Genomic DNA, 45,521 nt, shown 5'->3' on the forward strand with positions numbered 1-45,521 from the left:
CCGTCTTCGACGACGGTCTCACCGGCAAGCAACCGCCGTAACAGCGCGAGTTTCTCGTCGCAGAGGCGGCCACGGGTCTTCATCGGCACGTCGAAGTGCTCGAACTCCTCGGGCCGGTAGCCCAAAGCCAGGATGTAGGACGCCCGCCCGTTACTGATGATGTCGAGGACCGCCATGTCCTCGGCGAGACGGACGGTTTCGTAGAACGGAAGAATCAGGATCAGGCTCAGCGCCAGACGCTGGGTCCGCGCGGCCACCGCTGAGGCCAGCAAAAGCGGTGAGGGCAGGTAACCGTCCTCGGATCCGTGGTGTTCGCACAGCACGGCGGCCAGACCGCCGTGTTCTTCGGCCCAGGCGCACATTTCGGGTGCCGTGGCGTACAGATCGGTTGGGGGCGCGGCCCATTCAGGATCGCGCATGTCGAAGCGCAGCGTGTACACGGCAAACTCCTAGGTGGCCTAAACTCTGTGGTGCACGTTACACGTTCAGTCCAAGGCGTAATGCGGCAGCGTCGTGGGAATATCTAGCGAGCTCAGCAGGCCCGGGGACGCGTCCACGACGTACGGGATCGCGTTGACCACCCGCATGGCCGTAGACACCATCGCGGCTGCAGACTAACCTAAAATTTGTTCGTTAAGATAGTGCGTGCTCTCTTAAACCTTGACCCCGCTTGCTCGCGGCTGCTAGCTTCCGAATCGAACGTCGGGTAACTGCCGGCGTAAAGGGCAACGGCCGCCTCAGCTTTCATCGCGCACGCAACTGAGGAGGAACAAGATGACGGCTCATCGCGTGGTGGTGTGGGCGACGGGCGGCATCGGGTCGATAGCGATCCGCACCATCCAGCATCGCCCCAATCTGGAATTGGTCGGGGTGTGGGTGCACTCGCCTGAGAAGGACGGCAGGGACGCCGGCGAACTCGCGAACGGCGAGCCGATCGGACTGAAAGCCACCACCGATGCGGAGGCGCTGATTGCGCTGAAGCCCGACTGCGTCATCTACGCCGCCAGCGGCCCGGAACGCGACGCGCTGGCCATCCCGGACTACGTCCGGCTGCTCGAGTCCGGCATCAACGTCGTCACGACCAGCACCACCCGGCTGGTCAACCCGCACGCCTACGAGCCCGCCGAGTGGCGCGACCAACTGGTCGCCGCGGCCAAGCAGGGCCAGGTCTCGCTGTACGCGTCGGGGATCGAGCCCGGCTTCGCCGCCGACTACCTGCCGCTGGTGCTGTCCACCCAGTCGTCGTCCATCGACAAGATTCACGCCTTCGAGATCGGCCTGTACGACGACTACGGCGTCCCCGACATCATGAGCGACGCGCTGGGTTTCGGCCGGCCGCTCGACTACCAGCCCTGGATCGGCTTCCCGGGCGCGATCGCCGGCGAATGGCAGGGACAGATCCGATTGGTCGCCGGCGCGCTCGGTGTCGAAGTCCAGGAAGTCCGCGAATATTTCGACCGCGCCGTCACCAACCGGACGCTCGAGGTCGCCATGGGCACCGTCGAGGCCGGAACGTGCGGTGCGCTGCGCATGCGGGCGATCGGCGTGGTCGACGGCCGCGAGGCCATCGTCATCGAGCACGTCACCCGGCTCGCCCACGATGTCGCCCCGGACTGGCCGACCGGGATCGGCGATCTGTCCTACCGCGTCATGATCAGTGGCGATCCCGACATCGATTGCACGCTGGCGGCGACGCTCAAGGATCCGCGCAAGGCCGGAGTCGGCGGAATGACTTCCGGGGCCGGTGCGATGGTCGCCACCGCGATGCGAGTCGTCAACGCCGTGCCGTATGTCGTTGCCGCAGAACCGGGATTGCTCAGTTCGGTGGACCTGCCGTTGACGATCCCCCAACACGCGTTTGTCGGCGGGTAGGTCGCGCCGGTTACTCTGCGGGCGTGACGTTCAACCCGCTCGAGGAGCTCACGCTGCAGCAACTGCAGCTCCGCACGAGCATGAAATGGCGCGCGCATCCGGCCGATGTCCTGCCGCTGTGGGTCGCCGAGATGGACGTCATGCTGGCACCTACCGTGGCCGAGGCGCTGCGGGCGGCCATCGACAACGGCGACACCGGATATCCGTGCGGCACCGCGCTGGCCGAAGCGGTCAGTCAATTCGCCTCTGAGCGTTGGCAGTGGCACGACCTGGAAGTAGGCCGCACCGCGATCGTGCCGGACGTCATGCTCGGCGCCGTCGAGTTGTTACGCCTGGTCACCGACCGCGGCGACGCGGTAATCGTCAACCCCCCGGTATACGCCCCGTTCTACGCGTTCGTCACGCACGACGGCCGCCAAGTCGTTGAAGCGCCGCTGGACGCCGATGGCCGAATCGATCTGGACGCGTTGGCGGAAGCCTTCGCGCGTGCCCGAGCCGGGGGTGGAAACGTCGCGTACCTGTTGTGCAACCCGCACAACCCCACCGGATCGGTGCATACGGCCGACGAGCTCGCGGCCGTCGCCGAGCTCGCGCGCCGGTTCGGCGTCCGGGTGGTGTCGGACGAGATTCACGCGCCCGTCGTCTTGTCGGGGTCGCGGTTCACCCCGTACCTGACCGTGCCCGGTGCGGAGAACGCCTTCGCCCTGACGTCCGCGTCCAAGGCCTGGAGCCTGTCCGGACTCAAGGCGGCCCTGGCCATCGCCGGCCCGGAGGCGGTTGCGGACCTGCACCGGATGCCGGAAGAGGTCAGCCACGGGCCGAGCCACCTCGGCGTCATCGCCCACGCCGAAGCCTTCCGAACCGGTGGCGATTGGCTCGATGACCTGCTGCGCGGCCTGGATCGAAACCGGACGCTGCTCGGCGATCTGATCGCCGAGCACCTGCCGAAGGTGAAATACCAATGGCCGCAAGGGACTTACCTCGCCTGGCTCGATTGCCGGAAGCTCGGCTTCACCGAAGACGCCGCCGACGGCCTCGCGGTGGTGGCCGACCTGTCCGGGCCCGCCCGGTGGTTCCTCGATCACGCCCGGGTGGCCCTCAGTTCCGGCCACGTCTTCGGCACCGGCGGTGCGGGGCACGTCCGACTGAACTTCGCGACGTCGGGGGCCATCCTCACCGAGGCCGTGTCCCGGATGGGCCGCGCCCTCGCGCGTGCGGGCGATCCGGGCTAGGCGCGAATCTCCTCGGCGCCGCGCCCCAAGTTGCGGAAGCCCTCGGCGGGCTGCTTGAAGCCGAGCACGAACGGCAGCGAGCTCAACTCCAGCTTGACCGTCGCCCCGAGCCGGCGCAGGAAGCCGGACTCGGGCGGGGCCATGGGAACCGGCGACGTCGCGAGGTCGAGGTAGTGCGTCGAAGTTTCACCGATGTCGTCGAAGATGTGGGTCAGTGGTTTGCACAGCGAGCGCACCGGCTCGTCGAGGCACGCCGCGACGGGATCGGTCATCAGCACGTATTCGACCACGGGCACCAGGTTTTTCAGCATGCGATGCACGAGGATGACGTCGTAGCCCGCGAGCTCCACATGGCGCTTCACCCGTTGTTCGGCCACCTCGCCCTGGTGGACTACGAACTTCAATGAGAGTTTGTCCAACTGCGCACAACTCGCACACTCGCAGGCGAGATCCTTCTGGAAGCGCTCACGCCGCGCGATGAACGCCTCCCGCATCCGGGACAACCGGTCGCACACCAGCACTTTGGCATCGCCGTCGGGCGCCCAGAAGAAAGCGGCGTCACCCTCGAGCTTCGCCAGCTTCAGGCCTCTGCCGGCGTCGATCACCGACTCCAGCAGCCCGGCCACCGTCAGCTGCGCATGGGCCAGGTGGGTGCGGTTCCATTGCATGTAGTGCGTGTAGCCGCTGATGTCGGCAATGATCAGGACCGCGCGCCGAATCGCCATGAATAAACGAGTTTAATGTCAACCCACGCCTGGCCCAATGAAATCTGCCACTAGACGAACTCGCGTTGTCGAGAGACGCTTGCAGAGGCGCCCGCCCACCGGAGGAGCTGAATATGCATGTGCTACGAACCCCGGACTCCCGATTCGAAAACCTGGAGGACTATCCGTTCGTAGCGAACTACCTCGACGTGGCGGCAAGCGACACCCAGCCGCTACGCATGCACTTCCTCGATGAGGGCCCGGCCGATGGGCCGCCGATCGTGCTGCTGCATGGGGAGCCGACCTGGAGTTACCTCTACCGGACGATGATCCAGCCGTTGGCCGACGCCGGGAACCGCGTGCTCGCGCCCGACCTGATCGGTTTTGGCCGCTCCGACAAGCCCGGCCGGATGGAGGATTACACCTACCAGCGGCACGTCGAATGGGTGACCGCCTGGTTCGAGCGCCTGAACCTCAAGGACGTGACGCTGTTCGTGCAGGACTGGGGGTCGCTGATCGGGCTGCGCATCGCCGCCGAGCAGGGTGACCGCATCGCGCGACTCGTGGTGGCGAATGGTTTCCTGCCCACCGCGGACCGACCCACGCCACCGGCCTTCCACATCTGGCGGGCGTTCGCGCGTTACTCCCCCGTGCTGCCCGCCGGCCGAATCGTCTCCGTCGGTACCGTCCGGCGCGTTCCCGCCCGGGTGCGGGCCGGGTACGACGCGCCATTTCCCGATAAGACGTATCAGGCCGGGGCCCGCGCCTTCCCGCAACTGGTGCCAACCTCACCGGACGATCCGGCGGTCCCCGCCAACAGGGCCGCCTGGAAAGCGCTGGGCCAATGGGAAAAGCCATTCCTCGCCATCTTCGGGGCCCGGGACCCCATCCTCGGCCAGGCGGACCGTCCCCTGATCAAGCACATCCCCGGCGCCGCGGGCCAGCCGCACGCCCGCATCCGCGCCAGTCACTTCATCCAGGAAGACTCCGGACCCGAACTGGCCGAACGCGTTCTGTCCTGGCAGCAGGCGCTGCGCTGACCAGCTTGGACGCGTCAGCCGGTGCTGACGCTTCCACCGGGATCGTCAAAACCGTTTTCAGGCAGACGAATTCGCACAATTAGCAGATGGCCGGTGCGTTGATAGCCTCAGCGCGTTACGGCCAGTACGGCTTCCGCCAGCTCGGGCCGGCAGACCAGCAAATCCGGCAACTTGGGATCCGACCGGTTGTAGGCCAGCGGGGACCCGTCGATGCGCGAGGTGTGCAGACCGGCGGCGCGGGCCACCGCCACCGGGGCGGCCGAGTCCCATTCGAATTGGCCGCCGGCGTGCACGTAGACGTCGGAAAGCCCCTGGACGACCGAGGCCACCTTGGCGCCGGCGGAACCCATCTCCACCAGCACCCCGTCCAGCGCGTCGCGCACGCTCAGGGCGATGGCGGGCGGGCGGGTGCGCGACACCACGATGCGCGGCTTGCCGGGCACCGCGGGCGGCGAATCGACCTCGGGAGTGGCCAGGGTGATGCCCTGCGCCGGCAGCGCCACCGCACCGGCAACCAGATCGCCGGCCTCCCACAAGGCGACGTGCACGGCCCAGTCGTCGCGTCCGAGCTCGGAGAATTCCCGCGTCCCGTCCAGCGGATCCACGATCCACACCCGCTCGGAGCGTAATCGGACCGGATTGTCCACACCCTCCTCGGAGAGCACCGCGTCCTCAGGTCGCTCGTCGGCGAGAGCCGCCATCAGAAAGTCGTGGGATCTCTTGTCCCCCGCCGCTTTCCGCTCGCTCGCTTCCGCGTCGGCGAACTCTTCCCGGACCGTGAGCAACAGCCGTCCGGCCTCGGTGGCCAACCGCGCGGCCAGGTCGTGGTCATCCGTCAGTTGCAGGGCCATCACAATCCTTAAGTTGGTAGCGTTGACCAACTTTACCCTGCCAAGGCGACGCGGCGGGCCCCACCCCGAGACGGAAGTTCCGGCCGTAATCTGGGGAATGTGAGCGGGGGCAACGTTCCATTCTTGAGCCGACTGCGAAGCATTCCCCGGGGGCGGCTGATCGTGGTCGGTATCGTCTCGGCGGTCGCGCTGTGCGGCGTACTCGCCTTCGTGGGGGCGAAGCTGACCGAGGACAACCACGGCGCCGGGCCACCCACCGCCCAGCCACCACCGCCGCAGAGTTTCGCCATCCCGGGTTGCTACAACATATCGGTGCCGCCGATCGAACGCCCGAAGCGGCTCAACGTGCTGGGCTGCGCGAGCGTCGCCGTTGCGCTGCAAGACATGTCGTGGAGTTCGTGGGGGCCGCAGGGCGCCGACGGGACCGGCACGGCCGTGTTCAAGGTCTGCGACCCGAACTGCGCTGCGGGCTATCAGCTCACCGAGCCGGTAGTCGTACACGCCTGGAATCCGCAACCTCCGCGGCGCGAGGCCATCTGTCAGGTCGGCCTGAACATTTTCGCCGACATGATCCTGGCCTTCCCCAGAGGCGTCCCCCCACCGAACGTGCAGAAGATGAACGCCCAGTACAACGGGCAGCCGGCGGTGCACTTCGCCAACTACTCGAGCGGCGACACGCGCGGCACCCAATTCATCGGCTACACGTACTGCAACTAACGCTCGATCAGACCTCGATCACCACGGCGCCGCCCTGGCCGCCGCCCGCGCACATGGCCGCGACGCCGATGCCGCCGCCCCGGCGGGCCAGCTCGTAGGCCAGCGTGGTCACCATGCGCGCGCCCGACGCCGCGATGGGGTGGCCGAGGCTGCAGCCGCTGCCGGAGAAGTTGACCTTCTCCTCGTCGATGCCGTACTCACGGCACGCCGCGATCGGCACGGAGGCGAACGCCTCGTTGATCTCCCACAGCGCTACGTCGTTGACGGACAGACCGGCCCGCTGCAGCACCTTGCCGATGACCTTGACGGCCCCCAGGCCGGTGTCCCTGGGCGCGACGCCCGCGGCCGCCCAGGCCCGGACTGTGCCCATCACGCTGAGGTTTTCGGCGGTGGCGTAGTCGCGGTCGACGAGGGCCACCGCCGCCGCGGCGTCGTTGGTGCCGCTGCTGTTGCCCGCCGTGATCGAGAAGCCCTCGATCTCCGGGTGCAGCACTTTGAGCGCGGCGAGCTTCTCGACGGTGGTGTCCCGGCGGGGATGCTCATCGACGGAGAACTCGGTGACCGAGCCGTCGAACTGCGTGATTTTCAGCGGGACGATCTCGTCGAGGAACTTGCCGGCGTCCATGGCGGCAATCGCGCGCTGATGGGAACGCGCGGCCCAGGCATCCATCTCTTCACGAGTGATGCCTACCGCCTGTGCGGTGTTCCAGCCCACCGTGATCGACATGTCTTTAGCCGGCTCATCGGGGGTCTCGACGTGGGTCGGCGGCATCCAGCGCTCCTCGAAGTTCAGCTCGGGACCCGGGATGCGCCAGTTCGTCAGCGGCGTCATCGACAACGACTGCACGCCGCCGGCGATGAGCACGCGTTCCATGCCGGAACCGATCTGGGCCGCGGCGTTGCCGATGGCGGTCAGGCTGCCCGCGCAGTGCCGGTTCACCGATTGGCCGGGAATGTCCTCCATGCCGGTTGCGGTGGCCGCATACCGTGCCAAATCCCCACCGCCGTAATGCGATTCGGCGAAGATGATGTCGTCAATCGCGGACGGGTCGATGCCGGACCTGCGCACCACCTCCGGGAGCACCGCGGTGATCAGTGTCTCGGGCGGTGTGTTGACGAGCGTGCCCTTGAAGGACCGGCCGATTGCCGTCCGAACCGCTCCGACAATGACGGGTGTAGCCATGTTCTCAACCTCGAAGGGTCTGGCTGCGATGGGCAGCGCGGATGTCAGCAGATAACGCGAATCGTAACAAATACCGTATGGGCAATAGTAAATGGCCTGAGTTCACCTGGGCGGGTGGGCGACGAACAGGAGCCGCAACTTCCGCGGCATCAACACCGACGCCGACCGCGCGTGACGGGACACAATGGACCGATGACCGCACCACGAGCTCAGCGTGACACCACCCAGCTGGCCGCGTACCGGGTCGCGGCGATGCTCCTCGGCGCGGGGATGCTGCATTTCGTGGCGCCCAAACCCTTCGACACGATCGTTCCCGCCGAGCTGCCCGGAAGCCCGCGGTTCTACACCTACGCGTCGGGCGTGGCCGAGGTGGGGGTCGGGGTGGCGTTGCTGCCACGACGCACCCGGCGGTTGGCCGCGTTGGCGGCGGCCGTGTTGTTCGTCGGGGTGTTCCCCGCCAACGTCAACATGTGCCGGCTGTGGTGGAACAAGCCCTGGCCGATGCGGATCGCCGCCCTGGCCCGGCTTCCCCTGCAGGTCCCGATGATCACCACCGCGCTCAAGATCAGCCGCAACAGCTGACGCCGACAGTTGTCACAATTGCCACAGGAGTCGCTGCCGGAAAAGATGCCCGAAGTGCCCGCCTCGCAGCGACAATCCGCGCACCGGCCGGCTCCACTGTTTTCGTCGCCCGGTTTGTCGCTCGGAGGCGGGCAACTCCGTGTGCCAACCGGCGCGGGGACGGGTGTGGCCTTTGTGGAAGGGTCAAGGGACAGAGCAAACTAGTTGTGCCGCAAGCGAAGTCACGCCCGGACGTCGACCGAGCGGCCGAGGAACGCCATGAGCCGGGCAGTCGGCGTGGCATCGGCTGGCGCGGCCTGGGCCGGACCGAAACCGCCCGGCCGCCGCAACATCTGCTCCGGCACCGACTCCACCAGCCCGCCGCTCAGCGCCAGCAGGTCCTCGGGCAGCTCGATAACCCGCCCCTGTGAGCGATGGATGTCCCAGGCGTGCATGGCCAAGTCCGAGACGGGATAGGCCAGCGCCCGGCCCAACGGAACCTCGCCTTCCGGCGATGTCCGCATGCCGTCGAAGTCGGCGCCGCGCAGAGCTTCTCGTAGCCGCATCGCGAGCTCACCGAGCCGCGCCGCCGGATTGTCGCATATCCATTCGGACGGCTGCGAGGGACCTGCCCAGATCTCGCCGTTCTCGACGAGCGTCACGACTTTCGCTGCGCTGCCGGTGGCGTGACCCACCAGCTCGCGCAGGCTCCAGCCCTCGAGATTGGATGGCTGGTCCCACTCATCCACTGAAATCTGGCCGACGGCCTCGGTGAGCAGGCGCATCGCCTCGGTGGCCAGCACGCCGATGCGGGAGGTCGTCTCGTCCATGTCGTGGAATCTCCTTAATGGGCGCGCACGCGCTGGCCGCGTACCGTCCAAAAGTCTAGGGTCGCCATGCCGGTTACACAGGAGGTCCGCGTGGGCAAGTCAGATATCGCAGCGGTTCTCGCGATCGCCGCCGCCCTGATGGTTGGCATCGGAGACGTCATCCAGCAGCGATCCGCACAGCAGGTCACCGATAAGCCGGTTGGCACCCTCGCGCTGTTTCGCCGCCTGCTTCGCGATCGTCAATGGTGGACGGGCAGCCTGGTAGCCGGCGCTGGGTTCGGGTTTCAGGCCGCGGCGCTGGACCTGGGTTCGGTGGTGCTCGTGCAGGCACTGTTGGTGACGTCGTTGCTGTTCGCGTTGCTCATCAGCGCGCGGGTGAACCACCGGAGAATCACTCTGCGGCAAGGCATTTGGGCTGTTTTGCTGGCGGCCGCGGTCGCGGTGGTGGTGACCGTCGGCGACCCGCAGGAGGGAACGCCGCGAGGCTCGGTGCAGACGTGGACCATCGTCGCGTTGGTCATGGGTCCGGCGCTGATCATGTGCGTCATCGGCGCACGCATGTTCCGGGGCGCGGTCGGCGCGTTGTTGCTGGGCCTGATGTCCGGCTCGCTGTGGGGATTGTTCTCGGTGTTGACCAAGGGCGTGGTCGACCAACTCGGCCACGGCATCCCGGCCCTGCTCCGCATCCCCGAGGTATACGTGTGGGTGGTGGTGGCGATCGCGGCGACTGCCTGGGAACAATCGGCCTTTCGGGCGGGCCCACTCACAGCGTCGCTCCCGGCCGTCACCGTCGCCGAGCCCGTCGTCGGATCGGTGCTCGGTGTCACCGTGCTGGGCGAGACGCTGCGGACCAACGATGTCGGCCTGGTGGCACTGGGTTTGTCGGTTGCGGTGATGGCGGCGGCCACGGTGGCGCTGGCCCACAGCCAGGCCACCTCGACCCCGCCGGCCGACGAAATGCCCCCAGTATCAGCCTGATCTGTCGTACGCTTCATCCGCGAAATCAGTTCTGAATAGGCGACGCGCTGGGGGCGCGCGAGATGCTTGATAGCCGAATCAAGCGGGAAGGCACTCATATGCGCCAGCTGGCAACGGCTCTCGCCATTGCGGGCATTGGAATACTGGTCGCCGGTTGTGGCAACAATGACGGAGGCGGCACCGCCTCGTCAACCACCACCACCAGCACCAAGGCTTTGTCGTCAAATGCTCCCCTGACGAAGGCCCAACTGCCCGGCCTGATGCTCAGCCCGAACGAAATCGACACCGCGCTGGGTGTCACCGGAACGGCCAGTGACCCACCCAAAACCGCGCTGGAAGAAGACACCGCCAAGCGCAGCGATTACACGCTTCCCGCCGAATGCAAGTACGCGATTCACGCGGCCCTGGCACCCGTTTATGCGGACAGCGGGTACACGGCGGTTTACGGCTACCACGACCTTGCGCCCGCTCCCCCGGGTGCGGATGACCTGGAAAGCCCTGACGTGTATCAGTTTGTCGTGCTGTTCCCCGCGCCCGACCAAGCGAACGCGTTCTTCACCACTTCGACGCAGCAATGGCCTGCCTGCGCCAACCGCTTGGACACCGTGCCCGCCGACAGCACCCATCCCGAACTTCAGTGGAAGGTCGGACCGGTCGCCAACGCCAACGGAGTTCTGTCCACGACCGTAACTCTGACCATCAACCGGAACGGCGCGAACATAACAGTGCCCTGTCAGCGAGCACTGACCGTCCGCAACAATGTCGTCATTGACATCGACGCATGCCGCAAGGACGCGGGAGACCTTGGCGCCAGCCTCGCCAAGCAAATCGCCGGGAAAGTCGGCCAGCAATAGGGCTCGATGGCCGCCTGCCGTTCATTTCTCAGCGGTAGCTGCTCGCCGGGACACCGGCGTACGATCTTGCAGCCGGTCAAGCGACGACACTTGCGCCACCACCGATCCTGGCGGTAAGCCGTAGCTGCACGCAATGTCGCGACCCGGTTTCGTGCAGTCTGCTCGAAGGGTCGGTCGCGGGGTGTCGAGGAGGAACGAATGAGCGCATCGGAGACGACGGCCGAACGCAGCGGGGAGCGACCGGTGATTCACCTCTCGCAGTTGCTGCGCGCGCCGGTGCTCGCCCGCGCCGGTGAAACCGTCGGCCGGGTCGAGGACGTGATCGTCCGGCTGCGGGGCGCCGACGAGTATCCACTGGTGACCGGGATCGTTGCGGGGGTCGGCGGGCGGCGCGTATTCATCGGCGACAAAACCATCGATGAGTACACCGCGGATCGAGTCCTGTTGACCAAGAACAAGGTTGACCTTCGCGGCTTCGAGCGCCGCAACGGCGAGGTGCTCTTGCGGGCCGATGTGTTGGGCCATCGGTTGATCGACGTGGCCAACGTGGAGTTGATCCGCGCCTATGACGTGGAGCTGGAAGATACCGGCGCCGGATGGATGCTGACGCGCGTCGACACGCGACGGCCACCCCGGTTGTTCGGTCTGATCAAGCAGTCCGGCGGGCACGCGGCTCGCGATTGGAAGGCATTCGAACCGCTGATCGGAGACGTCCGCTCGGACGCCGTGCGGCGCTTGTCGGACCGGTTCGGCGAGTTCAAGGCCGCCGAGATCGCCGATCTCCTCGAAGAGGCGGACAAGGCCGAGGGCGGCGAGATCCTCGACCGGGTGCGCAGCGACCCCGAACTGGAAGCCGACGTGTTCGAGGAACTGGAGCCGGAGAAGGCCAGCCGGCTCCTCGATGGCATGCCCGACGACGAGGTCGCCGCGCTGCTGGGTCGGATGCGGGCCGACGATGCCGCCGACGCGATCGCCGACCTGCGCCAGTCGCGGCGCCGGCCTGTGCTGGACCTGATGCCGGGCCCGCAACGCACCAAGGTCATCACGCTGATGGGCTTCAACCCCGAAAGCGCCGGCGGTCTGATGAACGTCGACTTCGTCGCGTGCGCCGCCACCACGACGGCCGCCGAGGCGTTGGACCTGATCACGACCGCCAGCACCATACAGCCGGAGGCGCTCATCAAAGTGCATGTTCTCGACGGGGATGGACGGCTCGACGGGGTGGTCTCGGTGATCACGCTGTTGCAGGCGCCGGCCAGTGAAACGCTTGGGGGACTGATGGATTCCGATCCGGTGCGGGTCACTGCCGACGCCGACCTGACGGACGTCGCGCTGTTGATGGCCGACTTCAACCTCTACTCCATCCCGGTCGTCGACGAACAGGACCGCGTGCTCGGGGTGGTCACCGTCGACGACGTGCTCGAGGCGACCATCCCCGAAGACTGGCGTCGGCGTGAGCCCGCGCCGCGCCCCGTCCGCGAGCTCACCCAACCCGGTGACACCAACGCACGCGTGCCGGGAGGTAACGCGCCGTGACCGCAGGTCGCGAGGAGACCGGCCGGCCGGTGGCGGCCGCGGTCGACGTTGGCTCCACCAAGCCGGCCACACCGGGGCGCAGCGCGGTGCTCGACACCGCGCACCTGGGTGACATCGAGGGCGCGTTCGGACGCATCAGCGTCGGTGAGATGGAGCACGCCCGCACCTGGAAGACCCGGTTGCTGACCCTGCTGGCGATCGTCGGTCCTGGAATCATCGTGATGGTCGGCGACAACGACGCCGGCGGGGTCGCCACCTACGCGCAAGCGGGACAGAACTACGGCTATTCCCTGCTGTGGGTGCTGCTGCTGCTGATACCGGTGCTGATCGTCAACCAGGAAATGGTGGTCCGTCTCGGGGCGGTCACGGGCGTCGGACACGCACGGTTGATCAACGAACGCTTCGGCCGCGGCTGGGGCTGGTTCTCGGTCGGCGACCTGTTCCTGCTGAACTTCTTGACGATCGTCACCGAGTTCATCGGTATCAGCTTGGCCGCCGAGTACATCGGCATCTCCAAATACGTGGTGGTGCCGGTCTCGGCGGTGGCACTGGTCGCAATCATGGCGAGTGGAAGCTTCCGGCGCTGGGAGCGCGCCATGTTCGTTTTCATCGCCGTCACCCTGCTGCAGATACCGATGCTGCTGATGTCCCACCCGCAGTGGGTGCATGCGGCGAAATCATTCGTGATACCGAGCATTTCGGGTGGCATGAGCTCGGATGCGGTGCTGCTCATCATCGCCATCGTCGGCACCACCGTGGCACCCTGGCAGCTGTTCTTCCAGCAGTCCAACGTCGTCGACAAGCGCATCACCCCGCGCTTCATCGGCTACGAACGTGCCGATACCGTGCTGGGCGCCTTCGTCGTCGTCATCGGCGCGGCGGCGTTGGTGATGACCGGCGAATGGGCGGCACGTTCCACCAACACCGCCGGCAGCTTCACCGACGCCGGCGCCACCGCACACCTACTCGGGGAACATCGGGGGGCGCTCGGCTGGATCTTTGCGATCGTGCTGATGGACGCCTCCATCATCGGCGCCGCCGCGGTGACCCTGGCCACCAGTTACGCCTTCGGCGACGTCTTCGGCCTGAAGCACTCGCTGCACCGAGGATTCGCCGATGCCAAACCGTTTTACCTCTCTTACACCGCGATGGTCGTGTTGGCCGCCGCCATCGTCCTCATACCGGGCGCTCCGCTCGGTCTGATCACCACCGCCGTTCAGGCCCTTGCCGGCTTACTCCTGCCCAGTGCCAGCGTCTTTCTGCTGCTGCTGTGCAACGACCGGGAAGTGTTGGGGCCGTGGGTCAATCGTCCCTGGCTCAACGGGGTGGCCGGATTGATGGTCGGCACGCTGCTCCTGCTGTCGGGAGTCCTGATGGCCACCACCCTGTTTCCCAAACTCGATGTCATCGCGGTGGCGGGTTATCTGGCCCTGGTCCTGGTCGTCCTGGCCGCCGCGGCGGCACCGATGCTGCGCTGGATGGCCCGCCGACAACCCGCGGCGCCCCCGGCAGCGCTCCCGGCGCGCGGAGTGGACCGCAATACCTGGCGCATGCCGCCGCTGACCCTGCTGGAGCCGGTCACCTGGTCACCGGGCACCCGGCTCGGCATGATCGCGTTGCGCGGCTACCTCATCCTCGGTGCATTGCTGTTGGTGGTCAAAGCAATACAACTCAGTCACTGACAGCTTGCCGTATCTGACGGGCCACCTCGCCGTACCGTTCGAAACGCTCCGGATCGCCCACAGCGTTGTAAAGCACGAGCCGCGTGGCCTTTCCGGCATATTTCTTCTTCAGCGCGTCAACCAACCCGTCCCATGTCGACTCGGTGGCAAAGGCGGCGATGTGGTCGTCGCTGACCTGGGCCGCCATTCCCTCCATGTCCCCGGCCTTCTGCTTTTCCCGAATCCGGGCGGTCGTGCCCTCGAACCCGGCCTGGTCCCAGATGAATGCGTAATTCGGTGTGCTGCCGTAGAACGCCATGCTGGCCCGCACCACTTCGCGTTGCTTGTGGAGCTCTTCGTCGCTGTCGCCGACGATGGTCATCACCGGCACGATCACCGCGAGGTCCGACGGCGAGCGTCCCGCCTTTGCCGCTCCCTCGGCAATGCTCGGCAGGACGTGACGGGCGATGTAGCCCGGCTCGCCGATCGGATGCACGTGCACCCCGTCGGCCACTTCGCCCGCCATCCGCAGCATCCACGGATTGACCGCTGCGATATCGACTCTCGGATCGGGCGCCTCGATGGAACCCGGGCTCCATTGCGGGGTGATGAAGTCGAGGTCATAGAAGTCGCCGTGATGCTCGAGCGTCCCGGATCTGAACGCCGCGAAGCACGCTTTGACGGCGAACAAGTAGTCCCGCAGCCGGGGTCCGGGCCGCTCGAACGCCACGCCGTAGCGCCGCACGACGTGGGTGCGCACCTGGGTGCCCAGGCCCAGCCGGAAGTTTCCGCCGGTTGCTTCCTGGAGCTCCCAGGCCGTGGCCGCCGTGACGAAGGGGCTGCGCGGGAAGGCGACCGCCACGCCCGTGGACAGCTCGAGGCCGGGAGCCGCCTGCGACGCCACGGCGGCGTTGAGGTAGGCCGTGCGCCCGGTCTCGGTGAACAACAAACCGGAAAATCCGGCGGATTGCGTTCGGCGGGCGAGGTCACCGATCTGGTGTAGAGGCTGCGGGACCGTCATCGCGTCGACATGCATTCCTCGGAGCCTACGTGGGGCCGGGCGCCGTCCGGGTTGGGGGACAACCGTGCCGGCGTATCCGCCTCTTGCCGCGCGACCGCGGCACAGTGTTAGCTCTGTAGGCAGCAGCAACCACAGCCGTATCGCTAATAGGAGGCCCTCGAACATGCTTCGTGGATTGGTCATGGCCGGAGCAATCGCGGCGGGAATTGCCGTGGCTCCCCCGGCCGATGCCACCCCGTCGACGACGACTACAACGACCTCACCGACGACGGGTCGCAGCGTCTACTACCCGAATTGCAGGGCGGCGTGCGCCGCCGGAGCCGCCCCGATCTACGCGGGACAGCCGGGATACCGGGCCCGCTTGATCGCGACGGCGACGGCATCGCGTGCGCAGTCTGCCACTGAAGGCACCCGATGGTACTTACGGTGCGATTGCTAGCCGCCCTCTCGATGGCCTGTGCGGGTCTCGTCGCGTGCGGGTCGCAGCACGCCGCACCGCCCAACGCCTCCGGTTCGAGCGCGCCGAAGTCGTCGACGCCTGCGAGCTCGAGCGCATCGAGTTCGGTCGTCTCGCCCGCGACCACCAGCACGCCGGCGTGCGTCGGTTTATCGATATGCCCGCCACCGCCGCCGGACGCCGAGGGCAATCCGGCGTGCTACTACGCGGACGGCTGGCGCGCCGACTCCTCGGGCGGCGGGATCGAGGTGTGGTACTTCCGCGACCCGAAGGAGCCGTCGCAACCGGACAGGGTCACGGCGCTGGTGCGCAAAAAGGATGGCACCAACGAATCCCAGGACGCCGACATCGCCGCCGACCAACAAGTGCATCGTTTCGGATTCCCGAGCGTCGCGCCGTCCGCGGTGCAAGAGGTCTTCTTCAGCAGCGGCAGCGGGCGCTGCTTCGTCATCGGGCCGTGACGCCCGAGCGCTCAGCGCCTCGGGGGACGGTGACTCACCGGAGCGGTAAAGCCCTGGGTGTCGTCGAACTGAGCCCACTCACCATCGTCGTTGACCTCCATGCGCCAACCCAGCTCGGTACTGCCGCCAATCGAATGGATGAACCACGCGTGCGCGGACTCCGCGCAGGCAAAATCCTTCGTCGCGACGACCCGCCCACGTGGATCGATGACGCGAAACTCAGTCATGGGAGGTGATTATCCCTGCCAGCGGCTTTTCAATCGAGCTAATCGCCCATTTGCGGATAAAGCCGCCAGCGAACGCTGTTCTCGCAGATCTGGCAAATCCTGGGCTAGACGGTGCGGGTCAATCGGTCGGCGAGCAGCTCGGCGAACCTCGCCGGATCGTCAAGCGCGCCACCCTCGGCGAGAAGCGCTGTGCCGTAGAGCAATTCGGCGGTCTCGGCGATTGATGGGTCGTCGCCGCGGTCATGGTGTGCTTGGCGCAGGCCGGTGACCAGCGGATGGTTCGGATTGAGTTCGAGAATCCGCTTGCCGACCGGGATGTCCTGCCCGGACGCGCGGTAGAGCCGGGCGAGCGCGGGGGTGATGCCGAACGCGTCGGTGATCAGGCAGGCCGGCGAGTCCGTCAGGCGGCTGGAAAGCCGTACTTCCTTGACGTGTTCGCTCAACGCCTCCTTCATCCAGGTCAGCAGGTCGGCGAATTCCTTCTGCTGCTCCTCCCGCTCGGCCTCGCTCTCCTCGCCCTCGGAGCTGAGGTCCACCTCGCCTTTGGCGACCGACTGCAGCGGTTTGCCCTCGAACTCGGTCACCGTGCCCACCCAGACCTCGTCGACCGGGTCGGTGAGCAGTAGGACCTCGTAGCCCTTGGCTTTGAAGGCCTCGAGGTGGGGCGACTTCAGGATCTGTTGGCGCGTCTCCCCGGTGGCGAAGAAGATCTGCTCCTGACCTTCCTTCATGCGCTCCACGTACTCGGCGAGGGTGGTGGCCTCCTCCTCGCTGTGCGTCGAGGCGAATGAGGATATCTGCAGCAGGGCGTCCCGGTTGTCGAAGTCGGACAGCAGCCCCTCTTTGACGACTCTGCCGAATTGGGTCCAGAAGCTGCGGTAGTCGTCGGGCCGCTCGGACTGCATGTCCTTGATGGTGGAGAGCACCTTCTTGGTGAGGCGCCGGCGAATGGCCTTGATCTGCCGGTCCTGCTGCAGGATTTCGCGTGACACGTTGAGCGACATGTCCTGTGCGTCGACGACGCCCTTGACGAAGCGCAGGTATTCGGGCATGAGCTGGTCGCAGTCGCCCATGATGAACACGCGCTTGACGTACAGCTGAATTCCGGTCTGGGCGTCGCGGTTGAACAGGTCGAACGGCGCGTGGGACGGGATGAACAGCAAGGCCTGGTATTCGAAGGTGCCCTCGGCCTTCATCGCGATGATTTCGAGCGGGTCATCCCATGCGTGCGCGATGTGCTTGTAGAACTCCTTGTACTCCTCCTCGGAGACCTCTTCCTTGGGCCGCGCCCAAAGCGCCTTCATCGAGTTGAGCGTTTCGATCTCTTTGGTGACGGTCTCGCCGCCGCCCTCCTCCGTGGGCGGCTCCCGTCGTTCGACCTCCATCCGGATGGGCCAGGCGATGAAGTCGGAGTACTTCTTCACCAGGCCCCGGATCTTCCACTCCGAGGTGTAGTCGTACAGATCATCCTCGGCGTCCTCGGGCTTGAGGTGCAGCGTGACGGACGTTCCCTGCGGAGCGCTCTCGACGGCTTCGATGGTGTAGGTGCCCTCGCCGCTCGATTGCCACCGGGTGGCCTCGCTCTCGCCGGCCTTGCGGGTGAGCAGTTCGACCTTGTCGGCGACCATGAAGCTCGAGTAGAAACCGATGCCGAACTGGCCGATCAGCTCCTCGGAGGCGGCTGCGTTCTTGGCGTCCTTGGCTTCGCGCAACTGCTGGCGCAGTTCGGCGGTGCCCGACTTGGCCAAGGTGCCGATCAGACCGACGACCTCGTCCCGCGTCATGCCGATGCCGTTGTCGCGGATGGTCAGGGTGCGCGCGTCCTTATCCACTTCGACCTCGATGTGCAGGTCAGAAGTGTCGAAGTCGAGGTCCTTGTTCCGGAAGGCCTCCAGCCGCAGCTTGTCCAATGCGTCGGAGGCGTTCGAGATCAACTCCCGCAGAAACGAATCCTTGTTGGAGTAGACGGAGTGGACCATCAAGTCCAGCAACTGTCGGGCCTCTGCCTGAAACTCCAACTGCTCGACACGCGCGTTCATCGACATTCCCTACATTTCTCCCGAGACATGACGTTTCAAATTTACCGAGGCGCGAAGCGCTCGTGTCCGGGGGTTCGCCCGTAGCGATCACGTCGGGCCTACGCTGAACAGATGTCTGTTGCTCAACGCGAACGAGCCGCCCTTGTCGACACCCTGCGCGGGGTCGGACCCGATGCACCCACCCTGTGCGAGGGATGGAAGACGCGGGACCTCGCCGCCCACCTCGTCATCCGGGAGTACCGGCCCGACGCCGCTCCGGGCATCCTGATCCCCTTCTTCGCACCGCACACCGAGAAGGTCCAGGACCAGATGGCCGGGACCGCGTGGGACGAGCTGGTGGACAAGGTCGCGTCCGGCCCGCCGGTGTACTCGCCGTTCAAGCTGCTCGACGCGGTGGCCAATGTCGCCGAGATGTTCATCCACCACGAGGATGTGCGCCGCGCCCAGCCGGGCTGGAACCCGCGCGAGCTGGAGCCTGCCCTGGCCGGCCGGCTTCGCCGCACCCTGCCGCTGATGGCGCGGCTCACGCTCGCCAAGGTGCCGGGCCGGGTGGCGTTGCGGACCCCGGAGGGCAAGACGCTGCTCACCGCGGGGCGCGGACCGGCGGTCACGGTGACCGGTGCGCCGGAGGAACTCCTGCTGTTCGCGGTCGGGCGCGCCGCGCGAGTCGAGTTCGACGGCGACGCAGCGGCGGTCGCGGCCGTCCGGGATGCGCCCAAGGGGCTGTAGCGGCGTTCAGCCGAAGGCCGCTCGAAGCTCTTTTTTGATCACCTTGCCGAACTGGTTGCGCGGCAGCGCATCGACGACCACGAGGCGCTCGGGATGCTTGTAGCGGCTCAGCCCGCGTGAATGGCAGTGCTGCACCAGCGATTCCAACGACAGGTCCTCGGTCGACGCCGGCACCACCACCGCGCATACCAGCTCACCGGTGCGCGGATCGGGGATGCCGATGACCGCGACGTCGGCGATCGCGGGATGGGTGGCCAGCACGTTCTCCACTTCGAGGGCCGACACATTCTCCGCGTTGCGGATGATCGCATCCTTGATGCGACCGGTCACGCGGACGTTGCCGTCCTCGTCGACTAGCCCGAGATCGCCTGTGCGGAGCCAGCCGTGCTGGTCGAACGCTTCGGCGTCGAGCGCGGCGTCCGCGTACCCGAGGAAGCACTGCGGTCCCTTGAGCCGCAGCTCACCTTCCTGCCCGACGGGCAGTTCGGCTTCGTCGGCGCCGACGACGCGGACGCTGACCCCCGCTGTCGGCTTGCCGACGGTGTGGTCGAGCGACTGGGCCGTGTCGCTGAGCGATGGTGAGGCCGCCACCGGGAATTCGGTGAGCCCCCATGCGTTGGCGATGCCGGGCAGGCCGAAGGCCTCGCGGATTTGGCGGCCCAGTTCGGCCGTGATCGGCGCGCCGCCGGCCAGGCAGCCGCGGAGGAAGGGGAACAGCGGCTGGTCGCCATGGGCGCGTTGGGCCTGGAGGAAGCCGACGAAGAATGGGGTCGCGGTGCCAAGGAAGGTCGGGTTGTGTTCCGCGATGGAGAACGGTGTCGTCGCCGGGTCGAATACCTCGAAGAGCGCCAGCCGCATGCCGGTTCGCAGCGCGGCGGCCAGCATCACCGCGCCGCCGATGTGCGCGACCGGGAAGGCGATGGGATCGACGTCGCTGCTGGTGATGCCGATGGCGTCGACCAGTCCCGTTGCGCCGGCGATCACCGATGCGTCGGTATGGCGTATTCCTTTGGGCGCCGCGGTGGTTCCCGACGAGTAGTAGACCCAGCGCGGGTCGCGGGCGGAGCTCGGCGGCGGTGTGAGCGCATCGGTGGCTGCGCGGGGCAGCCGGAGCTTGTCGTCGTCCGGCGGCGTTGTCAGGTCAACGGTGATGACCTCGAAGCCCCGGGTCGCGGCCAGGCTGCGTGCCAGCGCACCGTGATCGAACCCGCGCCAAATCTCGGGCACGACAAGGAATTCCGAAGAGAGTTGCTCGGTGATGAAGCCGACCTCGTGCTCGCGCAGTATCGGGATGATGGGATTTTGCACCGCGCCGAGCCGGGCCAGCGCCGCCATGACGACCATGGTCTCGAGGGTGGTCGGCAGCTGCCAGGACACCACGGTTCCCGCGTGTATCCCACGTTCGGTGAACGCCGCGGCGGTCACGCACGCGGCATCGTGGAACTCACGGGTGGTCAGGCTGCGCCCCCGGGCGTCGGCGAGCAGCGGTCGCGTCGAGGCCGCCTGCGCCGCGTCGGCGATCAGCGTCCAGTAGGTGGCGTCGTTTCCGCTGCTCATCCGTTCGTCGGATTGACCTGCGTCGGGCGGAATCCGGAGTGGGCGATTGCGACCGACACACCACTGCCGATGGGCCCCTTGCGGTCGACGAGCACGGCAGACCCGGTGGCCACGCCCTCATGGCTGTAGTGCGTCAGCGAGGCCATGCCGATGTGGGGTCCGTCTGGCAGCCGGCTCAACGTGAGCGTGTAGTCGGCGTTGATGAATTGCAATCCGTTCGTGCCCCAATTGGCAAGGGAGGCGGTGATATCGGCCGCCATGGCGGCGCGGGTGAAGGGGCTGAGCGGTTCACTGTCGATGAGCGAGCGCGTCTCATACAGCCAGGTGTATTTCTGGCCGGAGGTATCGGCCCATTCGGGATCGCGATTCTGCAGTTCGGTGCCCCAGCCGTAGGTGCGCATGAAGAGTGTGGGTTGGGCGCCGTCCTCGATGGGCAGCGGCGGCATCTGCAGATTCGGCGACCACACGTGCCCCTCTGGCTGCGGACCCCGCCGCAGAAACAAGGCGCTCCCCCGCGCGACGGGGACGCCACGTTGGCTGAGGACGGCCTCGGCGAGGCGCAGCCGCCGACGATCGTGGTGCACGGTGGTCTGCACCTCGATGGGGTCGAGCGCGACCGGTGCGGGAAGGTCGACGGTCAGCCGGGCGGGTTGCAGTTGCGGGTCGTCGACCGCGTGTTCGACGGCCCAGCCCAGCAGTCCGCCGACCACGTGCCCGCTGAGCGAGGGACCCCACCCGCCGCGCGCGATCGGATTTGGCACGAAACGGCTTTCGTCGCGCAGAAAGTACGGCGTCTGCGACGCTGAATCGACGTCATTCGGCACGAGATTCGTTTCGGTCAATGCGCGACGCTCCGCCCAGAGTCGGGATCCCCCTTGTGAGGATGGCAACAGTTGATATTACTGTTTGGGTTCCCGTCCCCCTGGGCCGACCTGTCGCAGGTCAATTCGCCAGCCGAGCAAGCGCATTGGCGCCTTAGGCGATCGCCGCACCGACCAGGTGGCCGATCACGTAGGTGATCGACAATGCGAGACCGCCCCCGATGACATTGCGGAGGACTGCCCGGCCCCTGGGCGCCCCACCCAAACCGGCCGATACCGCCCCGGTGAGCACCAGCGCGGCGAGTACCGCGGCCACGGTGACCGGGATTCGCCACGTGGCGGGCGGCGCCAATATCGCGACCAATGGCAGGAGGGCGCCGACGGCGAACGACAGCGCCGAGGACGAGGCGGCCTGCCACGGGTTCGTCAGCTCCTCGGGATTGATACCGAGTTCGACTTCGGCGTGAGCGAGGAGCGGATTGTGATCGGTGAGCTCCTCGGCCACGGTGCGGGCGGTCGCGGGGTTCAGGCCTTTGGCTTCATACAGGGCGGCAAGCTCGTCCAACTCGGCGGCCGGATCGTCACGCAGCTCTTGCCGCTCCTTATGCAACAGCGCCTTCTCGGTGTCACGCTGGGTGCTGACCGACACGTATTCGCCCAGCGCCATCGATACCGCTCCGGCGACAAGCCCGGCGGTGCCGGCCGTCAATACCGGGGCGCGTTCCACCGTCGCCGCCGCGACTCCCACCACGATGCCCGCCGTCGAGACGATTCCATCGTTGGCGCCCAGCACTCCGGCGCGCAGCCAATTCAATTTCGATGACACCGAACCCATATGGGGTTCGGACTGATGCGGATGCGACGGACTCGACACGGCGGCAACGATATACATGAATAGCCCGCTGAACTAGGAAACATAGCCTTGCCAAAGGGTTTGAGGCCTCTTGTCCTCGTTGGGTCGCCTGAAGGTGGCTCCGCCAGGGCGGCGTCGGTTCACGACACATAAACGCCTGCTACGACACGTTGCGGCGGGTCGAGTGGCTTATGTTTCGCGGTTCCCGCAACCCTGCCGGTCCTCCTTCCGCCATGTCAACACGCAGGTCGGCACGCCGCAGAAGTTGCGCCTGGGCCGCACACAGCCAATGCATAGGCAAGCTATCTAGGGTCGGTCTGCGTAAGGGGGATTCCGAGGAATTCATCAGTAGCCAGACAGGTGAAGGACTATGAAATTCAAGCAAATACTTGGGGGTATAGCCGTCGCCGGCGCTCTGGGCGCCGCAGCGTTCGGCACGGGTGCGGGTGCCGCCAACGCCGCTCCTTCAGCGCCAGCACCCGGTCCGTCCGGCAATCATGGTGGACCGGCTCCCGGCGGTATACATCCGCCGAACGCACCCGGCGATCCGGGCGCACCCCACGGTGGGCCCGGCGGCCCGGGCGGCCCCGATCACCCAGGTGGACCTCCCGGTGGACCCGTTGGGCCCGATCACCCGGGAAGTCCGGGTGGGCCCGGCGGGCCTGGCGGCCCCGATCACCCGGGCGGGTCCTGGCACGGAGACCCGCAGCGCGGCTACTTCCGCGGCGCCCCGTGGGGTGACGGGCCGGCACCTTGGGGGCCGGGCGAGCCGCCGCGACCTGCGTGGGACCGGCCGCTCCCCCCGCCCGGTGGGCAGTGGCGATATGGCCCGATCAACTACTGGGGCTACCAGGAGACTCCCGTGTGGAACCCCGGATTCAATCAGTGGGGCTTCTGGTTCTTCGGAGTCTGGATTCCGCTGTAAACAGCGTAATCACAACGCCCGCTTCGCCACTCGGCCAGGCGGGCGTTGTGCGGTCACGCGATAGCTCTCACATCAGCGGATCACCCTGCGGCTCAACCGTTTAACCGGCGGCCACAGCTAGCCAGCCGTCGCGAGCCTTGCCTGGTGGGACTTTTGGCCTCTTGGCGGGGGCCGTACGCCATGTCATAGATGCCGTATGGCCCTCGTTTGACGGGTCTCGGTAGCGAAACATCGGGGTCACAGTTGCGTTTCCGCACGCTTGAGTAAACGACTGGAGAAGAGGCGCGATGAGCACGGCCGACTTCAAGCCCGCAATGCCACGGCAAGCGCGAGAACCTCGCCTGACCCTCCTTTACGCCGGCACACTGGCTGTTGCCGTGGTGTCGGGCATCTGCGCATTGGTCGCCCTGGCAGCCGGCTCGCCGCTCCAGTTCGGTGTCGCGTCGGCGGTATTCGGTGCCGGGTGGATCGCCACCGACTTCATTGAACGGACGGCTGCACGCGGGCAGGAGCGTTTCGCTCGGCAATGCGTCGTCGCCCGGCCGGTCCCCGGTTATCGACCCTCCCGCGTCGTGTACGGCGTTGGCTGCGGGCATTTCTCGCGGCCGGAACGACACGTCATGAGCAGGCTGGCCGCCTGACGATCGCTCAGCTCTTGGTGCCGACGGTGATCAGGTCGGAGATGATCCGGGTCCAGGCCGGTCGCGGGATGCGGTGCTGGTCGCTGATGACGAATCCGGCGCCTTCGAACAACGCCTTCATCTCCGCCGGCGACGCATTGTGTTGCGGTTTCCACCTATTGGCCGACGATGCCTGCAGCCGCGGTTGCCGCGTGCTGAGGGCCGCGACGGCCACCAACCCGCCCGGGGCAAGCACGCGGTGGAATTCGCGCAGTGCCGCCGGCTGGTCGAAGAAGTGGAACGCCGACGTGGTCACCACCGCGTCGAGCGCACCGTCGCCGAATGGCAATTGCTCAGCTGGGCCGCGCAGCCACTGCACCCGGCCGGTTCTGGCACGCGCCTGGGCGAGCATGCCGTCGGACATGTCGACACCGTAGATCTCATCGGGCTGCAGTTCGCGGGCGATCCGATCGCTGAGAATGCCAGTGCCGCAGGCAATATCTGCAATCTTGCGGGCATGGTGAGCGCGCAACTGCGCAATCACCTCATCGTGGGGCGGGCGGTAAACCCACTGCTGCAGGAATGGCAGATCGTAGGCCGGCGCCAAAAAGCTCCATAGCCGCGTGACCGCGTCGTTGAGTCCTCGTCGACTCGGTGCCGTCATTCGCTCAGCACCGAGCTGTAGTAAATGGTGTCGGCGACGGACACCGAGTCGTTCGTCTGCGGAATCGCCGCCAGCCCACTGCCAGCCAGCAGCTCACTCATCTGCGTGCCCACCGTCTGCCACCCCAAGTTCTGCAAATAGTCGGCGACGTCGTTGCGTTCACCCTCGAAACCCAGCTCCTCCCAGTCCAGCTCGAAGCCGTGGTCGCGCCATTTGGCGGTGGCCCTGCGCATCATTTCCCGCGCTTTCTCGACGTCCTGCCGTGGCCGGTCCGGGATGGCTTCGACCGCCAGCCTGCTACCCGGGGCGCTCAGCGCGGAGATGTTGTCCAGCAAGCGGTCCTGGGCCTCTGGCGGCAGGTACCCGAAAAGGCCTTCCGCGATCCACGCGGTCGGACGGCTCTTGTCAAAACCGGCATCCACCAACGCTTTCGGCCAGTCACGCCGCAAATCGATGGCGACCGTACGCAGGTCCGCCTGAGGGGCGGCGCCGAGCTTCGCCAGGGTGGTGGTCTTGAACTCGATCACCTCCGGCTGGTCGATTTCGAACACCGTCATGTCGGCGGGCCAGGCCAACCGGTAGGCGCGCGCGTCAAGGCCGGACGCCAGGATCACCGCCTGACGGATCCCGGCCTGCGCCGCGCTGTGAAAGAAGGTGTCGAAGAACCGGGTCCGGGCGGCCATCGCCACGGGCATGTGCTCGAGTTTCCAACCGGATTCGTGATCGTCGACGTCGGCGGCGACAACATCGCCGTCGATCCATCGCGTGAAGAAGTCCACGCCGACGGCGCGAACCAGCGGTTCGGCGAACCGGTCCTCGATCAGCGGGTTGTCGGCCTTGGTCGCGATCGCTCGGGCCGCGGCGACCATCGTGGCCGTCGCGCCCACGCTGGTCGCCAAATCCCAAGTGTCGTCGTCTGTGCGTGGCATGCGCCTGGTCCCCTCAAAGTGAAAGCGATACTTAGCCACTATAACGACCGCGAGGGGCGTTAAGTTCCCGAGCGCTTCACGCCAGGTGGCCGTGCGGTCCGGGCGTCGGGCTAGCGAGCCCTAACTCGGACCGGGGCCTATCGGTCCAGCCGGTCTAGCCGGTCCAGCCGGTCCGCCCGGTCCACCCGGGCCGCCGGGGCCAGCGGGGCCGCCCGGACCATTCACGGCGGGCACCAAGGGCACGCATTGATGCAAGTCCACACTCCACACAAACCCCACAGCGCAATTGGGGTCGGCCCGGGCTATCGCCGGCGCCGAAATCGCGATTGCCGGAATCATCGCCAAAGCGAGCGCGAAGGCGCCGAATGCCCAGCCCCGCAACGACTGCTTGATCGTCATGTCGGCCTCCTCCCGGCCAGCGCGGTGCACATCAATTTTGCGACACGCAACCCGTCGGCGGTGCCGTTATTCGGTGACCAGTTCGAAGACCGGGATGACCCGGTCGGTGCGCTCCTGGTACTCGCCGAAACCCGGCGCCCGCTCGACGACGATCCGGTAGATGGAATCCCGTTCACCGCGGGGCAATTCGCGCACGGTCGCCGGCTTGGGGGCCTGTGAGCCGATCTCCACCGTCACCCGGGGGTTCGCGCGGATGTTGTGCACCCATGCCGGGTTGTTGTCCCGTCCCGCGGCGGATCCGACGACATAGATCTTGCCGTCGACGTCGAAGTAGGCGACGGGATTCACCCGCTGCTCGCCGCTGCGCGCACCGGTCGAGGTCAGCAGCAACGGGAAGCCCTCGAACTGTCCACCCACCTTGCCCCCGTTGCGACGGAATTCCTCGATATTGCGCTCATTGAATTCGCGCTCCGGCAGCATAGTGTCCTCGACCATCATTCCATCCTGGCATGGGAATCCCACCACCGAGCGGCCCGCGATTGGTCGTCGCCGGATGCGGGTATCACCTGGTAATCCCGTCGGGGGGGGTATCCGCTTCCGTAGAAACGAAGTGAGCGCGAGATGGTCGGCTGGCTGGACAGGCTGCAGCGCCGAAACCGCGCGGCGGGCGTGGTGATCGGCGTGATTTACAAATACCTCGACGATCAAGGCGGTTACCTGTCCGCGCTGATCACCTACTACGGGTTCGTGTCGCTGTTCCCGCTGTTGCTGCTGTTGACGACGGGCCTCGGGGTGATCCTGGCCGGACGACCGGACTTGCAGCAGCAGGTGCTGCACAGCACCTTGAGCCAATTCCCCGTCATCGGCAGCCAGCTACATGAGCCCGCCGGGCTCAGCGGAGGAACCGTGGCGGTGGTCGTCGGCGTCCTTGGCGCCCTTTACGGCGGTCTGGGGGTCGGCCAGGCGGTGCAGAACGCGATGGACTCGGTATGGGCCGTCCCGAGGAACAAGCGTCCCGACCCGATCCGTTCACGCCTGCGCAGCTTGATGTTGCTGTTGGTCCTCGGCTCCGCGGCCTTGGCCGCCACCGCCCTGTCCGCCGCCGGCCAGGCCACCGGGGCGCTCGGTATTTTCGGAAAGATCGGCGTCGCGCTGGTCGCCGTGGTGATCAACGCCTTGATCTGCTTGGTGGCATTCCGAGTGACCACCGCGCGAGACCTCACCTATCGCCAAGTGTTGCCGGGAGCGCTTGCGGCAGCCGTGATCTGGCAGGTACTGCAGTGGGGCGGTGCGGGATACATTCGGCACACGGTGAAGACGGCCAGCGCTACCAACAGCGTGTTCGCATTGGTGCTGGGATTACTGGCCTTCCTCTTCCTGGTCTCGTCCACGTTGGTCATCTGCGCCGAGATCAATGTCGTTCTGGTGGAAGGGCTTTACCCGCGTGCCTTGCTCACTCCCTTCACCGATGACGCGGAACTCACACCGGCCGACCGCAAGACCTACACCAAGAAGGCAAAAGCCGAGCGGGTCAAGGGCTTTCAGCGTGTCAGCGTCAGGTTCGGCGACCTCCGCCGCAAAGCGACCCGGCCGCCGACGACGTCGACCATCCGCAGCCGGCCCGCCGGCTAGTCAGGTGCCGCGTCCGGTTTGTTGCTGCAGCTGATCGATGAGCTCCGACGCTTGCGCCTTCGTCAAATCGTCGGGAACGTCGCGGCCTGCTTCCTGAGCCAAGGTGTGCACGTAACTGCGCTGCGGGCCGGTCATCGGCTCGTCGCCGGTCACCCACTCGGACGTGTCCTTTTCGGGGTTTTCGCCTGGCGTCTGTCGGTTGTCTGTCATGTCTCTCACCTCCGCGACGAGGGATAACCATCGCACGTACGTTCGAAACATGGCCCTTGGAAGAATGTCGCCATGTCGCGTTCCTTCGACATCCTGATCGAATCGCCCGCCAGCGTTGAGCAGATCCATACGACGTTCGGCCGCGAGGACTACTGGCTGGCCCGCCTCAAAGCCAGCAACGCTCCCACGACGTTGGATTCGCTGGTCGTCGACGCCGACGGGACGGTGACAGTTCGCGCCACCCAGCACGTGTCCCGCCAGGTAATGCCCACGCTCATCGCCAGAGCCGTCCCCGGCGAGCTCAAGATCGTCCACAGCGAGACATGGCGACCAGCCGGCGACGGCGAGGTCCGTGGACAAATCAGCGTCGTGAGTTCTGGCGGCATTGGAGCGGGCCGGGCGGAAGCGTGGATGGCGCCCGCGGGCAACGGAGCGCAACTGCGCTTCACCGTGGAGGTTGCGGTCAAAATTCCATTAGTGGGCCGCAAATTCGAGAAGTCGATGGAAGCCGACCTGACCAAGAGCATCCCTGCGCTGCAGCGCTTCACCAGCACCTGGATCGCCGAGAATCCCTGACGCCGAGTGAGGAAATTCGTCAGTTTTGCGATGTCGGCGACGCGGGCTCGACGGCAACCAGCTCGGTGAGGCCGCTGATGGTGAGGATCGGCATCAGGATCGGGTGGGCGATCAGGTCAATGTGGTTGGCGTGCGTGAACAGGGCGTTGATGGCGGCGCTGTCGAGGTACTCGACGTCACTGAGGTCCACAGTGAGCGGCCCGCCAGGGGACTCGCCGCTGGCGCTGGTAAGGGCCTGGACGAAGGCGTCGATGTTGCTCAGGTCGATCTCCCCCGCAGCGACCAGCATCAGTTTCCCGTCGTCGCGGCGCGTGGTGTCGAGGGTGAGCGACGTGGGCATCATGTGATCCTCGCGGATAGGTGGACCGTGGTTCCGGCGGCGTCGGGGCTGATGGTGACGTCGTGCATGAGCCCTCGCATGAGAGCGATTCCCCGGCCCCGATGGGGAAAGCTTGCCGGTTGCGGAACCTTCCACGAGCCGGTGTCGGTGATGGTCAACCGCACCTGGTCGACCAGTGCGGTCGCGCCCAGGCTGATCGTGCCTTCCGGCTTGTCGCGGTGACCGTGTTCGATGGCGTTGGCGACGGCTTCCCCGGCGGCGACGAGCACGTTCATCGCCTGTTCCGGGTCCAGCCGGGTCCGCGTCAACCAGGTGCGCAACGCGGTTCGGGCCGGGGCCAGGTGGCTGACATCGGCGGGGAACGTCAGCTCCAGCGGCGCGGGATGCCGATAGAGCAGGAGGACGACGTCGTCCTGGTAGCCACCGTCGGGGGCCAGGGCGGACATGATGTCGTTCGCCAAGTCATCGAGCGTGGACGCGCGGCCTTCCTGCACTAGGCCGGCGGCGCGCGAGATGCCCTGCGCCAATGCGGTGCGGCGGCGTTCGACCAGCCCGTCGGTGTAGAGCAACAGGGTCGCACGCGCCGGCATGGTCACCCCGGCCTCGGGGCGCGGCCAGTCGGCTCGTACTCCCAGCGCGATGGTGTGACCATCATCGAGGATCTGGGTGGTGCCGTCCGCGAGGACCAGGATGGGCGGAGGGTGTCCGGCGCTGGAATACACCAGCTCACCGGTCTCGGGGTTGAGCACCACGCAGACCGCGGTGGTGCACTGGGCGCCGGGTAGACGCGCGGCGAAGCGATCCATCCCGGCGAGAGCGGCGCCGGGGCTGGGGTTCTCGAACAGCAACGCGCGGCAGGCGCTGCGCACCTGACCCATCACGGTGGCGGCGGCGAGGCCATGCCCCACACAGTCGCCGACGACCATTGCGATGCGACCGTCCTCCAGGTCGACGACGTCGTACCAGTCACCGCCCACCTGCAGGGGCCGGCTGGCGGCCTGATAGCGGACGGTGAACCCGTGCGGTAGATCGGCGGGGCCGAGGATCGCGTGTTGCAGCGCCAAAGCCGTTTCGCGCTGCTGGTCCACCTGATGGACCCGCTGCAGCCCCTGACCGAGACGGCCTGCCAGCACCGTGAGCAAGGTCTGATCCTCGAGGGTGAACGGGCGCCGCTCGGCCAGATCGATCCAGACGACGAGCACACCCTCTGGGTGCTGCAGTGCGATGCCGGCCGTCCCGGCTTCCCCCGTGCTGGCGGTGAGCAAGTCACCGTCGCGCAACGCGCTGAGCATCTGTTGGGTATGAGACGGCAGTTCGCCCCAATGCGCGGGCTCGCCGACCGAGACGACTCGCGGTGCGCCATAAGCGGTTCCGGTGGAGGAACTCTGGGTCGGAAAGGTGACGGCCAGCACGCGGCGAGCCCGCCACAGTCGGCGCAATTCCTCGGCGGCGGCATTCACCGCGTCGTCGACGCTGTCCGCCTGGGCGAGTTCCTGGTTGAGCGCGTGTTCGCGGCCCGCCGCCAACGCCAGGGCGATAGCCGCGTGCCGGGCGAAGTCGCTGACGAGCTCCAGGTAATCGTTGCCGAACGGCGACTGCCGGGGATCGCGGGCGACGGCGATGACGCCGAGCACCGCGCCGTCCGCGATCAGCGGCATGACGATAGCCGAGCGTTCACCGACGTCGGTGAAACCCTCGATCGGATATTGAAAGGATTCGGTGATCAGCGGTAGGCCGCGCCGCGCGACACCGCCCGTGGTGGAGCCGTCCATCGGCACCTGGCGACCGATCACCTCCGAGGAGTACCGCCCCGCCGTGGCGGCCACCACAAGGGTGTCGACCTCGTCGGCGGGCAGATCGGGCTCCTTCGGAACCAGCAAGATCGCCTGTTCGGCGCCGGCCAACTCCAGCGCTCGGTTCACGATGAGCTGCAACGGCCCGGTCTGGGGGTCACCCGACAGCAGCGCGGTGGTGATCTCGCGGCTGGCCTTCGTCCATCTGGCCGTTTCACGTTCTCGCTCGAACAGGCGCGCGTTGTCGATGGCGGCTGCGGCGGCCGTCGCCAAGGCCCGCACCGCGGCCGCCTGGGAGTCGGAGAACACTCGGCCGGTCCGGTCATCGGCGAGGTAGAGGCTGCCAAAGTCCGCGCCCCGCACGGTGATCGGTAATCCGAGGAGGGCCCGCAATGGCGGATCATGGGACTGCAGCTTGGCGGCCTGCGGATGAGCACTCACGTCTTCGAGGCGGAGACCCTCACCCACCGGCAGATCGCCGAGCCGTCGCGCCGCGTCGGCATCGATTCCCGCACGGACGAAGGTCGCCAGGGCGCCGTCGGCGGCGCGGATGCCCAGGGCTGCGTAAGGGGAGCCGGTCAGCTCCATCGCCCCCTTGACGATCCGGTGCAACGTCACGTCCAGATCCAGATCAGAACCGATCTCGCTGATGACCCGCACCAGTTGTTCCATCTGGTCGCGGGCTTCGACCAGCTCGTCGAGTTGCTCATGAATCTGGCTCACCAGCTCACGCCGGCCCTGCCAGGTGAACGCCGATCCACCCCCTTCGTTGACCATGGATACAAACCTAACCGTTCACGCTCGTTCCGCACCGTTCACCCCCACTCGGATGGCGGTGGCATCGCGGCTGGACGCGGGGGCTTTACTCGATCTTGACCATGCATTGAATCCCCCCACCGACGATGTCTGATGTGAGTACGCTTCCATCGGTGGAACTGGGGGTTTTGGGACCTCTCCGGGTCCGGCTAGGCGGGGTGCCCGTCACGATCCCGGGCGCCAAACCCCGCGCGATCCTTTCCATGCTCGGGCTGCACGGCGGTTCGGTTGTGGCGGCCGACACGCTCGTCGAGCTCCTCTGGGGCGAGGATCCACCACGCACCGCAGCCAAGGCCCTGCAAACCCACATCTCCTCGTTACGACGCACCCTGGGCGACGGCTTCGTTCTGACGGCGGGCGCGGGCTGGACCTTGGCCGAGACCCAGGTTGATGCCGCGCGGTACAAATCGGCCGCCCGACTGGGACGCGACGCCGCGGCGGCCGGCGACACCAGCCAGGCGGTGGCGCGCTTCGAGGAGGCGCTCGCCCTGTGGCGCGGAATCCCCGAGCTGCCCGACGGCCGGCGCGGAACCTCCGAGAAAACGCGGTGGATCGAAAGCCACGCCGCGCTGGTGGAGGATCGGGCCGATGCGCTGCTCGCGACGGGCCGGGCGGCGGAGATCATTGGCGAGCTGGAGGCGGCAGTGGCCGACGCGCCGCTGCGCGAGCGGCGTTGGGGCCAGCTGATGCTCGCGCTCTACCGCGCCGGCAGGCAGGGCGAGGCACTCGGCGCGTACCAGCGTGCGCGTGCGCTGCTCGCCGACGAACTGGGGGTTGACCCGGGACCGGACCTTCGCCGGCTGGAGGCCGCGATCGTGGCGCAGGATTCTGCGCTGGAAATGCCCGCCGCACAACAACTCTCGTCGGTGACACGCGCCGTGACGTTCCTGCTGACCGACATCGAAGGGTCGACGGCCGCATGGGAGGCAGACGCCGGAGCCATGGCGGTGGCGCTGGCACGACACGACGAACTCGTCGAGCAGGTCGTGACGTCACGCGGAGGGCGATTGATCAAGACGCGGGGCGAGGGCGACGCCACCTTCTCGGTTTTCGAGCGACCGTCGGCGGCCGCCGCCGCCGCGATCGAACTCCAAGATGCGATCGCTCACGAGCCCTGGGTCCTGCGGGAGCCCATGCGTATCCGCGTGGCTTTGCACACCGGGGAGGTCGAACTCCGCGACGGCGACTACTTCGGGCGCGCGGTCAACCGCGCCGCCCGCCTCCGGTCGCTGGCTACCGGTGGCCAGATTCTGTGCTCGGGTGCTACCGCCGAACTCGTCATCGACTCGCTGTCCGAAGACGTGGTGCTCGCCGACCTGGGCACGCGCCAACTGCGTAATCTCGCGCGTCCGGAGCATGTTTTCGAACTCCAGCTGCAGACCGCCCCGCTCGGCCATCCCGCGGATTCGACCGAGGTGGCTCTAGAACGCCCGAGCCTGCCCCCCGTGCTGGCCGGCCCGGGGCCGTTCGTTGGGCGCGGGCACGAGCTTGATCGACTGTCGTCGGCGTGGCAGACCGCGCTCGCCGGGGGCACCAAGGCAATGCTGATCGCGGGCGAACCAGGTGTCGGTAAGACCCGTCTGGCCGGCGAATGGTCACGACAGGCTTTTGACCAGGGCGCCCTCGTCATTTACGGCCGGTGCGACGAGGACCTCGGTGCGCCCTACCAACCGTTCGCGGAAGCGCTGCGTTCACTGGTCCCGTGCCTCGGCGCGGGTGGGCTTCGTGGGCTTCGGGGCGTGGAAGCACTCCTCACACTGGTGCCCGGCCTGGCCGACCTGCTCCCCGACCTGGCGGCGCCGACGCGCGCCGACCCGGACACCGAACGTTACGCACTTTTCGACGCCGTCGTCGCGCTGTTGGCAACGGCATCGGCGAGCGCGCCGGTCGTCCTGATCCTCGACGACCTGCACTGGGCGGCCAAGCCCACGCTGCTGCTGTTACGACATCTCTTGCGCTTCGGCGAACACGCCCGCATGCAGATCATCGGGACGTACCGCAGCACGGACCTCGACCGCTCCCACCCCCTGGCGGCGATGCTCGCCGACCTCCACCGCGACGGCACGGCCGACCGACTCAGCCTCAGCGGTCTTCACGAGGACGACGTGACCGCCTACGTCGCCGAGGCGGGCTACAACGACGAAGAGCTCGCCCGGGCATTGGCGTCGGTCACCGGCGGCAATCCGTTCTTCCTCATCGAGGCCCTGCGCCACGTGGATGAAAGCGGTGGTCGCTGGGACCAGAGCACCCTGCCGCAGGGGGTGCGCGAGGCGGTGAGCCGCCGCCTGTCACGGCTTCCAGCGGAGGCGAACAAGGCGCTTGCCGCAGCCGCAGTCGTCGGCAGCCGGTTCGCCTTGGACCTGGTGGAACGCGTGTTAGAGGACGACCTGGTCGACGCGTTCGACGAGGCATGCAAGGCCGGCATCGTCATCGAAGAGCCCGGCGGTCGCTACCGGTTCAACCATGCGATCGTCCGACAGTCGCTGCTGGCCGAGCTGCCGTCCGTGCGGCGCATGCGGCTGCACCAGCGCATCGCCACGACGTTGGAAAACGAGCCCGGCGCCGACGACGAGCTGCTGGCCGAATTGGCGTACCACTACTTCGAATGTGCGTGGGCTGGAAACGCGGCGAAGGCGGTCGAATACTGCCGGCGCGCCGCGGACCAGGCGATGGCACGGCTCGCCTACGAAGGTGCCGCGGACCTCTACGACCGGGCCCTGCACGCACTGGAAGAGATCGACGAGGAGCTGCCCGACCGCGACGACCAGACGGCCGAGTTGTTGATAGCGCGTTGTGAAGCCCTGCTGGCCGCGGGCGACGTGGCTTCGGCGGGGAGTGCCGTGTCTCAATTGCAAAGCGCCAGCACCGATTCAAGGCAACTAGCGGCGTGGGCGACTTGCTTCGATGGCCAACTCTCGATGCTGATCCACCCGGAACGATTGGACGACGTCGCGGCCGCGGTCGGCTCGGCCGCCGAAGAGCTGGCGCAACTCGGCGACGCCGCCGGAGAAGCTATGGCGCACACCGTGCGTGCCGGATGCCTGGCACGGCTGGGAAGAATCGGCGACGGCGAAATCGCTCTGGACGACGCTCTTTCAGCGGCGCGGCGCGCCCGTGAACACCGCCGGGTCAACGCGGTGCTCGCGAACGCGCCGCTTGCGGCGCTGTGGGGCCCGAATCCCGTTCCGCGCGCAGGCGGGCGATGCCTCGACGTCGTACGGCTGCTCCGGATCACCACCGACTCACCGGCGGTCGAGGCTACGTCGACGCGGTGCCAAGCTGTGTTGGAGGCCTTCCGCGGACGGGGAGCTGCGGCGCGACGGATGATCGACTCGGCCCGACGCACGGCCACCGAGCTCGGACTGCGCCATTCCCTTATGGAGGTCGAGCAGTTCGCCGGGATCGTGGAGCTGGTGGTCGACGAGCCTGCGGCGGCCGAGCCGCACTTACGCAAGGCCTACAACGGGTTTCGTCGCATGGGTCTCGACGCCGACACCGCAGAGACCGCCGCATTGCTGGGCCGCGCCTGTCTGGCGCTCGACCGAGACGCCGAGGCGGATGAATTATCTACCGAGAGTGAACGTCTCGCCGGTCACGCCCTGAAGGCGTCGATCGCCTGGCGCACGCTTCGGGCGCGGCTGCTGTCGCGGCGCGGTGATCACGACGAGGCTCGGCGGGTCGCCGAGGAAGCCGTCGGCCTCGCTGAGCGCACCGACGCGCTGGTGGATCACGGCGATGCATGTCTTTCGTTGGCAACGGTTTTGGGTGCGGCCGGTGACATCGTGGGTGCGCGGGCCGCCGCGGAGCGGGCCGCCGAGTTGTACGAGCGGAAAGGTGCTGCGGCGCTTGCCGAGAAGGCGCGTCGCGTTCTCGGAGCCGAACCACCGCCCGCTGCCGACCAACCCGAAGCACCGCCCGTCAAGTTGGACAACGCGTGCGTGCGTGCGATTTGCCGCCTGGATGAAACCGCCGCCCGCGAAGCCTGGAACGAACTAGAGGAAGTATTCGCACCCAATATCGCCGTCGAAAGCCGCCGAAAAATAGTGGGCTTGTCGCGGATCAACCTTTCGCCCAGCGAGTGGGCAACTGAGGCGAAGCGCTTCCTCGCCACGGGCCTAGTGCGATGCCGGCGTGTGGTTATCGGTGTGCGAGGCGATCGCCTGGCTCTTGTCCGCACGCTGCTTGGCGCAGCAGATGTGAGTCCTGGGGCGCCCGAAGACGAGCTGCTTCATTTGATCGGCCTCGACGTGGAGGGGCGAATCGCGCTCCAAGTGTCTTTCGACGTCGAAGATATCGACGCCGCACTCGCCGAACTCGAAGCCCGATTCGAGGCGGAGCACCCGATTCCGCGGCGATTGGAAAATACGGCATCGCGCGTATTTGAGAACGAGTGGTCACACTTCGCGGCGCGCGACTGGGACGGCCTGGCTGACACCGTGGCCGACGACTATGTCGGCATAGATCACCGGCGGGTCGTGAGTGCCGAGACACAACTTAGTCGAGACGATGTGGTCAGAGACTTGCAGGCGGCGGCTGACGTCGGCTTCACAATCTCGATGGTCAGCGCCATGGCGATCCGCGGGGAGCGTCTCGTCCTGGCGCGTGTTCGCGCCGCCGGCCGGGACCCCGAGGCGATTCAAAATGACGCGCTGAACGTCGTCGAGATCGACGGCAACGATCGGATCGCGAACGTCTTCACATACGACGTCGAAGACATCGGTGCCGCCATCGCGCAGCTCGATGCCCGTTACCTCGCGGGCGAAGGTGCACCATATGCGACCACGTGGCAGATCGTCACCGGAACCTTTGCCTCGATGAGCCGGCACGAGTTCCCCGCCCTGCCCCCCGACTGCGCGACGATTGACCATCGAAACGTGGCAGCGTTCGCACCGGGCGAGCTGCCCGCATACATTCGCGCCGGGTTGGACATCGGCCAAGACATCACCACATACGTCAGCGGCGTACATCGATTGAATGACCTGGGGGCGGTGGTCTCCTACGTGGCGTATGGAAATTCGAACGCAGGTTTGGACGGTGAGTGGCACGAGATCGCTTTGCTGACCCTCGAAGGGCGGATGGTCAACCGCTGCGAATTATTCTATGAAGCGGACTTGCAAACTGCGATCGCGAAGTTCGAGCAGCTCAGCCGCCCGGCATCGCATTTGGAAAACGCGGCAACCGAAGCTTACGAACGCGTCTATTCGTATTTCGCAGCTCGTGACTGGGACGCCCTGGCGGCAGCAGCGGCCGACAGCTATTCCATCGACGATCGCCGGCGGGTGGTGAACGCCGGGATCCGACATGGGCGCGATGCCGCGATCAAAGAAATGCGGGCGATCGCTGACGTCGGCTTCGCAACGATGACAATATTGGGCGCCGTGGCCACGCGCGGCGCGCGCCTTGCCCTTATGCGGATTCGCTTTTCAGGCAGGGATCCCGACACGATTCAGAACGATGCCCTTAACGTCGTCGAAGTCGATGCCGACGAGCACGTCAGGGCGGTCGTGGTATTCGACCTCGAAGACTTCGACGCCGCCCTCGCCGAACTCGACGTGCGCTTTATTGCCGGTGAAGGGGCCGCGTACGCCCGCACGTGGTCGGTGATCACAGGTGCTTTCGCTGCCCACAATCGGCGCGAACTGGCGGAGGCCACATCGGATGCGGTGAGTATCGACCACCGGCGGGGGGCAGCGTTTGCGCCAGGCGAGGGTGCCGATTACCTCCGTGCGGGATGGGATCTCGACCAACAACTCGACGTCTACGTCGAAGCATTACATCGGATTAACGACCTCGGCGCCGTTTTCACGTGGGCGGGACATGCAACCTCGCATGTCGGTTTCGCTGCGGAATGGCGCGGCGTCAACCTTATGACGGTCGACGACAGAATGATTAGTCGCGCGGAGGTGTTCGAAGAGACAGAGCTCGACATCGCGATCAAAAAATTCACAAAGCTCAGTCGAGCGGCACCACAACTCGAGAACGCGGCAAGCCAAGCGTACGAGCGCTTCCGAACGTACTTCGCCGCACGCGACTGGGCCGCTATGGCGGAGCTACTAACCGCGGACACGGCTGTCGACGACCATCGACGGGTCGTCAGCGCCGAGATCCGACACGGTCGTGACGTCGAAATCGCGAATATGCGGGCCTTCGCCGAGATTGGGGTGACGACAAGTACGGCGGAGGTCATCGCCACTCGAGGCGAACGACTTGTCCTGTGCCGGACGCGTATCTCGGGCGAAGACCACCCATCTGGCGGATTCAGCATCGAGACGCTCGTTATCGTCGAGACCTCCGCCGAAGAACAGATATTGGCACGCGTTGCATACGACCCAGACGACTTCGATGCCGCCATCGAGGAGCTCGAGGCACGATACCTCGCCGGCGAAGCGGCACCCCATGCACGCATGTGGGCTGCCATGTCCGGGGCTTACGTCGCGATCAACCGACGTGAACTCCCGCCTCTAACCGGCGATTTCAAAAATATAGATCACCGCCGCGGAGCGGCTTTCGCGCCCGGTGACATGCTCGAATACCTACGTGCCGGATGGGATCTCGACCAAGACATCCATTACTACGTCGAGGCCGTGTATCGCCTGAGTGACCTCGGAGTGGTTGTCACTCATAAAGGGTGTGGGACGTCCCGCGACGGCTTCGACGCCGAGTGGCGGGAGGTCATGCTCTTTACGGCTGATGGCGATTTGTTCAGCCGCTGCGAGGTATTCGACGAGGCAGACCTCGACGCCGCGTTGGCGCGGTTTGAAGACCTAGGCCGTCCAGCACCGCCGCGAGTGGAAAATGCGGCAACGAGCGTCTATGAACGCCTGCAGGCGTTCTACGTTGCCCGGGACTGGCCCGCGATAACCAAGATGCTGCCTGACAACTGCACCACTGACGACCGCCGCGCCGTGGTAGGCGGCGGAATTCAGCAGGGACGCAATGCTTTGATAGACAACTTGCAGGCGGTCGCCGAGGGTGGAATCACGAATGCAACGTCAGACACCATCGCTATCCGAGGGGCGCACCTAGCCCTCACTCACGCACGATATGCGCGCGGCGACGGAGATCCCGCGGCCTTCCATGTCGAATATCTACAGTTGATCGAGATCGACGCTGACGAGCGGATCGCAGCGCTCGTTGCGTTCGACACCAACGACGCCGACGCCGCCTTCGAAGAACTTGATTCCCGTTACCTCAAAGGAGAAGGGGCTACTCACTCGCGGGCTTGGTCAGTCATCATGGCTGGCTATGCCGCACTGAACCGGCACGAACTACCGCCGATTACCCTGGATTTCGCAAGCATCGATCACCGCCGAGGGACGGCTTACGGCCCTGGTGAACAAATTCAATACGTCCGCGCCGGATGGGATCTCGACCAGAGAATTCAGACCTACCCAGAGGGGGTGCATCGACTGAGCGACGCGGGAGCTGTCTACACCCATGTCGCGCAAGGGACATCGCGCGAGGGCTTCGACGCTGAGTGGCGAGGGATCAGCCTCGTGACGGTGGACGGTGACCTTGTCAGCCGCTCCGAGGTTTTCGACGAAGCGGATTTGGACAAAGCGATCGCGCGATTCGATGAACTCAGCCGGCCAGCACGCCAGCTGGAAAACGCGGCAAGCAGAGTGGCCGACCGCTTCTCGGCGTACTACGCGGCGAACGACTGGCGGGCCATGGCCGAGGTGTTGGCCGAGAACTATTCCAGTGACGATCGCCGTCGCGTGGTCGGCTCCGAAGTGCGACATGGCAGAGACGCCCACCTCTTAGACATGCGGGCGCGCGCCGAGATCTGGCTCACAAACCGGACGTCGACCGTCATGGCGACCCGCGGTGATCGCCTCGCCCTCATGCGCATCGGTCTCTCAGGCCGCGATCAGGGGCACGAGTCGTTCGTCACGGAAGCGCTCATCGTCAACGAGATTGACGCCGACGAGCGTCTCGCTGCTGGCGTTGCATTCGGTCCCGACGACCTCGACGCCGCCGTCGCAGAACTCGACGCCCGCTATCTCGCCGGCCAAGCAGCCGCGTACGCGCATATATGGTCGGTCGTCACGGGCGTCTACGCGATGTTCAACCGGCAAGAGCTTCACGCAGTGGACTGGGCCATCGTCGACCACCGGCGAGCCACACCATTCGCTTCCAGCGACTTAGCGCCAGCCCTCCGCAACTTCTTCGACCTCACGCCCGAATTCAGGGTCGACATCGAAACCGTGCATCGGCTCAACCATTCCGGCGCCGTCATCACACTTGATTCGCATGGGTTCTCCCACGACGGATTAGGCGTCGAATGGCGGATGATTCAACTCCTCGTCGTTGAAGGCGACCGAATCAGCCGCTGCGAGATGTTTGACGAGACAGACTTGGACGCCGCGATCGCGCGGTTGGAAGAACTCAGCCGGCCGTCAGCCCAGTTGGTGAATACGACGACCCGCGTGCTCGAGCAGTTCCTTGCGCATTTTGCGGCCCAGCGCTGGGATGAGATGGCAAGTCTACTCGCCGAAGACTTTTGCTCAGACGACCGCCGCTCCGTCATCAACGCCGGAATCCGACGCGGTCGAGATGTCGAGATGGCGAACTGGCGGGCCACCGCAGAGGTCTGGATGAGCGATGTGCAGGCGGCCATCATTGCGACCCGCGGAGAGCGCCTCGCGCTCTTCCGTTTCACCTTCGCGAGCCAAGATTCGCTGCCCGCGGCGTTCCAAGCTGCGGCGCTTGGCGTCATTGAAGTCAACGACGACAACCGATTCGCGTCGACCGCTGTCTTCGACCCCGACGACCTCGACGCCGCAATCACTGAGCTCGAAGCGCGTTACATCGCAGGAGAAGGGGCCCCCCATGCGCGCATCTGGTCGCTGCTGGCTGATGCCTTCGCCGCGATCAACAGACATGAATTGCCCGAGCGGACGCCGAACTGGGCGAACATCGACCACCGGCGAGGAGCAGCATTCGCGACGGGTGACATGACCGCCTACATCCGCGATTTGTGGAGCGATGCACCGGACATCCATGTCTACATTGAGGTCGTGCATCGCCTGAGCAACCTCGGAGCCGTCGTTACCCAAGTGGCGCATGGCACCTCACAACACGGCTTCGAGGCCGAATGGCGAGAGATCGGGATCGTCACGTTCGACGACGACCTGCTCAGCCGTTGCGAACTATTCGACCCTGCGGACCTCGGCGCCGCGCTCGTCCGTTTTGAAGAGCTGAGCCGCCCGACACGCCGCCTGGAGAACGCGGCAAGCCGAGCCGAGGATCGCTTGTTCGCACACGCAATGGCCCGCGATTGGGCGGCGTTAGCCGAAGCCCTGGCCGACGACAGTTTTGTCGAGGACCGCCGCCGGGTGGTGAATATCGGCGTCTGGCACGGACGCGCCGTCGTGGTAGCGAACATGCGAGCCCTCGCCGAGGGTCTTGCCCAGGTATCGCTGACGGTCATTGCGACCCGCGGGGAGCGCCTCGCACTCGTTCTTGTCCGGTCCTTTAATCCTGACTTGCAGCGCGGGGAATTCGTCGTCGAGATGCTCGGGATCGCTGAAATCAACGCCGACGGGCGGCTTGCGGCCCACGTCTTAGTCGACGTCGACGACATGGACGCTGCCTTCGCTGAGCTCGATGCTCGCTACGTCGCGGGCGAAGCGGCCGCCCACGCGCGCACGTGGTCTGCCATCGCGGAGAGTTACGCCGCAATCAACCGCGGCCAACTCCCCTCTACGACAACGGACTTTGTGGACGTCGACCATCGGCGAGGGGCAGCGATGGCGTCCGGCGAACTGATCGCTTTTCTCCGTAGTGCGTTGGATCAGACGCCTAACCTGACCATCCGCATCGCGGCGGTACATCGTCTCAGCCAATACGGCGCCGTCGTGACCCACGCTGCGGCTGGGGCCTCCCCAGAAGGTTTTGAAGCCGAGTGGCGCGAGGTCAGCGCCCTGACGGTTGACGGCGACATGCTCAGCCATTGCGAGGTATTCGACGAGGCAGATCTCGACGCCGCCCTCGCCCGGTTTGACGAATTGCACCGACCGATGCGGCGTCTTGAGAACAGGGCAACCCGAGCGGAAGACCGCTTCTTTGCGTACTCCAAGGCCCGCGACTGGGCTGCGGTCGCCGAGACTTTGGCCGAGGGCAGTTCCATCGAAAGCCGGGTGCCCGTAGTGAACACCGGGCTCTGGGAAGGCCGAGATGTCGTGATCGCGAATCTGCGAGCCCTGGCCGAGAATGTGGTGACTACAACGTCGGCCGTACTTGCGATCCGCGGGGAACGCCTCGCCCTCAGCCTCATGCGTCACCCGAACAGCGATGCGCGGGACGGGGAGTTCGCCCCTGAGCAACTCATCATCGTCGAGATCGACCCTGGCGATCGGATCGCGGCGCACATCGTGTTCGACCCCGACGATATGGACGCCGCTCTTGCGGAGCTCGACGCCCGGTACCTCGCCGGTGAGGCGGCCGCGCACGCGCACACGTGGTCGTTGGTCACACAGGGCTTCGCGGCGTTCATTCGACACGAAATCCCCCCGACGACGACGGATCCGGTCTACATCGATCATCGGCCGCTGGTAGCGATCGAGGGCGTTGAGCTGGCCGCAGCGATGCGTGCGGTATGGGGCCTCACCCCGAACGTCAGAGCCTGGGTGGAGGCTGTGCATCGGCTCAGCGATTTGGGTGCTGTCATCTCCGGCGTGGTGAAAGGCACCTCGCCGGAGGGCTTTGACGCCGAGTGGCAGATGATCAACATTTGCACCTTCGAAGGTGACTTGCTCAGTCGTTACGAAGTTTTCGAGAAGACGGAACTCGACGCCGCACTCGCCCGCTTTGACGAATTGCCGCAGCGGCAGCCATTGGCAAATCCAGCAAGTCAAGTGAATGAACGCTTTTGGACATGCCTCACGACGCAAGACTGGGCCGCGCTGACCGAGATAATGGCCGAAAACGTTGTATCGCATGACAACCGTCGGGTCGTCAATTCCGGTGTCCTGCGCGGGCGCGAGACGAACATCGCAAACGTGCAAGCAGTTGCCGAGGTCGGGTTCGAGGATTTTGTGTCGACGGTGATCGCGGTCCGTGGGCGACGCCTTGCCCTCACTCGCATCCGATCCTCCGCCCATGGATTTGAGCCAGGGGAGATTAGCGCCGACATGATCGGCGTCGTGGAGGTCGACGCCGACAACCGGATGACGTTCCATTCCATCTTCGACGCCGACGACATCGATGCAGCTTTCGCCCAACTCGATGCCCGTTATCTGGCTGGCGAGGCAGCCGCGCACGCGCACGTGTGGTCGGTCATCGCGCGGGAGTGCGACAGGTTCAACCGCCACGAACTTCCGGCGGCCGACTGGGTCACGATCGACCACAGGTCGCTGGTAACGATCGACGCGGGTGATCTGCTCTCAAACATCCGCGCTACGTGGGACCTCATGCCAGATGTCAGGGTTAATATCGAGGCGGTGCATCGTCTCGGCAGTTCGGGAGCCGTCGTCACCTACACAGCTAATGGGACCGCGCAGGAGGGCTTCGTCGCCGAGTGGCGGATGATCCATCTGCTGACCGTCGAAGACGACCGAATCAACAGGTCGGAACTATTCGAAGAGGGAGACCTCGACGCCGCGCTCGCGCGGTTCGAAGAACTGCAGGAGGAGGCGCGGCGGCCGGAAAACGCGGCTACCCTGACCGACCAACGCTTCTGGAAGTTCTTCGCGGCCGGTGACTGGGCGGCTCTTGCGTCGACACTCGCTGACGACATGGCTAACGACGATCGACGACGAATTGTGAACGCAGGCGTTCGACGAGGTCGAGACTTCGAGGTCGCGAATATGCAGACCCTTTCGGGTATGGGAGTCACCCACATAACGTCGACAATCATCGCGACCCGCGGCGAACGGCTTCTCCTCAGGCGTACGCGCTTCTCGCGGGATGCAGGGCCAGAGGATTTCCATGCCGAGTTGCTCTGCATCGTCGAGCTGGATGCCGAAAACCGAATTGCTACCCGTGTTCTGTTCGACCCCGACAACATGGACGCCGCCTTCGAAGAACTCGATGCCCGATACCTGGCCGGTGAAGCAGCTCCCCACGCGCACACTTGGTCGGTCATCGCAGGGTCCTATGACGCGATGAACCGGCGCGAGCTCTTCCCGACCACGCCGGATTGGGTGAACATCGATCACCGACGACCCGGGATCATCGAGGAAGGCGGTCTGAACGCATCCTTGCGTTCACTGTGGCAGTTGACCACGGACCTGACCTTCCGGATAGTAGCCGTGCATCGGTTGACTGACCTCGGCATGGTTTGCTCCCATGTGGCGCAGGGCGTTTCACATGACGGCTTCGACGCCGAGTGGCGGGGGATCGAAGTCCAGACCATCGACGGTCACCTCATCGACCGCTGCGAAATCTTCGACGAAGCGGACCTTGACGCCGCGCTCGCCAGATTCGATGAGCTCGTCTGCGGCGACTGAGACGGTGCCACAACAACAACCGCTTTATCTGCTGGCGGACAGCCAGCTGCTGTTCTGGAAGCGGCGGGAGCGACTACTCCTCGAGGGAGCACTCGGCGGATTGGCGCGCGACACACCGGTTTGCGCGGCCTATATCGGTGCCTCCAACGGGGATCGTCCCGAGTACTACGAGATCTTCGAGGCGGCAATGGATGCGATTGGAATCACCGATCGCCGCATGATCGATTCGTCTTTCGGCCCCGGCGATCGCGCCTTTCTCGATCGTGCCCGCTTGATCGTCCTCGCGGGCGGCGATGTGCGACTCGGCTGGGACACGTTCGAGAAAACCGGCATGAAGGACGTGATCGTGCGCAGACACGCCCAAGGAGCGGTCCTCGTGGGTATCTCGGCCGGCGCAGTCCAGCTCGGACGCCATGGAATCGTCGAGACGCCGGATCCTTGCGTGTCCGAGCTACTCGATGTGTTCGATCTCGTCCCGATGGTCATCGACGCGCACGACGAGCGGGGCGGGTGGGCGCGGCTGTCGCGGACCGTTGAACAGCTGGCGGGATCGACCACGGGGCTCGGTATCCCATCCGGTGGCGGAGTCATCGTGCACGTGGACGGCACGATCGACCCTCTCCGACGTCCCGCGCACGCCTTCCGCTTCGAGGGCGGTCGCGTCACGCACTCCCTGTTACGTGCCGACACGTCAGCCTCGGTTTCGACTGCCCAACGTAGGGATACGCTGGATTTCGGGCGAGGATCACGTTAAGTCATGTGGGAGGGGTGGTGGAAACCGTACTCGGTGTGTCGATGACACCCACGACAGTTCATATGGTCTTGGTCGAAGGGGAACACGCCGGTGGCGCCACGGTGGACACGGACAAGTTTGAGGTCCCCGCCGCCATGGGTGGGGCGCATCCGCCCGCGCCCCCTCAAGTCGTCTCGGCAATTCTGGGAACGCGGGAAGGAACCGCCGAAAGCGGCTGCCAGTTGGCTTCGATCGGGGTGACCTGGACGGATCCAACCGACGCCGCTGTGCTTCGCGACTTGCTCGCCGATCAGAAGCTCGAAAAAGTCATGCTGGTCTCGGCCTTTCTAGCCGCGGCCGCGTTGACCCAGACGGTGGGTAACACGACCCGGTACGCGCAAACCGCCCTGTTGTTCGTGGAGCCGTCCACCGCGACGATGGCAGTGGTACACACCGCCGACGGTTCGGTCACCGGTGTACTTCGACGAGACCTCCCGGATGACGACTATGAGGCAGTAGCCGCATTGACGGCGCTGGCCGCTGGAGCAGAAGCGATGGATCCGCGGCCGGACGGTTTGTTCGTCGTCGGCTCTGACGGCGTCGACATCGCCGCAATCAGGGCGCAGTTGCAGGCGGCCAGCTCCCTTATCGTGAGCACACCGGAGGAGCCGGAGCTGGCGCTGGCCAGGGGTGCGGCACTGGCATCGGCGAATCCGCCATTGTTTTCGTCCTCGACAGCAGCAATTGCTTACGCGCAAGATCCCGGCACTCGTGAGGTCATCCCGAACGCATTGCTTCTCGGCTACGCCGGTGCTTCTGCCCCCGCCGGAGGTAGCGGCGAAGCGTTGGCCTATAGCGCTGTCCCGGAAGAAGCCGGCGTCACAACCGCTCGCGCATTTGGCACCGGCGCCCATCCCATGTTTGACGACGACGACTTGCTAAGCAGTCCACGAACCGGCTCGGCCGCCGCACCGAGCGAGCAGCGCGCCACCCGGCCGTTTCTCGTGGCGATGAGCGTGTTGGGGTTGTTTGTCGGCGGCATCCTGGCCCTCGTCATCGCGCTGGCGATCGCCATTCGACCGCACGTCGACACGCGGCCACAAATCGGCGCAAGAGCCGTCGCCCCGGCTGCCCCGGCACCGCCGCCTTCGGCTCCTGCCCCTAAACCGAGCGCACCCGCCCGTTCATCGGGCTCTCCTCACTTTGACCGGTGGCAAGTTTTGGCGTGTTGGTTTTTGATCGCTCAGC

The 45,521-nt window shown here is 66.0% G+C and carries 35 protein-coding genes and 2 pseudogenes (1 of these 37 cut by a window edge); 19 read left to right on the forward strand and 18 right to left on the reverse strand.

The features are described 5' to 3' along the window. Together A5678_RS16885 and A5678_RS27210 are read right to left on the reverse strand one after the other, a co-directional pair. Positions 1 to 440: the 5' end (the start) of an LLM class flavin-dependent oxidoreductase gene (locus tag A5678_RS16885; protein ID WP_068044310.1), read on the reverse strand. 532 nt of this gene lie to the left of the window's left edge; 440 of the gene's 972 nt are visible here — the first part of the coding sequence; its start codon is at positions 438 to 440; its stop codon lies off the left edge, out of view. Between the two features lie 45 nt (positions 441 to 485). After that, a pseudogene (locus tag A5678_RS27210) lies at positions 486 to 608 on the reverse strand (dihydrodipicolinate reductase); the annotation flags it as partial. A 166-nt stretch (positions 609 to 774) separates the two neighbouring features. Between A5678_RS27210 and A5678_RS16890 the strand changes: the two are divergent. Together A5678_RS16890 and A5678_RS16895 are read left to right on the forward strand one after the other, a co-directional pair. After that, the gene (locus A5678_RS16890; RefSeq protein WP_068044312.1) at positions 775 to 1,872 is read left to right on the forward strand and encodes a dihydrodipicolinate reductase; all 1,098 of its coding nucleotides are present in this window, start codon (positions 775 to 777) and stop codon (positions 1,870 to 1,872) included. A 23-nt stretch (positions 1,873 to 1,895) separates the two neighbouring features. Beyond that, the gene (locus A5678_RS16895) at positions 1,896 to 3,104 is read left to right on the forward strand and encodes a MalY/PatB family protein (protein WP_068044314.1); all 1,209 of its coding nucleotides are present in this window, start codon (positions 1,896 to 1,898) and stop codon (positions 3,102 to 3,104) included. Here the strand turns inward: A5678_RS16895 and A5678_RS16900 are convergent. Further along, complete coding sequence (locus A5678_RS16900) at positions 3,101 to 3,829, reverse strand: DUF2652 domain-containing protein (protein ID WP_068044316.1); 729 nt, start codon at positions 3,827 to 3,829, stop codon at positions 3,101 to 3,103. The two genes, A5678_RS16895 and A5678_RS16900, sit on opposite strands and share 4 nt — an antisense overlap. A gap of 113 nt (positions 3,830 to 3,942) precedes the next feature. Between A5678_RS16900 and A5678_RS16905 the strand changes: the two genes are divergently transcribed. Beyond that, a complete protein-coding gene (locus A5678_RS16905; protein ID WP_068044318.1) occupies positions 3,943 to 4,848 on the forward strand; it encodes a haloalkane dehalogenase in 906 nt (301 codons plus the stop codon). Positions 4,849 to 4,955: 107 nt separating this feature from the next. Here the strand turns inward: A5678_RS16905 and A5678_RS16910 are convergent, their stop codons facing one another. Further along, entirely contained in the window at positions 4,956 to 5,699 is a 744-nt protein-coding gene (locus A5678_RS16910; RefSeq protein WP_068044320.1) for a 3'(2'),5'-bisphosphate nucleotidase CysQ, read from the reverse strand. Positions 5,700 to 5,861: 162 nt separating this feature from the next. Between A5678_RS16910 and A5678_RS16915 the strand changes: the two genes are divergently transcribed. Continuing rightward, positions 5,862 to 6,416 carry a hypothetical protein gene (locus A5678_RS16915; protein WP_197502168.1) on the forward strand — a complete coding sequence of 185 codons (555 nt, stop codon included), beginning with the start codon at positions 5,862 to 5,864 and terminating at the stop codon, positions 6,414 to 6,416. Between the two features lie 7 nt (positions 6,417 to 6,423). On the opposite strand, the gene A5678_RS16920 is transcribed toward A5678_RS16915, so the two are convergent. Further along, the gene (locus A5678_RS16920; protein ID WP_068044322.1) at positions 6,424 to 7,599 is read right to left on the reverse strand and encodes a thiolase family protein; all 1,176 of its coding nucleotides are present in this window, start codon (positions 7,597 to 7,599) and stop codon (positions 6,424 to 6,426) included. 192 nt (positions 7,600 to 7,791) lie between these two features. Between A5678_RS16920 and A5678_RS16925 the strand changes: the two genes are divergently transcribed. Continuing rightward, on the forward strand, positions 7,792 to 8,181 hold the full coding sequence (locus A5678_RS16925) for a MauE/DoxX family redox-associated membrane protein (RefSeq protein WP_068044323.1): 390 nt from the start codon (positions 7,792 to 7,794) through the stop codon (positions 8,179 to 8,181). 221 nt (positions 8,182 to 8,402) lie between these two features. Here A5678_RS16925 and A5678_RS16930 read toward each other — a convergent pair whose 3' ends face one another. Next, positions 8,403 to 8,990, reverse strand: a complete 588-nt coding sequence (locus A5678_RS16930) for a TIGR03086 family metal-binding protein (RefSeq protein WP_068044326.1) — start codon at positions 8,988 to 8,990, stop codon at positions 8,403 to 8,405. Between the two features lie 90 nt (positions 8,991 to 9,080). Here A5678_RS16930 and A5678_RS16935 point away from each other — a divergent pair, with 90 nt between their 5' ends. From A5678_RS16935 to A5678_RS16950, 4 genes are all read left to right on the forward strand, one after another. Then, positions 9,081 to 9,968, forward strand: coding sequence for a DMT family transporter (locus tag A5678_RS16935; protein ID WP_068044327.1), 888 nt, complete (start codon positions 9,081 to 9,083; stop codon positions 9,966 to 9,968). Between the two features lie 98 nt (positions 9,969 to 10,066). Beyond that, entirely contained in the window at positions 10,067 to 10,822 is a 756-nt protein-coding gene (locus A5678_RS16940) for a sensor domain-containing protein (protein WP_068044330.1), read from the forward strand. A 198-nt stretch (positions 10,823 to 11,020) separates the two neighbouring features. Then, entirely contained in the window at positions 11,021 to 12,358 is a 1,338-nt protein-coding gene (locus A5678_RS16945; protein WP_068044332.1) for a CBS domain-containing protein, read from the forward strand. Continuing rightward, positions 12,355 to 14,040: an NRAMP family divalent metal transporter gene (locus A5678_RS16950; protein ID WP_231983692.1), complete on the forward strand. Its 1,686-nt coding sequence runs from the start codon at positions 12,355 to 12,357 to the stop codon at positions 14,038 to 14,040. The genes A5678_RS16945 and A5678_RS16950 overlap by 4 nt, the downstream gene beginning before the upstream one ends. Here A5678_RS16950 and A5678_RS16955 read toward each other — a convergent pair. Beyond that, entirely contained in the window at positions 14,030 to 15,055 is a 1,026-nt protein-coding gene (locus A5678_RS16955) for a TIGR03617 family F420-dependent LLM class oxidoreductase (protein WP_068044334.1), read from the reverse strand. The two genes, A5678_RS16950 and A5678_RS16955, sit on opposite strands and share 11 nt — an antisense overlap. 262 nt (positions 15,056 to 15,317) lie before the next feature. Here A5678_RS16955 and A5678_RS27965 point away from each other — a divergent pair. Together A5678_RS27965 and A5678_RS16960 are read left to right on the forward strand one after the other, a co-directional pair. Continuing rightward, positions 15,318 to 15,445: pseudogene (locus A5678_RS27965) on the forward strand (excalibur calcium-binding domain-containing protein); the annotation flags it as partial. 21 nt (positions 15,446 to 15,466) lie between these two features. Beyond that, a complete protein-coding gene (locus A5678_RS16960) occupies positions 15,467 to 15,958 on the forward strand; it encodes a hypothetical protein (RefSeq protein ID WP_231983693.1) in 492 nt (163 codons plus the stop codon). Positions 15,959 to 15,969: 11 nt separating this feature from the next. Here the strand turns inward: A5678_RS16960 and A5678_RS16965 are convergent, their stop codons facing one another. Further along, complete coding sequence (locus A5678_RS16965; RefSeq protein WP_068044338.1) at positions 15,970 to 16,185, reverse strand: hypothetical protein; 216 nt, start codon at positions 16,183 to 16,185, stop codon at positions 15,970 to 15,972. A gap of 104 nt (positions 16,186 to 16,289) precedes the next feature. Next, positions 16,290 to 18,224, reverse strand: coding sequence for a molecular chaperone HtpG (gene htpG / locus A5678_RS16970; protein WP_068044397.1), 1,935 nt, complete (start codon positions 18,222 to 18,224; stop codon positions 16,290 to 16,292). 111 nt (positions 18,225 to 18,335) lie between these two features. On the opposite strand from htpG, the gene A5678_RS16975 reads away from it, so the two are divergent. Next, positions 18,336 to 18,953, forward strand: coding sequence for a TIGR03085 family metal-binding protein (locus A5678_RS16975; RefSeq protein ID WP_068044340.1), 618 nt, complete (start codon positions 18,336 to 18,338; stop codon positions 18,951 to 18,953). A 6-nt stretch (positions 18,954 to 18,959) separates the two neighbouring features. Here the strand turns inward: A5678_RS16975 and A5678_RS16980 are convergent, their stop codons facing one another. The 3 genes from A5678_RS16980 to A5678_RS16990 form a co-directional block, all read right to left on the reverse strand. Continuing rightward, the gene (locus tag A5678_RS16980) at positions 18,960 to 20,510 is read right to left on the reverse strand and encodes a class I adenylate-forming enzyme family protein (protein WP_068044342.1); all 1,551 of its coding nucleotides are present in this window, start codon (positions 20,508 to 20,510) and stop codon (positions 18,960 to 18,962) included. Continuing rightward, on the reverse strand, positions 20,507 to 21,292 hold the full coding sequence (locus tag A5678_RS16985) for an acyl-CoA thioesterase domain-containing protein (protein ID WP_156746953.1): 786 nt from the start codon (positions 21,290 to 21,292) through the stop codon (positions 20,507 to 20,509). The genes A5678_RS16980 and A5678_RS16985 overlap by 4 nt, the downstream gene beginning before the upstream one ends. 193 nt (positions 21,293 to 21,485) lie before the next feature. Continuing rightward, entirely contained in the window at positions 21,486 to 22,223 is a 738-nt protein-coding gene (locus A5678_RS16990; RefSeq protein ID WP_197502166.1) for a VIT family protein, read from the reverse strand. Positions 22,224 to 22,554: 331 nt separating this feature from the next. Here A5678_RS16990 and A5678_RS27970 point away from each other — a divergent pair, with 331 nt between their 5' ends. Together A5678_RS27970 and A5678_RS16995 are read left to right on the forward strand one after the other, a co-directional pair. After that, the gene (locus tag A5678_RS27970) at positions 22,555 to 23,109 is read left to right on the forward strand and encodes a chitin-binding protein (RefSeq protein ID WP_082945589.1); all 555 of its coding nucleotides are present in this window, start codon (positions 22,555 to 22,557) and stop codon (positions 23,107 to 23,109) included. A gap of 287 nt (positions 23,110 to 23,396) precedes the next feature. Further along, complete coding sequence (locus A5678_RS16995) at positions 23,397 to 23,750, forward strand: hypothetical protein (RefSeq protein ID WP_068044346.1); 354 nt, start codon at positions 23,397 to 23,399, stop codon at positions 23,748 to 23,750. Positions 23,751 to 23,757: 7 nt separating this feature from the next. Here the strand turns inward: A5678_RS16995 and A5678_RS17000 are convergent, their stop codons facing one another. The 3 genes from A5678_RS17000 to A5678_RS17010 all read right to left on the reverse strand — a co-directional run bounded on the left by A5678_RS17000 (position 23,758) and on the right by A5678_RS17010 (position 26,216). Then, positions 23,758 to 24,393 (reverse strand): class I SAM-dependent methyltransferase, encoded by a 636-nt coding sequence (locus A5678_RS17000; protein ID WP_068044348.1) that lies wholly within the window; start codon positions 24,391 to 24,393, stop codon positions 23,758 to 23,760. Then, complete coding sequence (locus A5678_RS17005) at positions 24,390 to 25,322, reverse strand: SAM-dependent methyltransferase (RefSeq protein ID WP_068044349.1); 933 nt, start codon at positions 25,320 to 25,322, stop codon at positions 24,390 to 24,392. Before A5678_RS17005 ends, A5678_RS17000 begins: the two co-directional genes overlap by 4 nt. Positions 25,323 to 25,787: 465 nt before the next feature. Then, entirely contained in the window at positions 25,788 to 26,216 is a 429-nt protein-coding gene (locus tag A5678_RS17010) for a nitroreductase/quinone reductase family protein (protein ID WP_068044401.1), read from the reverse strand. 126 nt (positions 26,217 to 26,342) lie between these two features. Between A5678_RS17010 and A5678_RS17015 the strand changes: the two genes are divergently transcribed. After that, on the forward strand, positions 26,343 to 27,353 hold the full coding sequence (locus A5678_RS17015) for a YihY/virulence factor BrkB family protein (RefSeq protein WP_068044352.1): 1,011 nt from the start codon (positions 26,343 to 26,345) through the stop codon (positions 27,351 to 27,353). Here A5678_RS17015 and A5678_RS17020 read toward each other — a convergent pair whose 3' ends face one another. Further along, positions 27,354 to 27,563 (reverse strand): DUF3072 domain-containing protein, encoded by a 210-nt coding sequence (locus A5678_RS17020; protein ID WP_068044354.1) that lies wholly within the window; start codon positions 27,561 to 27,563, stop codon positions 27,354 to 27,356. It abuts the gene before it with no gap. A gap of 72 nt (positions 27,564 to 27,635) precedes the next feature. On the opposite strand from A5678_RS17020, the gene A5678_RS17025 reads away from it, so the two are divergent. Further along, positions 27,636 to 28,139, forward strand: a complete 504-nt coding sequence (locus A5678_RS17025; protein WP_068044356.1) for a DUF2505 domain-containing protein — start codon at positions 27,636 to 27,638, stop codon at positions 28,137 to 28,139. Positions 28,140 to 28,158: 19 nt separating this feature from the next. Here A5678_RS17025 and A5678_RS17030 read toward each other — a convergent pair whose 3' ends face one another. Further along, complete coding sequence (locus tag A5678_RS17030) at positions 28,159 to 28,479, reverse strand: STAS domain-containing protein (RefSeq protein ID WP_068044403.1); 321 nt, start codon at positions 28,477 to 28,479, stop codon at positions 28,159 to 28,161. Continuing rightward, positions 28,479 to 31,049, reverse strand: a complete 2,571-nt coding sequence (locus A5678_RS17035; protein ID WP_068044357.1) for a SpoIIE family protein phosphatase — start codon at positions 31,047 to 31,049, stop codon at positions 28,479 to 28,481. Before A5678_RS17035 ends, A5678_RS17030 begins: the two co-directional genes overlap by 1 nt. Positions 31,050 to 31,201: 152 nt before the next feature. Here A5678_RS17035 and A5678_RS17040 point away from each other — a divergent pair, with 152 nt between their 5' ends. From A5678_RS17040 to A5678_RS17050, 3 genes are all read left to right on the forward strand, one after another. Continuing rightward, on the forward strand, positions 31,202 to 43,540 hold the full coding sequence (locus tag A5678_RS17040) for a BTAD domain-containing putative transcriptional regulator (protein WP_255396924.1): 12,339 nt from the start codon (positions 31,202 to 31,204) through the stop codon (positions 43,538 to 43,540). Beyond that, entirely contained in the window at positions 43,518 to 44,294 is a 777-nt protein-coding gene (locus A5678_RS17045; RefSeq protein ID WP_082945591.1) for a Type 1 glutamine amidotransferase-like domain-containing protein, read from the forward strand. Before A5678_RS17040 ends, A5678_RS17045 begins: the two co-directional genes overlap by 23 nt. A gap of 17 nt (positions 44,295 to 44,311) precedes the next feature. Next, positions 44,312 to 45,521, forward strand: a 1,210-nt coding sequence (locus tag A5678_RS17050; protein ID WP_156746948.1) for a hypothetical protein, incomplete at its 3' end; no start/stop codon positions are given.

The sequence above is a fragment of the Mycobacterium sp. E2733 genome, assembly GCF_001667585.1.
Taxonomy (GTDB): domain Bacteria; phylum Actinomycetota; class Actinomycetes; order Mycobacteriales; family Mycobacteriaceae; genus Mycobacterium.

Excerpts from the sequence above, each read along its gene's own strand:
- A5678_RS16890 (WP_068044312.1), top strand. The coding sequence starts at position 775 with ATGACGGCTCATCGCGTGGTGGTGTGGGCGACGGGCGGCATCGGGTCG.
- A5678_RS16900 (WP_068044316.1), bottom strand. The coding sequence starts at position 3,829 with ATGGCGATTCGGCGCGCGGTCCTGATCATTGCCGACATCAGCGGCTAC.
- A5678_RS16905 (WP_068044318.1), top strand. The coding sequence starts at position 3,943 with ATGCATGTGCTACGAACCCCGGACTCCCGATTCGAAAACCTGGAGGAC.
- A5678_RS16910 (WP_068044320.1), bottom strand. The coding sequence starts at position 5,699 with ATGGCCCTGCAACTGACGGATGACCACGACCTGGCCGCGCGGTTGGCC.
- A5678_RS16920 (WP_068044322.1), bottom strand. The coding sequence starts at position 7,599 with ATGGCTACACCCGTCATTGTCGGAGCGGTTCGGACGGCAATCGGCCGG.
- A5678_RS16925 (WP_068044323.1), top strand. The coding sequence starts at position 7,792 with ATGACCGCACCACGAGCTCAGCGTGACACCACCCAGCTGGCCGCGTAC.
- A5678_RS16930 (WP_068044326.1), bottom strand. The coding sequence starts at position 8,990 with ATGGACGAGACGACCTCCCGCATCGGCGTGCTGGCCACCGAGGCGATG.
- A5678_RS16940 (WP_068044330.1), top strand. The coding sequence starts at position 10,067 with ATGCGCCAGCTGGCAACGGCTCTCGCCATTGCGGGCATTGGAATACTG.
- A5678_RS16945 (WP_068044332.1), top strand. The coding sequence starts at position 11,021 with ATGAGCGCATCGGAGACGACGGCCGAACGCAGCGGGGAGCGACCGGTG.
- A5678_RS16955 (WP_068044334.1), bottom strand. The coding sequence starts at position 15,055 with ATGCATGTCGACGCGATGACGGTCCCGCAGCCTCTACACCAGATCGGT.
- A5678_RS16965 (WP_068044338.1), bottom strand. The coding sequence starts at position 16,185 with ATGACTGAGTTTCGCGTCATCGATCCACGTGGGCGGGTCGTCGCGACG.
- htpG (WP_068044397.1), bottom strand. The coding sequence starts at position 18,224 with ATGAACGCGCGTGTCGAGCAGTTGGAGTTTCAGGCAGAGGCCCGACAG.
- A5678_RS16975 (WP_068044340.1), top strand. The coding sequence starts at position 18,336 with ATGTCTGTTGCTCAACGCGAACGAGCCGCCCTTGTCGACACCCTGCGC.
- A5678_RS16980 (WP_068044342.1), bottom strand. The coding sequence starts at position 20,510 with ATGAGCAGCGGAAACGACGCCACCTACTGGACGCTGATCGCCGACGCG.
- A5678_RS16990 (WP_197502166.1), bottom strand. The coding sequence starts at position 22,223 with ATGTATATCGTTGCCGCCGTGTCGAGTCCGTCGCATCCGCATCAGTCC.
- A5678_RS27970 (WP_082945589.1), top strand. The coding sequence starts at position 22,555 with ATGAAATTCAAGCAAATACTTGGGGGTATAGCCGTCGCCGGCGCTCTG.
- A5678_RS16995 (WP_068044346.1), top strand. The coding sequence starts at position 23,397 with ATGAGCACGGCCGACTTCAAGCCCGCAATGCCACGGCAAGCGCGAGAA.
- A5678_RS17000 (WP_068044348.1), bottom strand. The coding sequence starts at position 24,393 with ATGACGGCACCGAGTCGACGAGGACTCAACGACGCGGTCACGCGGCTA.
- A5678_RS17005 (WP_068044349.1), bottom strand. The coding sequence starts at position 25,322 with ATGCCACGCACAGACGACGACACTTGGGATTTGGCGACCAGCGTGGGC.
- A5678_RS17010 (WP_068044401.1), bottom strand. The coding sequence starts at position 26,216 with ATGGTCGAGGACACTATGCTGCCGGAGCGCGAATTCAATGAGCGCAAT.
- A5678_RS17015 (WP_068044352.1), top strand. The coding sequence starts at position 26,343 with ATGGTCGGCTGGCTGGACAGGCTGCAGCGCCGAAACCGCGCGGCGGGC.
- A5678_RS17020 (WP_068044354.1), bottom strand. The coding sequence starts at position 27,563 with ATGACAGACAACCGACAGACGCCAGGCGAAAACCCCGAAAAGGACACG.
- A5678_RS17025 (WP_068044356.1), top strand. The coding sequence starts at position 27,636 with ATGTCGCGTTCCTTCGACATCCTGATCGAATCGCCCGCCAGCGTTGAG.
- A5678_RS17030 (WP_068044403.1), bottom strand. The coding sequence starts at position 28,479 with ATGCCCACGTCGCTCACCCTCGACACCACGCGCCGCGACGACGGGAAA.
- A5678_RS17035 (WP_068044357.1), bottom strand. The coding sequence starts at position 31,049 with ATGGTCAACGAAGGGGGTGGATCGGCGTTCACCTGGCAGGGCCGGCGT.
- A5678_RS17045 (WP_082945591.1), top strand. The coding sequence starts at position 43,518 with ATGAGCTCGTCTGCGGCGACTGAGACGGTGCCACAACAACAACCGCTT.